Source organism: Bartonella sp. AU18XJBT (assembly GCF_028618595.1).
Taxonomy (GTDB): Bacteria; Pseudomonadota; Alphaproteobacteria; order Rhizobiales; family Rhizobiaceae; genus Bartonella.
On sequence record NZ_JAQITE010000001.1, the window covers coordinates 1 to 57,671 of the forward strand.

Here is a 57,671-nt window from a genome sequence, read left to right on the forward strand (position 1 = left end):
GTCAAAATCTATTTTGACAAAACCCGCATTTAATGCTAAAAAATAACCATAAAAACAACAAATTACCACGTATTCCTACCTAATCCAACCTCTTCCCACTTAGTATAAAACCTACTGTCAAACTACAGTTATTGTAGCTGTATGTATGTAGCTTGCCAGCGGGTTTTGTATATTTTTCCACTCGGTTTTGTGCCAATTTATTTTTTCTCAAAGTTTTTCTAAGATTCGTAATTTCTTGTGAAGCATCTATTGGATTGGGGGGCTTAGATCATAAGATAACAATTTTTAACCTAGATGGATTTTTCTGAAAAGTTACCGTTGTCTATTAGGTCGTTAAAGCCGTGTAAAATAAGCTTGAAAAGCGAGATGGACAATTCCCATTGGTTCATGACGTTGCTTGGCAACAATAACTTTATTTCTTACCATCCCGAGAATAATTTTTCAGTATTGGCGGCGGATCTTTTGCTGCCTTTTTAAAAGAATTTGGTGTTACTTTTGAGCTGACGGATTTTTTTACAGCCCCAGTATTAAAAGATCAATTTAAAATGATGAACAATGACAAGAAAAACAAATGTTAAACAAATCAAAAATTGACTTATCATTAGAGAATAATTTTTGCTCAAAAGTACGTTTTTTACCGAAATTATGCCCTAAAATGAAGGTTGTTGATTTTCCAAATGGAGTATCTTCTGTTAATTCAACATTTGCTTCAGACACATTCAATATTGTCTCTGCTAAAAATTTACAAGAAACTATACCTGTAGACCAAGCAAAATCTATAATCGATTCCTTTAATGCGCAAAAACTGCCTTTAGCTTGGTGGGTTGGACCGCATTCGTCTCATTATAAAGTTGATGAAATTCTCTTATCTATGGGTTTAGAGCATGTTGAAACAGAGGTAGGAATGGCAGCTTTAGCACAAAATATAGACTCACATGTTACTTCTATGCCGGATAACTTCAAAATCAAGGAAGTTGAATCACTTCAAGATTTTAGAGATTACGGAAATGTTATGGCATCAGTATTCGAGCCTTTTGATGAAGAAGCGGTTATATTTTATGAAACAATAGGCCGTTGTTATAAAAAAGACTCTGATGTAGAGATGTTCGTTGGTTATATAAACAATAGTCCTGTAGCAATATGTTTTTGTATGAAAGCAGATGGTGTTGGTGGAGTGTATGATATTGTCACCAATCCAGATTTTCAGAAAAGAGGTGTTGGGACATTAATGACAAAAATTGCTATTGAACATTTAAAAAGAAAGAAATGTCATGTTATTGGTATGCAAGCCTCTCACGAGGGAATTGGCATTTATAAAAAATTGGGTTTTATAAACTTTGGTGAATTCAAAGTTTATTCCAATAAACACATAATCATTGAGCAATGAATTCTTTTCATCGATAAACGAACTTATTATTTTCAGCAAAACTCAAATACAGAAAACCAATCTATACAACCAAAAAAGTTTATCCAATCCCCTTTAATACTGATAGTGAAAAGCTAAAATCAGTTATTACAAATATAATTATTTCAAATGACGCACTCAAATTTTCTTACTTTTATAATTTTCAGGATCATTGTCTTAAAAAAGATATCTATCACAGATCTAAGTTGAACAAGTGAAAATTTTATTTGATATGATTGATAATTTACTGTCTGTTACTGATAATTATAAAAAACTCGAAAAAGCAAATATTTAAAACTACAATTATATCATAGTTTGTTAGATGGTTAGTCTGTTAGTCAATTAATAGAAAAAATCTTCGCTTTATACAATAACCAAAGGAGCTTAAAAACCCTTTTAAAGGTCCTTTAAAAATCCTTTATGTATATTGTTTTTTTATATCACAGTTGATGATAAGGAATCTCTCACGCTAATTGTATTATTTTTACACGAAATAAACTGTTTTCACCTACTATTTAGAATAAATTAAGTTTTTGAGAATTCTGACACATTATTTGAAATGACAAAAGAAATTTTCCCTTGTACTTGTGCAAACAGCGTGAACATCCTTTTATAAACCTCTTTCTTGAACAAATTCTTATCCAGAATAATCTTCAACACAAAAATAAATCAATAATTTGATTTATAAAGATAATTTATCATTATTCATATTGAGCAAGCGTCTCAAATATCATAGGATTATCTCATTTCAAATCTCTATATATTAAATCACTCACAATCATCTGCTTACACATCACGAGCGGAATTGACGTATCAATAAAATTCACTTGAAGAAATGAATTAAAGTTCTTCTTATGAATGCTCTAAAATACCAAAACTTATCGCAACATTGGGAGCTAAAAATAATATAGGGGACACCCCTTTCACCTTAAAAAGGTAAAAATGAAAGCATAATGGCTTTATACACTTCATAGAGGTTTTAGAACATTCACGGACGTTATTATAAAATGGATGTGACACACCTTAAAATAAACATGTGAATTAACAATATAAGTGCATTCTCCTTGAAGCATACTATTTTACATGAGGAACATAACTTCAATCAACGTAAAATAAGGTGTTGAACAGTCATAGCACACAATAAAATCAGATCAGTTTAAATACTTAATAATGAAATCCGTTAAATGACAGAATAAAAATTCAAGTTTGAAAAGATTAAACCACACGCTACAGGTCTATTGAAACTCCGATTGTGCAATCGACTACCTTCTCGCTAGAACTAAGTCACTATAAATATAAAAACCTTAAAACCCGCTCTAAATCCGTAAAAGTTTCTAGATCTTGCTGCATTAAATGTTGAAACTCCTCATGAGTGCTCATCTGAAACGCCAATAATTCCATAAAGCAGTTCCATAAAAAGAAGATAATGACGTTGTAATATCCGAAAAAATTCACCTCATCACCTAAAAGATCATTGATAACTCCATCAGGACGTATCAATTACCATTTAGAAAACCCTACCCATGCCGACAAAAACTCTGTAAATGTTAGATATATTCAATAATTTTGATAACGATTTTGGCTCATCCTGTTTTGCTACCAATGTAAGAAACAGCAAATATAGTGGGATCAGCCAGCTTCAATATCACTTTGTAAAAGGTCTTTCCTTCTATCCTTTTTGCTATCAAATCCTGATTTACAATTCCTTTCTCTCCTTTTTATACTCAAAATTGCCTCTGAAACAGGATAGATTAATCGTAAAAAATATATAAAAGAAATAGATTATAACATTTTTTTCTCATCCTTCTTAATACAAAATAACTGTTAAGCTACAATGCGCTAACATTTATCAGTCATAAGTCCAAAGTAGCATGTAATAACGAAACAAATTCATAGAGTGAAGATTTTTCACAATCAATTATTGTATTAATCTTTCCATAATGCGTAAAAATGATGAAGCGGCCCTCGCCCTTTCCCTACTTTTAAAGCATTTGAGGCAGTTAAAGCGCCATGCAAATAATCTTTTGCTTGTTTAACAGCGCAATCCAAAGGTTGGGTAGGTAACAAAGCTGCAATAGCGGCAGAAATGGTACACCCTGTCCCGTGATCATGAGTGGTTGAAAGACGAGAAGCTTCAAGTATAATAAGGTTTTCACGATCACAATAAAGATCTGGACTAGAATAATCGTAATTTTCTGTACTATTCTTGGTAAGCGTATTCAAATGTCCCCCTTTTAACAGAACTGCATGACACCCTAGCGCCAAGAATCGTGGAGCATATTGATACATAGTCTCTAAAGACCATTGCACTTCACCTCCCAATAACAGTGCAGCTTCAGGCAAATTTGGCGTGATCAAAGTTGACATCGGCACAAGAACATCACGCATAATTTCAATTGCATCAGACTTTAAAAGAACATCAGCACTTTTTGCAACCATAACCGGATCAAAAACAATGGAACGCGCTTTATGATAAGTAAGACGTTCTGCAATAACCTGTGCAATCTGAGCATTTGCAACCATACCAATTTTAACGGCATCAACATGGATATCCTCAAAAACAGAATCAATTTGATCTGCCACAAAAGAAGCATCTAATGCCTGAAAAGAACGCACACCCTGAGTATTTTGTGCAACAACAGCTGTAACCACACTCATACCATAAGTTTTCATAGCTGAAAAAACCTTCAAATCCGCCTGCATTCCAGCGCCACCAGAAGGATCTGTTCCCGCAATAGATAAAATCCGTGGAATAAAAAGTTTATCTTTTTGTAATTCCATCAACCTCGTTCCTTCTGTTTTTAAATATCGGAAAATGAGTTACCGAAAAAATAGATGCTTGAAAAAACATAAAGAAGATGTTTTCTCATGTGAATTATATTATATACGAAGTCTTCTTATAGATATAAAATGGAAAATGTAGTGCTTATCCTTCGTTCTATTCTTTTTACGTTCGCTTTTTATACAACGACTTTCATACAAATGATTCTTTACGCTCCCGTTTATTTTTTAATGCCCCGCAAAAAGGCATGGATTGTCCCTAAAACATGGGCGCGCGTTACACTCTTTTTGCAAAAATACATCGCAGGTACAAGTTATGAAATTGAGGGTTTAGAAAATCTTCCCAAAGGCGCCTATATCATTGCTCCAAAGCATCAATCGGCTTGGGAAACTTTCAGTCTTGTTCCCTATTTAGATGATCCCACTCTCATTTTAAAACGTGAATTGATGTGGATTCCATTGTTTGGCTGGTATATGGCAAAAACACAAATTATCCCCATTAACCGCACAACGCCTATCAAGTCCTTAAAAATGATTATACAAAAAGCAAAAGAGAAAGTAAAACAAGGGCGCCAAATCTTAATTTTTCCCGAAGGAACACGCCGACAACCCGGTCAAGAACCAGATTATAAGTCAGGAATTGTCGCGCTCTATCATGAATTAGGGCTTCAAGTTGTGCCTATTGCACACAATGCGGGTTTATATTGGCCACGCAATAATTTTCGCCGCTATCCCGGAACAATTCGTGTCCGTATTCTTCCCCCGATAGAGGCTGGTTTAAGCAAACATGATTTTCTAGATCAACTTGTCCAAAAAACTGAAAAAGCGTGTGATGAACTGCTTCTCTTAGCAGCTCAAGATCCTACCCCTCCCCCTATGCCACCATACGCTGTTCAGAAACTTCAAAAACTAAATCATCATGAAACAATGCACTAATTGGTCAGAATAACGTATCACTTTGTATATTGAATGCAGCATATGGAAAAAAAATATAAGAAAGATACTTCAAACTTTCTAATTCAAAATTATAAAACACATGTACATTACAAGAAATGATCAATGTGTGAATTTTTTTTTGAGAAATAATTCCTTCTCTCTTTAAAATCATTTAAAAAACATACATCACATTGATTTACAATGATATTTTATAGCCATTCAACTTGAATGGGAATCCTGAATACCGTAAGATTCTCTCATTTCAAATCTATTTGATGTTGAATCAATTAGAATCATTTGCTTGCACATTACAAGCGGGGATACCTCGAGTGAATAAAATGATACAAGAAAAGATTAAAATTTTTTTTACGAACCGTCTCAATCTCAAGTGCCCAGAGCTATCCTCACAGGAGGTCAAGAAAAATGTATGATTATGCCGATTCATTCCTTCCTGAGAAACATAAATCCCCCCAAATATCTGAAATCTTGTACAATCTTCATTATTTAAAAAGTATTTCTTGAGATACTTAAGTCATCAAACCAAATTCAAGGGGAAAATTAAAGATGAGTATTGGTTTTTATCTCCGAGACACAACGGATACAGTAATTAACCATCTTTCCTTCCTAACCTAGACTTAAAAGCTTTGTGTGCTACATTAAAACAATTCTAAATAACGAATAAGAGGGAACTAGATTTAAATTAATGCAACGTCTCTTCTATAATTTATTTTTTTCTTTCATTTTGATTTTATCCAGCGCTGTTGCTCAAGCACAGCCTTTTATTTCTGTTGATGTTACAACGGGGCATATCTTAAAACATAATCAAGCTTTTGAGCGTTGGTATCCTGCTTCCTTGACAAAGTTAATGACCGCTTATGTTATTTTTCGTGCCATGAGCCGAGGAGAAATTTCACCAAACAAACATATCACCATTAGCGAATACGCCGCAAAAGCTCCCTCATATCGTTCAGGCTATAAAGCTGGTTCTGTACTCACACTTGATACAGCTTTAAGTATCACCATGGTTAAATCAACCAATGATTTGGCCATTGCCATGAGTGAAGCCGTTGCAGGCTCACAGAAAGATTTTGTACGTAAAATGAATAGCGAAGCTAAACGTTTAGGCATGTTTGGCACCCATTTTGCGAACGCAAGTGGTTTGCCAGACCCTCAAAACTACTCCACAGCACGCGATATTGCTCTCTTAGCTGTTCAGATACGTCGAGAATTTCCACAATATGCTCATTATTTTTCTATTCCAGCCATTGATTTTGGTAATAATCGAAAAATCCAGCATAACTCAAACAACCTCATTGGCCGTTTTTATGGAATAGACGGAATGAAAACAGGCTTTATTTGTGCCTCTGGTTTTAATCTTGTTGCCTCAGCCACCCGCAATAAACGTACAATTATTGCTGTCATTCTGGGTGCTAACAACATAAGTGAAAGAGAAGAAAAAGCTGCACAACTTCTTGAAACAGGATTTTTGCATCAAGGAAGCCCCCAATTAACACTAGCAACATTAAAACCCTATGGGAGAAACATAACACAAGCCAACAATATGAGGCAACAAACATGCACACCTGAAGCCATAAAAATGCATGCAAATTCATATGATGATCAAGGAAATATTATTCTCACCTCACCTTTTATCACTGCTCCACCTTCTTTTTCTCATCCTTTATCAGTACACCTCATTCATACGCCACAAACACCTAAAATAACAGTAAAACCACTAAGAAAACCCTATATTCCGTATAAAAGGCACGCAAACCATTCTATAAAAAGCCATAAATCATAATCTACAATTAATTATAATGCTTTGATTTATAATGATAAATTAATTATTTTGTACCTTATGTCAGCACCACAAGTATGTAAGATTCTCTCATTTCAAATCTGTATTTGTTGAATCAATAAACACCAGTCTCTTGCGCGCCACAAGGTGGATGAACATGTAGATAAAATAATTAAAACAAAGAATAAAAATTCTTCCTATAAGTCCTTTCAAGAACCAAGAATTATCATAACATTGACGCTAAAAAGTGTATGATATACCCACGTGCACTTAACCTTATAAGCGTAAAGATAGTAATACAATGGATTATAGGAGATTGACCATTATATCCCTCGCGGATACCATTATAAATTGGTGAGACGTACTGAGATATGTTTTTTTAAACAAAACTACGGTTGATGATTAATATGAAAATAAAGCGCATCCCTCTCACGCTTATTACTGGTTTTTTAGGCTCTGGCAAAACAACTTTGCTTAACCGTATGCTACAAGACCCTCTTTTAACAGAATGTGCTGTTATTATCAATGAATTCGGCGAAATCAGTATTGATCACCTTCTAGTTGAAAAAACGACAGAAGGAATTATTGAGCTTGCCAATGGTTGCTTATGCTGCAATTTACGTAGTGATCTCATCGATACATTAATTGATTTAATAAATCGCGTTCAGACAGGACAGATCAAACAACTCCATCATATTATCATTGAAACCACAGGGATGGCTGATCCCGCCCCTATTTTACAAATACTTTTAAGCCACCCGTTATTTATTCAAACATTGTCCATAAATGCTGTCCTTGTAACATTTGATACATTAAGCACACTTTCCATATGTGAGCGCTATCCTGAAATATATAAACAATTAATATTTGCTGATAAAATTATTTTCACCAAAACAGATCTTAGAGATCCACAAACGCTTTCAGATACACTCCTTAACACACTTAAAACAATGAATCCTACAGCACAAATCATTGACGCCCATTCTGAAGGTTTCTATGCAAATATGTTAATAAATAACACATTCTGGGATGAAAAAGTAGAAAATACAAAACTTAAACAAAATCTTACGACCACCCCACATGATCATACTCCTCATAAAACCATTCGTACCTTTTCACTCAACTGTGAGGGTCCTGTTGATTACGCCACAATTGAAGCTTTTTTAGATATCCTACAAGAGCGTTATGGTACAAAACTATTACGTATTAAAGCAATTATCGCATTGCGTGATGACCCTTGTCGCCCACTTGTATTACATGGCGTACAAACATTTTTTCATGCTCCCATAAGATTACCAGCATGGACAAAAGGAATAAAACAAACACGTTTTGTCATCATTGCCGATGGTGTTGAAAAAGAAGCAATACAAAAGCTCCTCAATGCTTTTTTTAATAAACCAGCAATAGATACTGCAGACAAAACAGCTCTCTTAGAAAATCCTCTAGTCATTCCAGGAATGAAATTTTAATTTTTTCTCCCCTTCAATGATACAACATTAAATTCATTGGCACCACCATCTTTATGCTTTTAAAGGAGTAAACCGGCACCATCACACACTTTGCTAATTCCCAATGTTGAAACAAAAAGCTCTTGGCACTTGAGACGGTACGTAAAAAGCATATTAGTCTTTTCTTGCACCGTTTCACCCACACAGCTATCCTCGCTCGTAATGTACAAGCAAATAATTCTAATTGATTCAACATAGAACAGCTTTGAAATGAGAGAATCCTACGATATTCAGAATTCTAATTCAAGTCGAACAACGCTAAAATAGCATTATAAATCAATATGTTATAATTTTATAAAACCTTTCATAAATATTCTTATTCAAGTTTATTCACATAATGGAATAAAAAATAAGAAAATACATATTTTTAACAATGCTTTCCACACCATAATGCCTCCCATAAAATTATTCGTACCTTTTCACTGGACGGCAAAATTCCCATAGACTACCACAATTGAAACTTTTTAGCTTTCTTACAAAACCGCATGACGCAAAATAACCACGTAGTAAAACACTCCAGCGCTAACATATTACCTTTATTTGTAAAATAATCGCCCTCACACAAAATAGAACATCATTGTATCACGAATTCACGCATTCGTTTAAAAACACCGTCTCTCAATACGCATCATCCCTATTTCAAGACGCTACCCATAAATAATATAATACAAAATTCTCCATGAAATATATGAGCCCCATTCCTCATCTTTACTTTATAAATGTGCAAGCTGGTAGCCTCATATTTTTTCAAGTTAAAAATATTTTGGAAAACTTGGTACTTTAGAGTACTCATGAAAACTATCTGTATTCCTTTCTTTAAGAGTTTTATTCACATACCAATCCAATTTTATGGCGTACAAAAAATGGTTTCGATTAATTCATCATAAACAGATTTTAAGATAAAAGAATCTGATGATATTGAGTCCCTCAATTCAAATTGTAAAATGATAAATTATTACAAATCAAATTGTTATGGTAAAATTTTAATATCCATCAACCTGTAATCAAATTGTTTTCTCTCTAAATGTGCTTCATCTGCAAACCACTTCATGTGACTTATTTCACAAACAGATTGGACAAATTCTTGGCTCTAAAATAGTCTGCTCAACTCTATGATTTACTCCAGCTAATTGAAATCAAAATCCCTGTTGAGGCAAAAAACCAAAATCAGACAGAGGCAATATCGCATTTTAAAATATGTGAATGTATCTTATATAACAGCGACAAGATAATATTTTACAGCATGAAAGAATAAAACTCTTTGAAAGAAATAAAAAGAGAGGTACATTTTATGTTAACTTACTCTTCACTAAAAACGAAGATTGGCACCAGTACTGATGTGCAAACAATCCAACTTCTTTGAGAAAATTCCTCTTGGTTTCTCACTTCATCTGATTTACTCACATAAGGCTCTATGAAAAAAATCTGCGCTTTAAAAGATGGACTACTCACTTAAACACCTTATGCGTAAAGTTTTTGCATATCCTGTATCGCCATTTATAAGTGATCGTGTTTACGGCACAGCAGGATACAATAACACTCACTGTATTAAAGAAACTGAAGTTTTATCAATATCGCGATTAAAAACGTAACGTTTTCCATAAACTTCAACAGTTGGAGGTTGACGATTTTTTTCAAAAAAATCATAACCTTTCTTAAGCATAACCCAGAATTGATAGTGAGGATCTTTGCTATGACGTGACATATTATCCTCGGTCATGCGGAAAGGAAAAGCCTGCAACTGAAACTCTCTTTGTCCTCCTTTAAAAGCATCCCGTGCAAACGCATAAATCTGAGCCATGTTCTTATCACTCATAGAATAACAACCTGCGGAAAAGCAAGAACCATGCACCATAAGATTGCTTCCTGTACGACCATTTTCCTGATCATAAAGGTTAGGAAATCCTATATTAAAAGAAAGATAGTATTTTGAATAAGGATTCATTTGGTTTGCGCTAATAGTATAAAAACCCTCTGGTGTCTGAAGATCCCCTTCTTTATATTTAGGTCCAAGCTTACCAGACCATTTGCAAATGCCATAGCGAGCAACCAAGATAAAAGTCCCTGAACGAGATTGCTTCCAAACTTCAGCAAGATTTTCTTCCTTGAAAAATCGCATTACAATTGGTGCATAAGGATCAATATCGTACAAAGCCATTCTATTCTGGATTTCTTGCGGCAACGGCTGCTCAACCTTAGCACGAATAGAAGCTGGTAATCTTCCTTCACATGCCGTCAATATTCCCATTACAACCAACACACACACAGCGAGGAATCTGCTAAATGTCATCGAATAAAACTCCAATCCAACACCCCTCACAAAAAATAACCTATGTTAGAGATCGACCAATTTGAAGATATTTTTCCCTTCGCTCTTGTTTAAGAGCTTCACCATCTTTTCCAGCCATAGCTTTTAAAGCCTCTGAAATAACATCACCCGTTGCATCAATGACAATCTCTTTGCCACGATGCGCTCCCCCTAAAGGTTCCGAAATAATGCCATCAATAATCTTTAAGCGATACAAATCTTGAGCGGTAATACGCATATTCATTGCAGCATCTTTTGCACGAGCTGGATCACGCCATAAGATAGAAGCTGCTCCTTCTGGAGAAATAACAGAGTAAATTGCGTGCTCCAACATATAAACTTTGTTGGCAGCCGCGATTGCTATCGCCCCTCCAGAACCGCCTTCTCCAATAACAACGGAAACCACAGGAACTTTTAGGCGCAAAGTTGCAGCTGTTGATTGAGCAATTGCTTCCGCTTGCCCACGTTCTTCAGCGCTTACCCCAGGATAAGCACCTGCTGTATCAATAAAAGTGAGGAGAGGCAAACCAAAGCGGTCAGCCATTTCCATAATACGTACAGCTTTACGATAGCCTTCTGGACGTGCAGAACCAAAATTATAGCGCAAACGTGTTTGCGTATCGTGACCTTTCTCCTGACCGATATAAGCAACGGCCTCACCTTTAAAGCGTGCAAATCCTGCTTGAATAGCCTCATCTTCAGCAAACTTGCGATCTCCGGCCAAAGGCGTAACATCACTCAATAGGCGTTTAGAATAGTCCATAAAATGGGGACGATCAGGATGACGAGCGACTTGTGTTTTTTGCCACGGCGATAATTTTTTATAAATATCGCGCAACGCTGTTTGAGATCGCGCTTCAAGACGAGCAATCTCATCGCTCATATCAAGACTGCCTTTTTCCTGAGAAATTTTTTTTAATTCAAGAATTTTCCCATCAAGATCAGCAACTGGTTTTTCAAAATCAAGATAATTATACATTTGTGCCAACTCATTCAGTGTCACTTATACACTTATAATTTGCTTTATAAAGTCTTTTTCAAAAATATCACATTTTCTTTAACGATCCTTTTGCTCATCGGCAAGTGGATGATGCTCATTGACTAAACGATAAAGTCCCTCTTCCAACACGTGGGTATAAATCTGAGTAGTAGAAATATCAGAGTGACCTAACAAATGTTGAACTGCACGCAAATCAGCACCATTTTGCAAAAGATGACTAGCAAAAGCATGACGTAACACATGGGGAGAAAAGCTATCACTTTCTATCCCTGCTCTTCTAGCGAGATTTTTCAACTCCCGCGCAACGACTTGACGAGCAATATATCCTGTCTCGGAATGCGCAGGAAAAAGATAAGGACTTGCGGCATCCTTTCCCTGATCACGCAAGTTTAACCACTGTGAAAGAACTTGGCATGCTTTTTTTGATAAAAGCACCATTCGTTCTTTTTTGCCCTTACCACGAACCAAAACGCTATACTCCTTCCTTCGAACAGACTGAACCGGCAAACTCACCAATTCACTGATGCGTAACCCTGTTGCATACAGCATTTCAATCAATAGCTGAAGACGCAGTGAGCGGAAATACTCTTTAGACCCATAATCTGCTTGATTAACCTCCAACTGTGCCAAATCAAGCAATTTTATCACTGCATCTTCACTCATGATTTTGGGCAAAGGACGCCCCTGACGAGGTGCATCAATATCATGAGAAGGATCATCTGCTCTCAACCCTTCAGCATAAAGAAATTGATAAAACTGACGCAAAGTCGATAAACGGCGTGCTTGCGAAGATGCCGCAAAACCAAAAGTATGCATAAGCGACAAAAGAGCGATTAAATCTTCTTTTTGTGCTGAAAAAAGCGAAACAGAGTGTGAAGACAATTCGTCTTGTGCCCACTGCAAATCATGCTGATAAGCCGCAAGCGTATGAGGTGAAGCCCCTCTCTCCGCACTCATCATTTCAAGAAAATGATCTATCACAGCACCACTTTTCATTTCATTGATTCGCTTCCGTAGAAAGATTCCATGAATCCAAGGGAACATCAATGTACATATCCACACTTACTGGTTCAACCCAAACCACAAGAGCACCCATTATAACGAAAAGAACAGAAAGCAAAATGAAAAGAATCATCAAAAATCTGGTCAATGTTGGCATAAGACAATAACCTACCCAAAAATATTCTATCTTGTATTATGCCTCACAAAGATTAACAGGAATTGACTTTAAGATGGATAAATGCCGAAATAAAGTTATGAAAAGCAATCGACCAAAACGCGTTCCCATAACACAGATAAAGAATCAGCTCTTATCGTCCCTTGATAAAAGAGCACTTGTCCTTGTTGGTCTTATGGGGGCAGGCAAATCAGTGATCGGAAAACGCGTCGCCACCATGCTTCGTTTACCCTTTTATGATTCTGACCAAGAAATTGAAAAAGCTGCACAAATGACAATCACTGAACTCTTTGAAATTTATGGTGAATCCGAATTTCGTGCTCTTGAACAGCGTGTTATTCTAAACCTCATGAAAAAAAATCCCCTTGTTTTAGCAACAGGTGGTGGTGCCTACATAAATGAAAATATCCGAAAAGCCATTCACAAAAATGGTATATCCATATGGCTAAAGGTCGATCTTGATATCCTCATGCAACGTGTCTCAAAGCACCCAACACGCCCCCTGCTTCAAACAGCCAATCCTAAAGAAACCATGCAAAAACTCATGGAACAGCGTTATCCTATCTATGAAAAGGCAAACGTAACAATTAACAGTCATAAAGAAAGCCGTCATACCGTAGCACAAAATGTTATACGATCTGTACAGCACTACCTATACACAGAAATTAACAATAGGGATAACCAGCATGCAAATTAAAACAGTCACCGTTAAACTGGACAAACGCTGTTACGATATCATCATTGGTCCGGGTCTAATTGCACAATCTGCTTCACAGATTAAAAATGCTCTTAACAAAAAAGATCCTCATCCAACGCGCTTGGCACTTGTTACAGATACAAATGTTGCGTCCCTTCATTTGGAGATACTACAAGCAGAGTTAACAAAAAATAACATTCATACTGTCCCTATTATTGTAGAAGCAGGAGAACAATCAAAATCATTTTCAACCCTGCAAGTTGTCATCGATCAAATTCTTGCCGCGCGTTTAGAAAGAGGCGACTGTGTTATTGCTTTTGGCGGTGGTGTCATTGGCGATTTAGCAGGATTTGCTGCAAGTATAATCCGCCGTGGTATGAACTTCATTCAAATGCCCACAACGCTTCTTGCACAAATTGATTCCTCTGTCGGTGGAAAAACAGCCATCAACAGCCAATATGGCAAAAATCTTATTGGTGCTTTTTTTCAACCGCAATGCGTTATTGCTGACACCTGTGTCCTTGATACCCTATCACTGCGCGAATTTCGTGCTGGTTACGCGGAAATGGTCAAATATGGACTCATTAACCAGCCTGATTTTTTTGAATGGCTTGAAAAAAATGGACAAGAAGTCTTTTCTAATGGCCCTATGCGAACAGAGGCCATTGTTCGCTCATGCCAATTTAAAGCCGCCATTGTAGCACGTGACGAACACGAAACAGGAGAACGCGCACTCTTAAATCTCGGCCATACATTCGGACACATGCTTGAAACAGCAACCGCTTATGACTCAAAACGTTTAATTCATGGTGAAGCTGTATCAATTGGAATGATTCTAGCACATCAATTTTCTGCTCAACTAAATTTAATAAGCCCCGCACTTACACAACGCATTGAAGCGCACTTCAAATCTATAGGATTGCCTACACAATTAAAGGATATCCCAGGGAACTTACCAGATGCTGAAACTTTAATGACTCTCATTGCCCAAGATAAAAAAGTCTCAAAAAACAATTTGACCTTCATCTTAACACGCGGACTTGGCCAATCATTTATTGCAAAAAATGTCTCTTCAGAAGCAGTTTTGACTTTTCTGGAACAAAAATTAGCAGAAATTCGTTAATTCATATTGAATATAATTGATTCGTTTTTATACTTCTATTAAAGGAATAAGTATGATGATGTCTGCGTAGCTCAGTAGGATAGAGCACAGGATTCCTAAAGAAATTGGGCATTTTGAGGAGAAATCCTCAAAGTGAATCTGCTCAAATTCGGGGAAAGCTTCATGGGAGACTATATGCCAATCCCGAGCCAAGTCTCTCTTCAAATGAGAGAAAGGTGTAGAGACTGAACGGGCAGCACCTAAAGAGCAAAAGCTTCAAGGTGAAGAGACAGTCCAGACCACAAACAGCCGTGAAAAGCTGGCGGTGAAAATCGAAGTGGTATGAATCCTGGGGTCGCAGGTTCGAATCCTGCCGTAGACACCATCGTATCAATCAAATTATTCTTTGTGCGCAATATAGGAATATAGGGAAGCATCATGAAAAAAACTTTACATATTTTAGGATTTTTCACCGCTTTAAGTTTATCACTCTTCAGCTCAAACAATAGCTTAGCTGGTTCTTTAATCATTGAAGTACCAGACAATCCAGAGCCAAAAACAGAGACCATTACCTACCAGTGTGATACTGGAACAGGTAAAGAGCGCGTTGAGGCAGTCTATCTTAATGCTGACAATATTTCGTTGGTTGATTTCAAATGGAACGGTGATCGTGTCATTGCTGCTAATGTCATCGCGGCGACAGGAGCAAAATTTGCAGGAGCTCAGTATATCTGGTGGGAGAAGAACAAAGAAGTCATGCTTTATGACCTTGCTCAGGATCCAGAAGAAAAAAAACCTATCCTCTGTAAAGATGAGTCAACATTATTATTTTAAATAACACGGGAAATATTATGAAAAAAATTTCTTTTACTAAACAATTTTTCATTACTTTAAGTGTGTTCCTCCTAGGTTCAATTAATGCATTAGCAAGTTCTTTAGTCATTGAAGTACCAGATGATCCAGAACCAACAACAGAGACCGTCTCCTATCAATGCGTTATGGGAACAAGCAAAGAGCATGTTGAGGCAACTTATCATAATGCTGGCAATATTGCGCTTGTTGATTTAAAATGGAACGGTAAGCGCATCATTGGTTCTAATGTAATTGCCGCTTCTGGAGGAAAATATGTAGGTGGTCAATACATTTGGTGGATAACTAAAAATGAAGCCATATTTTACGATCTTATTAATGATCCAAAAGAAGAAAAGCCCATCCACTGTGTAGAAGAAAAAAGCACAGAATAAGGAAGGTTCTTACATTTCAAGAACCGCGCTGGCTCTCATCGCTTGATGTTCCTTCTGACGTGGGTAACTTTTCCTCCGTCTGGTGTGATAAAAGAGCCAGCGGTTTTTCTGACTGTTCTTCTGAATGATGTCGATAAGCTGCTGTATGTGAGAGCAACATAGAAGCTACCGGTGCTGTTAAAAACAAAAAAAACATCAGCAACACTTCATGAAAAACAAAATAATGGTCCACAAATATTGAATAAAGAAATGAAGAAATAAGAATGCTACCAACACCCCAACTCGTACATACTGAAAGCATATGCAAACGCTCATAAAAACTGGAAAAACGCACCAAACCTATTGTTGCGATCAGAGTCAGTCCAGACCCTAATATTAAGAAAACTGTGATAGCAATAGCAACTACAAGCGATACATCATCTTTCATTCAATAATCTCCCCTCGCATGAGAAATTTCGCCAAAGCAATACTCGAGACAGGACCCAACAACCCAATAATGAGAGCTGCTACGAAATAAATGGTTGTTCCTGAACGGATATCGAATGTAAGAAATAAAAGAATAGTGGTTATATAAAGAGCATCCAAACCAACAATCCTATCCTGCGCCCGCGGACCACCAATCAACCGAAACAGCGCGAAAATCACCGCTAAACTTAAAAAAAACTGTGAAAAGAAAAGCCCCCAATAAAGAATCACCATACTCATTAAAAAATCTCCAAAAGCAATTGCTCGTACCGTTGTTTGATCAACTGTTTGTAATCATATCCATTTTTTAAATTTAAGACATGAAGCAAAAGTTCACCTTTTTTACTATTATAGGCAACCCAAGCCGTTCCAGGAGTTACCGAAAGGATGCATGCTAAAATAGCCAAAGCAGTGCGATTATGAAGCAGAAGAGGTACTACAATAAAACCAGATTTCTGCTCTCGAGACCTCTTTGTTAAAACAAACCAAGCAACCGAAACATTTGAGAATATAGAATCTATAAATACTCGAAAACCCAGACGAAAAACCGCACTCCAGCTTTTAATAACAGCTTTCTCTGGCTCCAGAAGCCATATCATCCAACCACAAAACAAAGCGGTTAAAATCCCTAAAAGCAATTGCCCTAAACTAAAACCATTTAAAATAAGCCACATAAGGACAATAACACCACTGAAAAAGGGGGAAGGACAAAAACGATTCACTTATTCATCTCCCTATTTTCGAGAGAAAAATCCGTTAAAACGCCCTCAATATAATTTTGAGGTTCATACAAAGACTTAGCTGTTTCAGACATATAATGACTAACAGGACCGGCTACAATTGTTATAAGAAAACACAAAGCAAGGAGAACGGCAATAGGTGCAAATTCTATCACCTGCACACGGGGAACGCGGACTTCAAGAGAAACCCAAAAAGTTCGAATCCCCGTTCGTGTCAATGCAATCAAAGCCGCAAAACCAGAGAGAGTGACAAAAACAACAAAAAGCCAATCTTGGTAAACCGGAAGAGAGGCAGAAAAATCCTCTCTACTGTGGTTTAAAATTGCCATGAACATCATAAGTTTAGCAACAAAACCAGAAAAAGGTGGCAACCCAACAATCAAAATGGCACAGATACCAAAACACGCTCCAAGAATTGCTAGGGTTACTGGAAAATAGGTACCAACTTCATCCTCTTCCTCCTCTTCATCGTCACCATACACCTCCATTGTAACAGCAAGAACATTAGCAGCCACATCTTGACAGCGCTCAACCAACTCTACCAAAAGAAAAAAGGCTCCCAGTGCTAAAGTTGAGGAAACAATATAAAAAAGTGCGCCTGCTGTCAGTGCTGCATTGCCGATCCCGATCGCAGCCAACAACGTACCAGAAGAGACAAGGACGCTATAAGCTGCCAAACGCACCAAAACTTGACTTGCTAATACCCCAATAAAACCAACAATCATAGTGGCAAGCCCACCATAAAACAAAACCGTATGACCAAAATGGCTAAAATACACACTTTCAGGACCAAACCATAGCAGCGTTAAACGTAAAATAACATAAATACCAACCTTGCTCAAAAGTGCAAAAGAAGCTCCAACTGGCGCTGCTGCTGCACTGTAAGTTGGCACCAACCAAAAATTAAGCGGCCACATACCCGCCTTAAGCAAAAAAGCAATACCTAAAAGTGCAACACCTATTTCGAACAAAACAACATCTGTGGAAGATATATATTTTATTTTAACAGCCAAATCGGCCATATTAAGAGTACCAACGACTCCATAAATGAGCGCTATACCAACTAAAAAAAATAATGAAGCAACAAGATTAACCACGACATAATGCAACCCTGCGCGCACACGCGTCTGACCAGAACCATGCAAAGCAAGCCCATAAGAAGCCGTTAACATAACTTCAAAAAACACAAATAAATTAAATAAATCGCCGGTCAAAAAAGCGCCATTTATCCCCACCATAAAAAATTGCATCAGTGACTGAAAATGAGAACCAGCTTTGTACCAATGAGCCCGCGCAAAAACCAACACGCTAATCACCAACAAGCTGGAAAGTAAAAGCATCATAGCGCTTAAGCGATCAAGGACTAAAACAATTCCGAAGGAAGAAGGCCAATTGCCAAGTCGATAAACATCGCAAGCCGGTGCTATCTCAAGAGTACGCATAACCAATAAAATGGCAGTAACAACCAACAGTCCCGCAGAAGAAAGACTGATGAATGATTTAAATTTTGCACGACGTTCATCATAAAAAAGAAGAAGTGCTCCAGTGATTAACGGCAAAAGAATAGGCAAAATAAGGAGATGATGCACCCCTACTTCCATTATTGCACCTCACGTCCATCAACGTGATCAGAACCTGTTAAACCGCGTGAAACCAGAAGAATAACTAAAAATAAAGCTGTTGTTGCAAAACCAATCACAATCGCAGTTAAAACCAAAGCTTGTGGGAGAGGATCGACATAATTAGCTGGATTAATAACAGTGTTAGGATCAACAATTGGGGCAGCATTACTACGCGGTCTACTCATTGAAAACATAAAAAGATTCACACCATAAGAAAGTAGAGACAAACCAAGAATAATCTGAAAAGTTCTTGGACGTAAAATAAGCCAAATTCCTGATCCAACAAGAATACCAATACCTAAAGAAAGAACAATTTCCATTAATTTTCCTTCTCTTTCAAAACAGGTTTCTTACCGATTCGGTAACTCCGAATTGACTGGTGTGCAAGTGCAATTAAAATGAGAACAGTTGCCCCTAACACAAGAGAAAGCACACCAAAATCAAACAAAAAAGCAGATGCCATGGGAACTTTTCCAATTAACGGAAGATGAATATATCGAAAAAAGGAGGTTAAAAAAGGATATCCAAAAAACCAAGAGCCCATCCCCGTTACGACTGACAACAATAAGCCAAAGCCTATCCAACGCAAAGGTAAAACTCTCAAATGCGTTTCTACCCACCGAATATCGCGTGCAAGATATTGTAAAATAAATCCTATCGCCAAAGTAATACCACCGACAAATCCGCCTCCTGGCAGATCATGACCTCGCATGAATAAATAAACCGCAAAAGCGATAATAACCGGAAAGAACCAACCCATAATGACAGCAGGAACAGTGAGATAATTCAACACCGTATCCCCTACATTTCGATTAGGCTGTGCTATATCAAAAGCTTTCTGAATACGTTGTTGAAAAGGCGCATCAATACTTTCAGGCGCAGGACGAAAACGTCGTAAGAGGGCAAAAACTGTAAGGGAAACAACACCCAAAACCACAATTTCTCCCATGGTATCAAAACCACGGAAATCAACCAACAACACATTCACAACATTGCGACCACCAGCATCAGAGTAAGCCTTGGTGAGAAAAAAATCAGAAATCGTTGTACCTTGAGGACGTGTCATCACTGCAAAAGAGAGCCATGCTACACCAGCACCTCCCACAAGAGCTATGATAAAATCACGGATACGACGCAAGCGCACGAAAAAATGAACAGGCGTTGGAGTAGGATTATGCAAGCGTTTAGGCAACCACCGTAAACCAAGCAATAATAAGACGACTGTAACAACCTCAACAACTAATTGTGTTATTGCTAAATCAGGAGCAGAAAGCCATAAAAAGGTTGCACAAGTCATCAAACCAGCTCCCCCCGATAACATGAGTGATGCAAGACGATGAAACTTTGCTTGCCAAGCAACTAAAAGCGCACATAATCCGCCAACTAACCAAAGAGCGAGAAAAGGAATATCAACTGGAAAAAGTGGTAACGCCCCCACTGGAATGAACCCATCGCACCAAAGTAAAAGACCAACAAATGCAAAACACACCCAAAAAATCCAATGCAACTGTATCTGCAAACGGCGTGTTGACAAAACAGATTCCACCGCACGTGCCCATTTCCAAGAAATAATCACGAGAATGCGTTCAAAAATACGCGGTCCATTCAAGTGACGAAAAAAAGGCGCCCCATCATCACAGGATAAAAAATAACGATGCCCGACAGCATAAAGCAATCCGCCTCCTAATAACGCAACAAAACTCATCACTAATGGAGTATTAAACCCATGCCAAACAGCTAAACTATAAGGGATTGTCATTGGTCCTAAAACAGATACGACCGCATTATCTAAAATAGGTCCTATTGTTAAATTAGGAAAAATACCAACTGCTAAACAAATAAACACCAAAAGCTCCATTGGTAAACGCATAAAATGCGGTGGTTCATGGGGAATTTTGGGTAAATTGACAGGTTTTGGTCCTAAAAAAACACCATGAATAAAGCGTATAGAATAAGTTACACTAAACAAACTAGCCAGCGTTGCTACATAAGGTGCAATCCAATCGAGCCATGATTCCATATGCGTTTCAACAGCTTCAGCAAAAAACATTTCTTTCGATAAAAAACCATTCAACAAAGGAACTCCAGCCATCGCTGCACTTGCAACTAAAGCGAGAGTTGCTGTAATAGGCATAGAACGATAAAGCCCAGACAATTTACGCATATCACGTGTTCCTGTCTCGTGATCAATAATGCCAGCAGCCATAAATAAAGAAGCTTTAAAAGTAGCATGATTGGCCATATGAAAGATCGCTGCAACACATGCAAGTGGACTACCAAGGCTTAAAAGCGTTGTAATTAATCCAAGATGACTAATGGTTGAGTAAGCAAGCAACCCTTTCAAATCTTGCTGAAACATGGAAAAATAGGCACCAAGTAGCAATGTTGAGAGTCCTGAAAAACCAACCAGCCAAAACCAAGATTCTGTCCCAGAGAGTACTGGCCATAAACGAACAAGTAAAAACAACCCTGCTTTTACCATTGTTGCTGAATGTAAATAAGACGATACTGGTGTTGGAGCAGCCATCGCGTTGGGTAGCCAAAAATGAAAGGGAAACTGCGCACTTTTTGTTAATCCCCCTAATAAAATACAAATAAGGATAGGACTATAAAGAGAACTTGACCGGATCATATCTCCAGACTGAAGCACCTTATCCAAATCAAAACTGCCAACAATATACCCAATCAATAAAACCCCAATAAAAAGGGCAAAACCACCAAAACCTGTGATCGTTAGAGCCATACGCGCACCCTCACGCGCACTTGCATTATGGTACCAATAGCCGATCAACAAAAAAGAAAAAATACTGGTGAGTTCCCAGAAAACAACCAAAAAGACGAGATTACCTGATAAAACTATTCCTATCATTGATCCCATAAAGGCCAAAAAAAAGGAAAAAAAACGCGGTACAGAATCCGCCGGATCCATGTAATAGCGTGAATAAATGACAACAAGTAACCCAATCCCTGTAATGAGCAAGCAAAAAAGCCATGACAAACCATCTATACGGAGAATCAAATCACTCCCCCATTCTGGCAGCCAAGAAATATCTAAACGCACTACGTGGTTTCCGCGAACTTCCGGATAAAGCATTATTGTAAAAATAAGACAGAAAAGTGCAACAATCCCAGCAAACCACGCTTCATTATTTTTTGCTGTCGAACGAAAAAATCCTATGATAGCACTTCCACCAAAGGGAAGCAAAACGAGCAATACCAACATTGCTTCCCGTGTTGTCATTCTTTAAACTCCATTTTGCCTTAATATTTTGTCATCGACAAAACAAAAACTTATTTTCTCACCCCCCATTCCACACTTAATGATAATAAGATTTAATAAAACTTAAAAGCATTTAATTTTTTTAAAAAAAACAACGCTTGCATGAAAATATTGCGCACCACACAATTTTCTCTTTATTGTAAGAACAATAACGCCCACGACAAGAAGTAATTAAAATTTTATTTATTTTCTATCCTTTAAAAAAGCGTGATAAACACTGCTTACGCCCCCCATGAAAAGGCTGAAAACTATTATCAATTTTATTATAAGAGCGATAACGCGCACGGCAAGATTCAATATGTTGTTTAAGCATCCATGGCTCTTTTTTTTCTAATTTTTCCGAAGAAGACGTTAAAAATACTTTTTTAGCATTTGATACAACTTTTAATGATGGGCCTTTTGTGCTTAAGTGCGGTGATGTAACAAATGCCATTTCAGGATACCACCAATTATCACTGTATTTACGATAACCACGCCGATAATGACGATAACCTTTAAAACCATTAATTTCTCTACGCCCCGTAAAAATCAAAGGCACCGAACCATCTTGGACAGAAGTCTGTGCAACCAGTTTGGCTTTAGCATCACTCCTATTTTGCCCCCAATTAACAAGAGTGGTTGTTATAATGAAAAAACTGCTAACCAATACAAAAGCTAAAGCGTAACATAATTTTTTTTTCATACTCATAGCAAAAAACTCAACATAATAAACAACAGTAATTACAGAAAGCCTTTCTCTTGCTAGACAGAAACAGATTCTTTTCTTAAGATTCTTTTTTCTTGAGACATTCTGTTACTCTTTGTACTAAACGTTGATCTTGGTAATAAGATCCTTCAAAAAAGAATGAATAAATGATGATAAAAACCCCCTATTATCTTATAGACAAATCGAAACTCATCAAAAACATGCAAACAATTTCTCGTTTACGGGAAATGTCCGGAGCTAAAATTTTACTTGCTTTAAAATGTTTTGCCACATGGAGTGTTTTTGATTTAATGTCTGAATTCATGGATGGAACCACATCATCATCCCTTTATGAACTGCGTTTAGGAAGAGAAAAATTTGGTAAAGAAACCCATGCTTATTCAGTGGCTTGGGCCGATCATGAAATTGATGAAGCCTGTGGCTATACAGACAAAATTATCTTTAACTCAATCCAACAGCTTCAACGCTTTTCTGATGCAACAAAAACCATTCAAAGAGGCTTGAGGTTAAATCCAGGAATCAGCGCATCCAATTTTGATCTTGCCAACCCCTCTCGCCCTTTTAGCCGCTTAGGAGAAACCAATCAAAGCGCTATTAAAGAAGTTCTACCCCTCATAAATGGACTAATGATCCATAATAATTGTGAAAATGCTGATTTTAATCTTTTTAACCAAATGCTTGGGTATATGGAAGAAAAATTTGCAGAACTTTTCGCTGCGGTTGACTGGATAAGCCTTGGCGGTGGTATCCATTTTACGGCTGAAAATTATCCTCTAGAAGCTTTCGCAAAACGCTTAAAACAATTTTCTAAAACTCATGGTGTTACTCTTTTTCTAGAACCAGGAGAAGCTGCTATTACCAAAAGCACCACATTAGAAGTCAGCGTTCTTGACACATTGTATAATGAAAAGAATCTAGCCATCGTCGATAGCTCCATTGAAGCTCATATGCTTGATCTTCTCATTTATCGTGAAAATGCCAAATTAGAACCCAATCAAGGACCACACGAAATTATGATTTGTGGAAAATCTTGTCTTGCCGGCGATGTTTTTGGAACATTTCAATTTCAAAAACCTCTCAAAATAGGCGATAGACTGTCTTTTCAGGATGCAGCAGGTTATACAATGGTCAAGAAAAACTGGTTTAATGGCGTTACAATGCCTGCTATTGTTCTCAAAGAGTGCGATGGTACATTAACACTTCAACGCCAATTTAGCTATAACGACTATCAGGAAAGCCTTTCATAAAGATCAACCATAAAAACGTCATACAACAGTATTAAAAAGGAGATAAACCTACAATGAAAAAAAATATTCTCATTATTGGTGCTGGAGGTGTTGCACAAGTTGTTGCACACAAATGTGCTCAAAACAACGATATTTTTGGTGAAATTCATATTGCTTCACGAACACTCAAAAAATGTGAAGCCATCATTGCTTCTATTAAAGAAAAAAACACAATGAAAGAACAGGGGATTCTCAAAAGCCATTCGCTCAATGCCATGAATGTAGAAGAAACTATAAAGCTCATCCAAAAGACTAAATGTGAAATTGTCATTAATGTTGGTTCTGCCTTTCTTAATATGTCTGTTCTTTCAGCTTGTATTGAAACTAAATGCGCTTATATCGACACAGCGATTCATGAAGACCCATTGAAAATTTGTGAAACACCTCCTTGGTATGGCAATTATGAATGGCCTCGGCGTCAAGAATGTGAAAAAGCTGGTATAACCGCTATTTTAGGAGCAGGTTTTGACCCAGGTGTAGTGAATGCTTATGCAGCATTAGCGCGCGATGATTATTTTGATAAAATCACAGATATTGATATTATTGATATTAATGCCGGAAATCATGGGCGTTGGTTTGCTACAAACTTTGATCCAGAAATTAACTTCCGTGAATTTACAGGACAAGTCTGGTCATGGCAAAATAAAAAATGGACTTCCAATAAAATGTTTGAAGTCAGCCATGAATGGGATCTTCCTGTTGTTGGAAAACAAAAAGCTTATATGACAGGACATGATGAAATTCATTCACTTTCCAAAAATCTTGATGTAGAGAATGTCCGTTTCTGGATGGGATTTAGTGATCGTTATATCACTGTTTTTACAGTTCTAAAAAACCTCGGACTCTTATCCGAACAACCAATTAAAACGGCAGAAGGTCAAGAAGTCGTGCCCTTGAAAGTCGTGAAAGCCGTCTTACCCGACCCTTCTTCTCTCGCCCCAGACTACACAGGAAAAACCTGTATCGGAGATCTTATTAAAGGCGAAAAAGATGGACACTCGGGAGAAATTTTTATCTATAATATAGCCGATCACAAACAAGCTTTTAATGAAACCGGAGCACAGGGTATTTCTTATACAGCCGGTGTACCAGCCGCCGCAGCAGCCCTTCTCATTGCCACAGGTGAATGGGATGTTAAAACTATGGTCAATGTAGAGGAATTACCACCCCGCCCTTTCCTTAAATATCTTGATCATATGGGGCTTCCCACTTTTATAAGAGAACAACAAGAGGATAAAAAATTAGAATTTTAATACCTATAGAAAGCATATGCTTGATTTTTTAAGTTATCAGAAAACTGCCTACTGAAAACAAATTTAATATTCTCATGTAATTATGGTTTTCAAAAAAAATTTAGCTATTCGTTATATTTTGGCAACATTGCGATTTCTTAACAACCTCAAAGAAGAAACATATCATCTTTGATCAAGAAAAACAGAAAAGAAAAAACTAATTTAATCACACTGCATCACTTGTCATTATCATCAAAAAGATAGTGTCATAAACAAAGATAATAAAAATACCGCTCTTTTAAAGAAGAGCGGTATTTTGTAGAATATACAATCCCTGCCCTCTTCATCTTAAATGACAAAGATCCTTAACCCACACCAATCATTAAACAATTCAAGTTCTTTGAGCAAACTCCTCTTGGCTTCCCTCTTTATATGATTCATCATCATATATAACATGTTGATTTATAACAATAAAACATCATTTTCAACTTGATTCATAATGCTGAATACTGTAAGATTCTCTTAATCACAAACTCTCTAACATTGAAGCAATTAAAATCTTTTGTCTGCACATCACAAAAAAAGCGAGCGTGTAAGGTAAAATGTTAAAAGAAAAGAATAAAAATTTCTATTATGAAAACTCTCAAATAACAAAGAGCTTTAGCAATATTGAGAACTGAAAAGTGTATTATAATGTCAGCGTGTACTTTTACTAAACAGAAAGATGATAGTGCACAATAGATCTTATAACAGTTTGAATGAATTTATATATTTCAAGAGGAACTTTACAGCGATACCATTCACGAACACCATCGTGAAGTGGATTTGTGCATTTTGAGAGATGTTTTCTTAAAACAAAGCACGCAAATAAACTCAGAATCCTATCTTAAATACTTTATAACAGTATAAAAACTACCCCATATATAAAACTTTACATAAACCAAACACCACCGCTCTAAACAATCGTGCACAATAGGATAATCAATCAAAACTGTACAACAGAGCTCTAAAACAATAATTATCGAAAAGCATACAACAAATGGAACACTTCAATACAATTGGTTATATTCCTTTTTAAAGTTTTAAAATATTGTTGCATGCTTCACAAATATTTTCTGCTCCCAGAACCTTTTAAAATGTACTTTCTAAAAGCTTTTTAAATATGAAGTGGTTTAGCAAATGTTGCCAAAGCTGCCTCACGCACGGCTTCTGATAAGGTAGGATGCGCATGGCAACAACGTCCCAGATCTTCTGATGAACCACCAAATTCCATCAAAATTGCAATTTCATGGATCATTTCACCAGCACCAAACCCAAGAATATGCCCCCCTAATACCCGATCTGTTTTTTTATCAGAAAGGATTTTAACGAACCCATCACTCTTTTGCATTGCACGTGCACGACCATTGGCCATAAAAGGAAACTTGCCAACATTATATTCAATACCAGCAGTTTTTAGCTCTTCTTCTGTTCTTCCTACACTCGCAATTTCCGGTTGTGTATAAACAACACTAGGAATAACATCAAAATTAACATGCCCTTTTTGACCTGCCAAAATTTCTGCCACCGCAACGCCTTCTTCCTCTGCTTTATGCGCTAACATTGGCCCTTTAACGACATCACCAATCGCATAAATTCCTGGAACATTCGTCTGCCAATGGGCATCAATTGCAATAAATCCGCGTTCATCTAACTGAACACCAGCCTCTTGTAAGCCAAGCCCCTCCGTATACGGAGAACGTCCAGTAGCAATAAGCACAACATCAGCCTCTAAAGTTTCAGCTGCACCACCTTTGACGGCTTCAAAAGTCACCTGAGCAGTTGAGCCAGATTGTGTAATAGCTGTTACTTTTGTTCCCGTCTTATATTCTATTCCCTGTTTTTCCATTAATTTCTGAAATTGCCGTGAAACTTCACCATCCATTGAGCCCAAAACTTTATTAAGATACTCAATAATGGTCACCTTAGCACCTAAACGGCTCCAAACTGATCCAAGTTCTGAACCAATGACACCAGCACCTACTACAATCATATGCGCTGGTACTTTTTCAAGTGAAAGAGCTCCCGTAGAAGAAACAATAGTCTTTTCATCAATTTCAACATTCACCCCTGGAATGCCTGAACTTTCTGAACCGGTAGCAATAATAATATTTTTTGTTTCAATTGTTTGTTTATTACCATCTCTGGCAACAACTTCCACATGACCCGCACTCAAAATTTTGGCTGTCCCAAAAAAAGTATCAACTTTATTTTTTTTCATCAAAAAAGAAACACCACTTGTATTGGCTGTCACCACAGCTTTCTTATGAACCATCATTTGTTCAAGATTAAGCTTAGATTTACCAATAGAAATACCAAGCGTTTCAAAACCATGCTGGGTTTCAGAAAACACTTCTGAAGCATGCAACAACGCTTTAGAAGGAATACAACCAACGTTGAGACATGTTCCTCCTAATGTTGTACGCTTTTCAATAATCGCTACTTTAAGTCCTAGTTGTGCCGCCTTTATTGCTGCTACATAACCACCTGGACCTGCTCCGATCACAGCCACATCATAAGACATCCGTTTCTCCTTTCATCCTGAAAACTGTATTTTACAAATCAAGAACAAGGCGTTCCGGATCCTCTAAGCTTTCCTTAACACGTACAAGGAAAGTTACAGCTTCTTGCCCATCCACAATACGGTGATCATAAGAAAGCGCTAAATACATCATGGGGCGGATCACAACTTGGCCCTCAACAACCATTGCTCGCTCTTTAATCGCATGCATTCCCAAAATACCAGATTGTGGTGCATTCAAAATCGGTGTTGACATCAACGATCCATACACACCACCATTGGTAATGGTAAAAGTCCCGCCCTGCATATCAGAAACGGCTAATTTTCCATCACGCGCAAGGCGCCCCAAACGCCCAATTTCTTTTTCAATCTCTGCCAATGACATTTGATCTGCATCTCGCACGACTGGAACAACAAGCCCTTTATCCGTTCCAACAGCAATTCCAACATTGACATAGTTTTTGTAAACAATATCTGTCCCATCAATCTCGGCATTAACAGCAGGAAGTTCTTTTAATGCATGACAAACAGCCTTGGTAAAAAAACCCATAAAACCAAGTTTAACACCATGTTTCTTTTCAAAAAGATCCTTATAACGCTTACGCAAATCCATCACAGCTGACATATCAACCTCATTAAATGTGGTTAACATTGCTGCTACATTTTGTGCATCTTTAAGACGGCGAGCAATTGTTTGACGCAATTTAGTCATGCGAACCCGCTCTTCACGTGTTTCTTGGACAGGAGTTGCCGAAGAACTTGTCGCAGAAGAAGAGGGTGTAGGGGCATTTGTACTTTGTTTTAATCCACCAAGAACATCTTCTTTAAGAATTTGTCCACGTTTTCCAGAACCTGAAATATCGCTTTTTGTAACATTATTTTCAGCCATCAATTTTGCTGCTGAAGGAGAAGGAGGCATTGCACTGCTCGAAGCAGACTTCTCCGATTCAGATGAAGCCACTGGAACAAGTGTAGCAGAAGGTGAAGATGATTGGGAGACACCAGCTTCTCCAGCTTCCACCACTCCTAAAAGAGCCTTTACTTCAACCGTATCGCCTTCTTTTACAATGATTTCAGATAATATCCCTGCAATAGGAGAAGGAACTTCAACGGTTACCTTATCAGTTTCTAATTCAACCAAAGGCTCATCCATAGCGACAGCTTCGCCAAGTTTTTTAAACCATTTGCCAACCGTTGCTTCGGTAACCGATTCGCCCAAAGTAGGAACACGAATTTCAGTAGTCATAATATTTTTCCATACATCAGAGTAGTAATAAATTAAGAACCTAACGCGTCTTTAAGAAACGCAGCCAGTTGTTCAAGGTGTTTCACCATTAACCCAGAGGCCGGTGACGCACTCGCAGGACGTCCTGCATAACGAGCACGTGAATATTGCGCATTAATATGCGTCAAAACCCATTCCAAATAAGGCTCAATAAATGACCAAGCCCCCATATTTTTTGGTTCCTCTTGGCACCAAAAAACTTCCGCCTGCAAAAAGCGCGACAACACATTCACCAAAACTTTTGCAGGAAAAGGATAAAGCTGTTCAACACGAAGGAGATAAACATCATCAATACCCTTTTTTTCACGTTCTTCATAAAGGTCGTAATAAACCTTACCAGTACAAAGAACGACACGGCGAATTTTATTATCTTTCTGCAACTTAATGACAGAATCTTTGAGACATTCTGCATCATCAAGCAATACACGACAGAAACTTGTTTCTGGCCCCATTTCATTGAGAAGTGAAACAGCTCGCTTATGACGCAAAAGTGATTTCGGTGTCATCAAGATCAATGGCTTACGAAAATCACGCTTAATTTGTCGCCGCAAAATATGAAAATAATTTGCAGGGGTTGTACAATTAGCAACCTGCATATTATCTTCCGCACAAAGTTGAAGAAACCGTTCTAAACGTGCAGAAGAATGCTCTGGCCCTTGCCCTTCAAAACCATGAGGCAATAAACACACAAGACCAGACATACGAAGCCACTTACGCTCTGCAGATGAAATAAATTGATCAAAAATGACCTGTGCACCATTAGAGAAATCACCAAATTGTGCTTCCCAAAGCGTTAATCCTCGTGGTTCAGCAAGAGAATATCCATATTCAAAACCAAGAACAGCTTCTTCAGAAAGCATAGAATTAACAACTTCATAAAGCGCTTGCCCCTTTTGTAAATGATTCAAAGGAATATAACGCACCTCATTTTCTTGGTCATAAAGAACGGAATGACGTTGTGAAAAAGTTCCCCGTTCAACATCTTCACCGGAAAGACGAACCGGTGCTCCTTCCAAACAAAGTGAACCAAAAGCCAAAGCTTCAGCGGTTGCCCAGTCAACACCTTCACCGGTTTCAAAAATTTTAGCACGATTATTTAAAAAACGTTGAATGGTTTTGTGAACGTGAAAATCTGCCGGAATTTCGACAATTTTCTGACCAATTTCCTTTAAAATTTTTAATTCAACACCGGTTGTTCTAGAATGCTGCTCATCAGAACTACTAAAAGCTTTGAGTCCCGTCCAGCTTCCATCAAGCCAATCAGCCTTATTAGGCTTATAAGAAGCACTTGCTTCAAATTCACCTTCAAGCTTATCGCGCCATAATTTTTTTTGTTGCTCAATATCTTCTAAAGAAATCACCCCTTCTGCTACCAATTGGTCACTGTAAAGCTGAAGTGTTGTTTTATGATTACGAATTGCCTTATACATAAGCGGCTGCGTAAAGGAAGGTTCATCACCTTCATTATGCCCATAACGGCGATAACAAAACATATCAATAACCACTGGTTTATGGAAAATTTGGCGAAATTCTGTTGCTATTTTGGCAACAAAAACAACTGCCTCAGGATCATCACCATTCACATGGAAAATTGGTGCATCAATCATTTTTGCAACATCTGATGGATAAGGCGAAGAACGTGAAAACCGTGGAGATGTTGTAAAACCAATCTGGTTATTGATAATAACATGAAGTGAGCCTGCAACACGATAACCTTTAAGACCGGAAAGACCAAAAGTCTCTTGGATAACACCTTGTCCTGCAAAAGCAGCATCACCATGAATAAGCAATGGCATCACTTTTGAACGCTCACTTAATGAGAGTAAATCAGTATGCGCAGGCCCCATAAGTTGATCTTGTTTAGCACGTGCTTTTCCCATAACAACCGGATCAACAATCTCAAGATGAGATGGATTGGCCAACAGCGATAAATGAACTTTTTTACCATCAAAGTCCAGATCAGCGGTAGTTCCCAAATGATATTTGACATCACCGGATCCCTCCACATCATCAGGCTTATAAGATCCTCCTTTGAATTCATGAAAGATAGCCCTATGCGGCTTAGCAAGAACTTGTGAAAGAACATTTAAACGACCACGATGTGCCATTCCTAAAATAACTTCCCTAACCCCTAAAGCACTACCACATTTGATAATCTGTTCAAGAGCGGGAATCAGCGCCTCACCACCATCGAGTCCAAAACGCTTTGTACCTTTATATTTAGTGTCTAAAAACTGCTCGAATCCTTCTGCTTGAATAAGTTTTTTCAGGATAGCTTTCTTGTCTTGTTGTGTGAAAGAAATTCTTTTATCTCTTCCTTCAATGCGTTCTTGAAGCCATGCTTTCTGAACCGGATCAGAAACATGCATATATTCCACACCGATTGTTGAACAATAAGTAAGGTTGAGAATTTCAAGCATTTGTGGAATAGTTGCATATTCCAACCCTAAAACATTATCAATAAAAATGGGACGCTCGTAATCAGCTGGAGTAAAACCATAAGCTTCTGGAGAAAGTTCCTTATAATCTTCTTGTTTTTCGGCCAATTGAAGAGGGTCAAGCTTTGCCCGAAGATGCCCCCGTGCTCGAAACGCACGAATCATCATAATTGCATGAACGGAATCACGTGTTGCACGAATAATATCTTGCTCACTGGAAGTTTTTCCCTTTTGTGCAGCACCTGTTATTGCTTTTTCCTTTAATTTATCACCAAGATATTTTTCAAGAGAAGACCAATCACCATCAAGAGCAGAAACCAATTCTCCATTTGCCTTTACTGGCCAATGATCACTTTGCCATGTTGCCCCTTCAGCATTTCTGAGAACATCTTCTTTATTATCATGAAGTCCTTCAAAAAAAGCACGCCACTGTGAATCAACACTGGTAGGATCTTTTTCATATTGAGCATAAAGTTGATCTATATAATCCGCATTGCCACCATAAAGAAATGATGTCTGTGCAAAAAGGCTATTTATTTCGTCCTGCCTTGCCATATACCTCTCCGGAACATCTATTCCGTCTCCTTATATCTCTTTTCGACCTTTAAATGCTTACAAAACAAGCAATGATCAAACATTCAAAAAAGTTTTACCTTCTTATACTCAAGTTTTTTCACCTGAATCTAAGAACTTTTTCTTATTCAGGTGAAATTTTCTTTTAGCCTTTCAAAACTGACATCAAAGTCTTACCTATCTGTGATGGTGAAGGAGACACTTGAATCCCTGCTGATTCCATTGCCGCAATTTTATCTTCTGCTCCACCTTTACCACCAGAAATAACAGCACCAGCATGTCCCATTGTACGTCCTGGAGGAGCTGTACGGCCAGCAATAAAGCCAACAACTGGTTTTTTACGACCTTTTCTTGCTTCATCTTTCAGAAACTGTGCTGCTTCTTCTTCAGCAGAACCACCAATCTCCCCAATCATAACAATAGACTGAGTTTCATCATCCGCTAAAAACATTTCCAACACATCAATAAATTCAGTGCCCTTAACAGGATCTCCACCAATCCCTATCGCGGTTGTTTGCCCGAGACCTTCCTGACTCGTTTGAAAAACGGCTTCATAAGTTAAAGTTCCCGACCTCGAAACAACCCCAACAGAACCTTTTCTAAAAATAGAACCAGGCATAATACCAATTTTACATTCATTTGGTGTAAGAATACCGGGACAATTAGGTCCAATAAGACGAGACTTTGAATTTTCTAATCGCGCCTTCACTTTAACCATATCCATAACGGGAATACCTTCCGTAATACAGATAATTAAACGAACTTCAGCTTCAATAGCCTCTATAATAGCTGCCGCAGCTCCTGCAGGAGGAACATAAATAACGGAAGCATCTGCACCTGTTTTTTCTTTTGCTTCTGCAACATTAGCAAAGATAGGAAGAGCTTCGCCTTTTGAACCTTCCCATGTTTCTCCACCCTTTTTAGGATTAACACCCCCAACCATTTGCGTACCATGATAAGCAAGCGCCTGTTCTGTATGAAATGTTCCTGTTTTTCCTGTAAGCCCTTGAACTAGAACTTTTGTCTCTTTATTCACAAGAATCGACATAGCTTAAGCTCCCTTCACGGCTGCAACAATTTTTTGGGCAGCATCATCTAAATCATCAGCAGGAATGACATTCAAACCACTGTCATTGATAATTGCTTTACCTTGCTCAACATTAGTGCCTTCAAGACGAACAACCAAGGGAACCTTTAAACCAACATCACGAACAGCAGCAACTACACCTTCAGCAATGACATCGCAACGCATAATACCACCAAAAATGTTAACCAAAATGCCCTTAACATTTGGATCGGCCGTAATAATTTTAAAAGCAGCTGTCACTTTTTCTTTTGAAGCTCCACCACCAACATCAAGAAAATTTGCAGGCTCAGCTCCATAAAGCTTAATGATATCCATCGTTGCCATAGCAAGACCTGCACCATTAACCATGCAACCAATCGTACCCTCAAGAGCAACATAAGCAAGATCATGCTTTGACGCTTCTATTTCCTTTGGATCTTCTTCTGAAAGATCACGCAACTCTAAAATATCTGGATGACGAAATAGAGCATTATTATCAAAAGAAACTTTTGCATCAAGAACACGTAAACGACCATCTTTCATCACAATAAGCGGATTGATTTCTAAAAGGCTCATATCTTTTTCGCAAAATACCTTATAGAGAATCGGAAAAAGCTTTTCACCATCTTCTCGCGTACTACTTTGTAGTTTCAACGCATCACAAAGTCTTGCACAATCAGCAGAAGTAACACCCTCTACAACATCAATGGGAAGCGTGAATATTTTTTCTGGTGTCTCTTCAGCAACCGTTTCAATATCCATTCCACCTTCTGTTGAAACAACAAAAGCAATTCGACCAACACTACGATCAACCAAAAGCGAAAGATAAAGCTCCCGTTCAATATCGGCACCGTCTTCAATATAAAGGCGATTGACCTGCTTACCTTCTTGACCTGTTTGTTTGGTTACCAAAGTTTTTCCAAGCATTTCTTGAACATTTGCAACAACTTCTTCAACAGATTGTGCAAGCCGAACACCACCCTTTGCATCAGGACCAAGTTCTTTAAACTTACCCTTACCACGGCCACCAGCGTGTATCTGACTTTTAACCACATAAAGAGGTCCGGGCAATTTTTCCGCCCATTTTTCAGCTTGCTCTACAGAATAAACAGCAACACCATTTGCAATTGGTGCTCCATATTCATGAAGCAGACGTTTGGCCTGATACTCATGGATATTCATGCATTTGTCCTTTTCTTTTATGGATCATTATTAATCATAAAGTTTTAATATTCTAAATACTTATTTTAATGAATTAAATCTTGTTCAATTTACTTGAGACTAGGCACAAGAGCAATACAAGCTTCACAAAGCTTTTTAACCGCATTTACTGAATGATCAAAAGCACTTCTTTCTTCTTTATCAAGATCAATTTCAATGACTCGTTCAACACCACCTGCACCAAGTACAACAGGAACACCAACGTAGGTATCATTAACTCCATATTCTCCTGAAAGATAAGCTGCAACAGGCACAACACGCTTAGTGTCCTTTAGATAGGCCTCAGCCATAGAAACAGCAGAAGCTGCTGGTGCGTAATAGGCAGAACCTGTTTTTAACAAACCAACAATTTCTGCACCACCATCACGGGTACGCTGGATAATTTGATCAATTTTTTCCTGTGTTGTCCAGCCCATCTTTACAAGATCAGGCAAAGAAATACCACCAACCGTTGAATAACGCATGAGAGGAACCATTGAATCACCATGGCCCCCTAAAACAAACGCTGTCACATCTTTAACAGAAACCTTAAATTCCTCAGATAAGAAATAACGAAAACGTGCTGAATCAAGAACACCGGCCATACCAACCACTTTATGAGTAGGAAGACCTGAAAATTTCTGTAATGCCCACACCATTGCATCAAGGGGATTAGTAATACAAATAACAAACGCTGAAGAAGCGTATTTTTTAATTCCAGCGCCAACTTGTTCCATAACCTTTAAATTAATGCCCAAAAGTTCATCACGGCTCATACCAGGTTTTCGCGCAACACCTGCTGTTACAATAACAACATCAGCGCCTTCAATTGCTTCATAAGCATTAGCACCTTTTAGACTAATATCAAAACCGTCAACAGGTGAAGATTCGGCGATATCTAGAGCCTTACCTTGTGGCACACCTTCCGCAATATCAAATAAAACAACATCACCAAGTTCTTTAAGCCCAATAATATGTGCTAAAGTACCACCAATCATACCTGAACCAATGAGAGCTATTTTTTTTCGTGCCATTTTATTTTTTCCTAACTTTTAGATAATTCAGCGCACACCCATCAGCGTCCCTATACTGAATATTTTTGACTTCAACCATATTCAAACAATGTCATAAAAAGGAGTAAAGAAATGAAATTTACAAATTTTTCTCCTTACAGAAACAACAACCCTCCGCTGAAACAACTATTAGAAAATTATCACGATGTATCGATAAAGTGAATTAAAAAAAAATACAACAGAATTATTACATTTCTTTAATTTCAAAGAGTTATTGTTTTTACAGTTTACGTAAAGGTAAAAGTATAATCAATGCTTCTTCTTCAAAAGAAAATGTTCTTCCCAAAGTTGTAAATAATCGTGACTTTGCATTTCAAAAAGACGTGACTGTGTTCTTTGAAATTCAAATGTTTCCGTAATCTGCGCATGCCCTTTATACAAGTCCCCCACCTCTGCCGCTGCCGACATAAATAACCGTATGTGGCGCTCATAAAGAATATCTATAAGCAAAATAAACCGTTTTGTTTCATTGCGACATGTATCATCCATAACCGGTACATTATCAATAAAAATCGTATGATAACGCTCCCCTAATACCAAATACTCAGCCGCTGCCAAAGGCTTTGCACATAAATCTCTATAATCAAAGCGTGCACATCCTGCACCAACGCGCGGAATAGGAATAAGGCGCCCTTTTATAGAAAGCTCATCAGATATCTCCTTATGTCCTTGCAATACAAGTGCCCATGCTTGATCCATGCATTCATCTGCTTTTTTCCCTAAAGGTGCTACATACACAGGCTGTAGATTTGATTTTTCAAGGCGATAATCTGTTTTTGCATCAAGATTAACAACACGAACATATGCTTTCAAAACTTGAATAAAAGGCAAAAAGAGTTCACGATTTAAACCATTACAATAAAGGTTATCCGGCGCCACATTTGAAGTCGCAATAAAGAAAACTCCTTTATCAAACAAAGCAGAAATAAGCCGCCCCAATACCATAGCATCAGCAATATCTGTTACACTAAACTCATCAAAACAAAGTACCTTTGCTTCTCGTGCAAGATCTTCAGCAACGGCTAAAATAGGATTATCTTGTTTAAATTTTTTACTCCCAGATGCTTGACGATAAAAATTAATACGCTCATGCACATCAGCCATAAAATCATTAAAATGGGCACGCTTTTTATGACCTTTAGGCAAACAAGAAAAGAATAAATCCATCAGCATGGTTTTGCCCCGCCCTACTTCACCATAAATATACAATCCCTGAAAAGAACCTTGTTCATCCCCTTGTTTTACAACACAAGAAATACTTTGTTTTTTCCTTTTAAATATTCTATTAAAGAAAGAGCAAAATATCCAACTCCAAGGACGAGAGATGTTTTGTTCTGCTATTTTTTTTAATAAATGATCAAAATATTCTGTTATAGCTAATTGAGCGGGATCAAAACAAACCTCTCCTTTAGAGACAAGCTCCTTATAACGTGTTGAAACGAGAATCATCCAAAAAACCTTTTTCAAACCGTTCTCAATGAAAAATACAAAGTCTTTTCACTAATCTGTCTGTCTAGCTTAGTTTTCATAAACGATCAAAAATAATTTAACGGCTTAAAACAACGGGATGATCATCAAGTGTACGTCCCTCAAAACGATCAACATTTGAAGAATAAAGGACAAAGATAACACGTCCAGAGTTATTATAAAAATATAATCTTTTTCCTTTAACAGCCCACGATCTCACTTGGGAAGCAATTCCTGGACAGTGTAAAGGACCAGCACGGTACCCTTGTCCAAACTTTGTTTGTGGAGTTGCAATCCGGCAAACTTTTCCTCCCATAGAAAGATTCCATACGCCAGCAATACTTGCAGGAAATAAATCAGTAGCATTACTTGGCAATTCGAGACTAGCCATTCGCCCATCGCTCTGAGAATCTCCTTTTTCATACATCGAAGCGTTTGCATCTTCAGATATTGACGAAGAATTAGACGACAGATCAGACGCTTCCAATATTGTTATTTGTTGAGATGGATAAAAAACTTCTAATGCGTTACTACCGTCATTACCGTCAAACCGTGTTGTTGAACATCCCCCTAAAAGCATTACAGTTGATAGTGTAACGAAAAACGAAATTTTTGAAAACGACATATCTGTACTCTCTCCCACGACAATAAATAAGTTCACAAAAAAATTAAGTGAATATTTGTTATAGTTACAAAGATAAATTAACAAATTAAAAAAAACAGGTTAAAATCGCTTATTTTAAAAGAAATAATTTATGTACCTGATTTTATATTTATTAAACACTAGAAATTTATAAGATTTTCAGCCATATATCCCTTTATAAGTAATCATTAGAAATAGAGAAGTTTCATGAAAACGCCATTTAGCAAAATGGACGGTCTTGGAAATCAAATTATTGTTGTTGATATGCGTGAAAGCACTCATGCTCTTACACCACAAGCAATCCTTGCTTTGTCAGCAGATCCTGAAATGCATTTTGATCAAATCATGGCTATCCACACACCGACCCAGAAAAAAGCCGACTTCCGGGTCGAAATATGGAATACCGACGGATCAATGGCTAAAGCTTGTGGCAATGGTACCCGCTGTGTCATTGCATGGCTTAAAGATCACGATTTTGGTGAAAAATTTCGTTTAGAAACTCCCACTGGAATTATTGAAGGGAAATACCAAACCGATAATCTCATTTCTGTTGATATGGGATGCCCAAATTTCAATGCAAAAGAGATGCCTGTTTCACGTGAAATAGTTGATACCAATCACGTAGAAATTACGGCTGGTCCCCTAAAAGATGCTTGTCTCATATCCGTTGGAAATCTCCATGCTATCTTTTTTATTGAAAATGATATTCAACATATTCCATTAGAAAAATATGGGACAAAACTTGAACATGATCCCCTGTTTCCAGAACGGTGCAATATTTCCATTGCTTGCATAACGTCAAAGAAAAGTCTAAATTTACGTACATGGGAGCGAGGAGCAGGATTAACACAAGCATGTGGGAGTGCTGCTTGTGCAAGTGTAGTGGCTGCTTATCGTCGTGGTCTTACACAACGCCATGTTGATGTAAACTTACCAAAGGGAACGCTTAATATTTTTTACCGAGAAGACGATCACGTTATTATGACAGGACCAATAAAATATCAATTTAGTGGTTTTTTAAGCCCTTTAACAGGGTGCTACAAAAAGGATCACCCCTGATGGCTATAGAAATTGTAACTTTTGGTTGTCGACTTAATAGTTACGAATCGGAAATCATTCGCAAAGAAAGTACTTCTTCAGGGTTAGATCAGCTTGAAAATGGTGCTATTATCTTTAATACCTGTGCTGTCACTGCCGAAGCCGTACGACAAGCAAAACAAGCTATCCGCAAAGCACGACGTGAAAATCCTCATGCGCGTATCATTGTAACAGGGTGTGCAGCCCAAACAGAAACACAAAATTTTGCCTCAATGACAGAAGTGGATCTCGTTTTAGGAAACGAAGATAAACTTCACGCCCATTCTTATCGTCAACTTCCTGATTTTGGTATTAACCATTCTGAAAAGGTGCGTATCAATGACATTATGGAAGTACAAAAAATTGCTCCACATATGGTCAGTGCAATGCAAGAGCGCACCCGCGCTTTTGTACAGGTACAAAACGGATGTGATCATCGCTGTACATTTTGCATTATTCCTTATGGACGAGGACCATCTCGTTCAGTTCCCATGGGCGCTGTCATAGAACAAATTAAAAAGCTGATAGATGACGGTATCCAAGAAGTGGTCCTTACAGGTGTTGACCTTACAAGTTATGGCCACGATCTTCCTGGAAAAGCTACTCTAGGAAAATTAACTTCAGCAATTTTGCATCATATCCCTGACTTAGCGCGATTACGCCTCTCATCTATTGACTCTATTGAAGCAGACGAAGAACTCATCAATCTTTTAGCTTATGAAACAAGGATTATGCCCCATTTGCATTTATCTTTGCAAGCAGGTGATAATATGATTTTAAAACGGATGAAACGGCGACACTTACGCGAACATGCCATTCAATTTTGCCAAGAATTGCGTGCCAAACGTCCTACTATGGTTTATGGTGCTGACTTAATTGCTGGTTTTCCTACAGAAACAGAAGAGATGTTTCAAAACAGTCTTGTTTTAATCAAAGATTGTAATTTAACCCATCTCCATGTCTTCCCCTTTAGTCCCAGAGAAGGAACACCTGCCGCACGTATGCCACAAATCAACCGCAAAATAGTTAAGATGCGTGCTGAAAAATTACGTAAAGCAGGTGAGGAAGCTTACCAAAAGCATCTTACTCATTTACAAAACAGCCTACAAACAATTCTCGTTGAAAAAGATGAAATCGGACGAACAGAAGATTATACTCTTGTACAAGTTAAAGGTGCAAAAGCAGGAACAATTGTTCAAGCCCTTATCGTTGATCATGACGGCGATAAACTGATTGCTATCCTTCCAAAATTAAACGCTGCTTGAGCAGGAAAATTCTTATGGCTAAATCTTTTATAAAAAAAATATTCTCTTTTAACAAATCTCAAGAGCAGGAAATGGAACAACAGATTTCTATTCCTGATAAAAGCGATATAATAGAAGAGAATAAAGACAAAAATGAAAGGACAAAAAATAACCAAATCTCTATAGACACAGAAAAAGAAGAACAAACAAAAAATCAAGAGTCAACACTTACAAAATATGATGAAAAATCTCCATTTCTAGAATCCCATTCTGATAAAATTCCCTTTTCTGGTAAAATTATTGTCACAGACAACATCCGTGAAAAAAAGAATGAAGGAATTTTATCTGAGCCTTCTGTTGAACAAAAAAAGATAGCGTGGTTTGGGCGCCTTAAAAAAGGTCTGTCCCTTTCTTCACAGCGCCTAAGCGGATCAATTAGCGATCTCTTTGTTAAAAGAAAACTTGATGAAGATACATTGCAAGAGCTCGAAGATATTCTTATCCAAGCTGATCTTGGGGTAGAGACAGCAACACGCATCACAAATGCTTTAGCTTCCAGTCGTTACGGAAAAGACCTCTCGCCAGATGATATTCATACTATTGTAGCTGACGAGGTCAAAAAAGTTCTGGAACCTGTTGCGATACCATTAGAACTTGATCTCAGCCATAAACCTCATGTTATTTTGCTGGTAGGTGTAAATGGCACTGGAAAAACAACAACAATCGGAAAACTTGCAGCAAAATTAACAGCAGGGGGATTAAAGGTTATGCTGGCAGCTGGTGATACTTTCAGAGCCGCAGCTATTGAGCAACTACATATTTGGGGTAAACGTACTGATTCTCCTGTTATTTCGACAAAATTGGGGGCAGACGCCGCCAGCTTAGCCTTTGATGCTTATGAAAAAGCAAAAAAAGCAAACAGTGATGTCTTAATTATTGATACAGCAGGGCGTTTACAAAATAGATCTGAATTGATGGATGAGTTGGCAAAAATTATTCGTGTTTTAAAAAAACACACACCCCAAGCACCCCATACAATCCTTCAAACGCTCGACGCAACTACCGGACAAAATGCACTTAACCAAGTGGAGATTTTCCGTGAGATTGCTGGTGTTAATGGTTTAGTCATGACAAAGCTGGATGGAACCGCACGAGGAGGAATTCTTGTCGCTATCGCAGCAAAATATAAATTACCCGTTTATTTTATCGGTATAGGAGAAGATATTGAAGACCTTCAACCTTTTTCTGCTTCTGACTTTGCCGAAACTATCGCAGGAAAACATACATGAAACAGCCTTTATCTAACTCTAATTCACGCAATAATTCTGAAAAAAATATGAATAACAATATGAAAGCCCCTCTCTCACCAACATTTAAGTTTTTTTTAGAAATGGGTCCATTGGTTGCCTTCTTTTTTGCCAATTATAAAGGCGAATGGTTGATAAAAAACATTGGATTTTTTCAAAATTTTAGTAAACCTATTTTCCCTGCAACAGCTATTTTTATGATAGCGATTATTATTTCTCTAAGCTTATCATGGATCCTTGCAAGACAAATTCCTATTATGCCTCTTATTTCAGGAATATTTGTTTTAGTTTTTGGCTTTCTAACTCTCTGGCTTCATAATGATACTTTCATCAAAATGAAACCAACAATCATTAATAGCTTATTTGCTTTTATACTTTTTGGTGGGATGTTTTTTAAAAAACCACTTTTACGTTATGCTCTTGATTCTACCTTAAAACTTGATGATTTAGGTTGGCAAAAACTTACCTATCGTTGGGCATTCTTTTTCGTTTTTCTTGCCCTTTTGAATGAAATAATTTGGCGTAATTTTAGCGATAATTTCTGGACAAATTTCAAAGTATTTGGCGTCATGCCTATAACAGTCCTTTTCATGTTTACCCAAATGCCTATCATTATGAAACATTCAAAAGGACTTTTTACAGAAGAGGACAAATCTGATTCTTAAAAAAAATCACCACTACCGATTATTTTATAGATTCATCGCCAAACACTGTTCGGGAGAAAAAATATGTTGATTGAACAGTTTATTTGTCGAGAAGATAATTTCGGTGTACTCATTCATGATGAAAAAAGCGGTATGACAGCTGCAATAGATGCTCCTGAAAGTGAAGCAATTCATAACGCCTTAAAACGTCGTAACTGGACACTTCAGACTATTTTTGTAACTCATCATCATCACGATCATGTAGAAGCACTAGAAGAATTAAAACAGGTTTATAAGGCTGTCGTTATTGGACCAGAAGCAGAGAAAGAGAAGATTAATCATCTTGATCAAACACTTCAACCTGATGAAAATCTTTTCTTTGGCACGCACCCGCTTTTAGCTCTTTCAACACCTGGTCATACTTTAGGCGCATTATCTTATTATCTTCCCGAGAGAGGTGTACTTTTTGCTGGAGATACACTTTTTTCACTTGGCTGTGGACGTCTTTTCGAAGGAACAGCTGCACAAATGTTAAATTCTTTAAAAAAACTTCGTGAACTTCCTGATGAAACACTTCTCTATTGTGGACATGAGTATACAAAAAACAATGCTTTTTTTGCGCTAACAATTGATCCACATAATAAAAAGCTCCACCAAAGAATAGAGGAAGTTTTTTTATTGCGTGCAGGAAATGCTATGGCTTTACCTGTCACTTTAGGACAAGAAAAAACAACAAATCCCTTTCTTCGTTGGGATAATCCTGCAATCAGAGAGAACCTCTCAATGACCAATGCTACAGATGAAGAAGTTTTTGCTGAAATTCGAAAAAGAAAGGATAAATTTTAACCATGCTTAAGTTCGTATTACGTTTGTTTCTCTTTTTTCTTTTCGTGATACATATTCAACTAACAATGGCAGAAGAAAAGGAAACAGATAATTCTTCTCTTATATCACCTCTCATTGCAAATTATCCCTTAACAGAAGATTTTCTTTTAAAGCTGGAAAAAATCGAAAAAGAATGTAAAAATTTACTTCCAGAAACAAAAAATGATCTTATCACTTATGATTCTATTATCCACTCTAGTATTGAAAACTATGCTACTTATATTTCTAGTAAACCAAAATTTGTAAATATTTTACAAGAAAATAATCTCAAACCAAAAGATTTTGCTGCTGGAACCTTAGCTCTTAAAGAAATATCAACGCTTCTTACATTTGTACCTGAACAGGAATATTCTACTGAGAAAAATACTATCTTTTTAAACAATATTGAATTTGTTAAAAAGCATTTTTACAAAGCAACAATTCTTTTAGATAGCTGTGAAAAACTCATTTTGAGCAACTAATCAGTTATCAAACATTAGAAAATATCATCCCACTAATCTAATAAAGAAGTCAGTGCATCAAAAAATCACAGCGTTTTTCTACAAATAACGAATAACCGACGAAAAAATCTTTATTGAAATTCAAAAAAGAAAGGATAATTTTTAGTCATGTTTAAATTTTTAGTGTGTTTTTTTCTTCATTTTTCCTTTTGCATCATACGCTCAAGAAAATAAACAAGAAATAGATGATCCTTCTTTTATACCACCTTTCATTGCAAATTATCCCTTAACAGAAGATCTTCTTTTAAAGCTGGAAAAAATCGAAAAAGAATGTAAAAATTTACTTCCAGAAACAAAAAATGATCTTATCACTTATGATTCTATTATCCACTCTAGTATTGAAAATTATGCTACTTATATTTCTAGTAAACCAAAACTTGTGAATATTTTACAAGAAAATAATCTCACACCGAAAGATTTTGTTGTTGCTCACCTAGCTCTTCAAGCTACATTGTATGTACTTACTGATGAGGAAAAATCTACTTATGAAAAAGACGTTTTGCCTTCAAGCAATATAGAATTTGCTAAAGAGCATATGTATAGAATAATCAAAATTTTAAAAGATAACTGTTAAAAAAATCATTTTAGAACAATTGATTAACTTTGTAAACGCCGACAAATTTCATCTAATTGTTCTAATGAAGAGTAATGTATTTTTAAATCGCCACCTTTCTTACCATGTCGAATAATAACTTTCATTCCTATCACATCTGCAAGTAATTTTTCTAAAGATTTTGTTTCAGTATCTTTTTCCGTATTGGTACGCTTTTTAGCTTTAGGATTAGCTTTCTCATATGCAAGTATTTCTGTTTGACGTACTGAAAGCCCTTCACTAATAATTTTCTCAGCTAAATTTTGTGGATCATCAACGGTTATAAGACAACGTGCATGACCTGCAGAGAGTTGTCCATCAATTAAGAATTGTTGTACTTTTTCTGGAAGTTTTAACAGACGAAGCGTATTTGCAACATGACTACGACTTTTTCCAATAACTTGTGCTAAATCTACTTGTGTATAATCATGTTCATTTAGGAGCATATCATATCCCTTTGCTTCTTCTATAGGATTAAGATCTGCACGCTGAACATTTTCAATAATAGCCAATTCCAAAGCAGTTTTATCATCTACATCTCGAACAATAACCGGTAATTTATTTAAATTGGCTCGCTGGGCAGCACGCCAACGACGTTCACCAGCTATCAATTCAAACTGATGAGGATAATCTTTTAAAGGTCTTACAATAACAGGTTGGACAACACCGTGCTGACGAATTGATTGTGCTAAATTATCAAGTTCTGAATCAGTAAAATGGCGTCGCGGATTATGTGGATTGCATGAAATAGATTCAAGTGGAACAAATCGTTCAGAAACAGGAGAAACTATATTGGACTCTATAAATTTGTCAGTATTTGATGAACGTGTAAGATCATTGTTTAAACTGATATCCCCAATTAATGCCGCTAATCCACGACCCAGTCTTTTTTTTGATTGATCATCATTCATAATTTTGCTCTTTGAGTTTTCTTATAATTTTTTTACATTTTTAAGCAGCAGCACGTGCTTGTTTTTCACGTTGAATCATTTCTGATGCTAGACGCAAATAAGCTTGGCTCCCAGCACATTTGAGATCATAAAGCAATACAGGTTTTCCAAAAGAAGGCGCTTCTGATACTCTTACATTTCGTGGAATAACAGTACGATAAACTTTATCTCCCATAAAAGAACGTACATCTTCAACAACTTGATTTGAAAGATTATTACGTCCATCATACATTGTTAGAACAATACCTTGAATTTCTAAAGATGGATTAAGTACGGATCGCACTTGTTTTACTGTTTCAAGTAATTGACTTAAACCTTCAAGTGCTAAAAATTCACACTGCATAGGCACTAAAACAGAATCTGCTGCTCCCATAGCATTAAGTGTTAAAAGATTAAGGGAGGGAGGACAATCAATTAAAATATAATTGAATTTTTTTTCCATTTCCGGATCATCATAGAGAGCCTTACGTAAGCGTTGTATGCGATCTTGTGATGAAGAAATTTCCATTTCCACACCCAAAAGATCAAGTGTAGAGGGAACTATATAAAGATTGGGTACTGCTGTTTTTAAAGCTGCCTGTGTAATTGAAACGCCTGAAACCAAAACATCATAAGAAGACAAAGGACGGTTATTACGATCAATCCCTAAACCTGTACTAGCATTACCTTGTGGATCAACATCCATAATCAGGACATTTTCACCAATAGCCGCTAAAGCTGTTGCAAGATTAATTGCTGTGGTTGTTTTTCCGACTCCACCCTTTTGGTTTGCAATAGCGATAATTCGTGTTTCGCTCATTTTGCTCTACCCTCTATATGATCTAATATGAGAAATTTCTAAAATAACAGAATTTTCATCAACTTTACTTTTATGTTTTAACAGATCAAAGCGCCAATTGGCAGAGGCATTTTTTATTTCTGTATCGTAATCCCGACCTTTTTGCAAAAGAGCGATTGTTTTTTCTGTTAATAACGGAAAAATAAGTTGTAAAAGAGTATTGAGCGGCGCTAATCCCCGTGCCGTTATAATATCAGATATGGGAATTTTTTGATATACATCTTCAATTCTAGCGTGATAAACTGTTGCTGGAAGATTAAGTTGAGCAATGACTGTTCTCAAAAAAGCAACTTTTTTTCCATTGCTTTCAACAAGATTAATATGTCCTGCTCTTTTTTCTTTTAAAAAGATAGCAATCACAATTGCAGGAAAACCTCCTCCTGATCCTAAATCACACCAATGTAAAGAATGAGAATACAAAGGAAAAATTTGTGCTGAATCTAGAATATGCCGTGTCCATAGATCTGGTATTGTTGTAGCAGATATCAAATTAATATGCGCATTCCATTGAAGTATTAAAGACTCAAACTGAATTAAATTTTCCATCGTTTCACGTGAAACAAAAGGAACAATATTTAATAATTGTTGATATTTTTTTTCTGTAGAAAAATCCATTAAGCTATTTTAGCCTTTTCACGTCGTTGACGTTGAATATATGTAATAATAAGCGATAACGCGGCGGGTGTCATACCATCAATTTTTTGTGCATCAGCAATTGAACGCGGCGACACTTCTTTAATTTTTGATTTAAGTTCATTTGAAAGACCTGAAATTGCCTGAATATCAAGAGAAGAAGGAATTTCTAAACGCTCATCTCTCTGAAGAGAGGCAATATCTTGTGCTTGTTTATCTAAATAAACCGCATATTGTGCTTCAATTTCTAAAGATTCTGCTGTTTTAGAATTAATTGTTCGTAATTGTGACCAAAAATCTGAAAGACGCTCTAAAGTCATATGAGGATAAGCAAGAAAATCATAGGCCGAACGTCGAATTCCATCATGATTAACGTGTAATCCATGAGCAGAAGCTTCATTAGGTGTTAAAAAAAGATTTTGACATATTGATCGTGCTTGATCAAGCTGTTGTTGTTTTTTCTGATAACATTCCCAACGTATTTTACTAACAATACCCCATTTTTTTGCCAAAGGTGTTAAACGCGCATCAGCATTATCAGATCGTAAAGATAAACGAAATTCAGCACGTGATGTAAACATCCTATAAGGTTCACAAACACCACGTGAAACCAAATCATCAACCATAACACCAATATAAGCAGTAGAACGACTTATAAATATTTCATCTAATTTACCTACTTTACGTGCCGCATTTAATCCAGCTAAAAGTCCTTGTGCTGCTGCTTCCTCATATCCTGTTGTACCATTAATTTGGCCTGCTAAGAACAAACCAGGTAAAGAGCATAATTCTAAGCTTCTCGTTAATTGTTGTGGATTAACAAAATCATATTCAATAGCATAACCAGGTTGTAAAACTATAGCATTTTCCAATCCTTCAATGGTTTTCAATAGAGAAATTTGCACATCTTCAGGAAGAGAAGTAGAAAGACCATTTGGATAAACAGTATCATCATTTAATCCTTCTGGTTCAAGAAAGATCTGATGTCCATCACGTTCTCCAAATTTAACAATTTTATCTTCAATAGAAGGACAATAACGTGGTCCTAACCCTTCAATATTTCCAGAATATAAAGCAGAACGATAAATATTCTCGCGAATAATTTGATGTGTTTTCTCATTTGTACGTGTTATTGCACATTCAATTTGTTGTTGTTCAATTTTCTCTGTTAAAAGAGAAAAGGGAATGGGATTTTCATCTGCTTGTTGTTTTGGAAGATGATCCCAAGCAATTGTTTTTTTACTCAAGCGAGCAGGAGTTCCTGTTTTTAATCGACCAAGTTTTATATTATAATTTTTTAAACGTTTAGCAAGTTGCACACTTGACTGATCTCCCATCCGTCCAGCAGCCCATGTTTTATCACCAATATGAATAAAACCATTTAAAAATGTCCCTGTTGTTAAAACAACAGCTCCAGATAAAATTGTTCCTTGTTTTTTTAAAATAACACCTGATACACAATTATTTTTAACGACCAGATCAATAACTTCATCCTCAATAAGAGTAAGATTTTCTTGTTCTTTTAATAATTCTTGAATTGCTTTTTTATAAAGTCGTCGATCCGCCTGTGTCCGTGGTCCTCTTACTGCCGGTCCTTTACGTCTATTAAGTAATCTAAACTGAATTCCAGCAGCATCTGCTGCTCTTCCCATGAGACCATCCAACGCATCTATTTCACGAACTAGATGCCCTTTTCCAAGACCACCAATAGCAGGATTACACGACATTGTTCCCAGTGCTGATATTTTATGTGTAATAAGCGCCGTTTTAGCTCCTACACGCGCTGAAGATGAAGCAGCTTCACAGCCAGCATGACCACCGCCAACAATAACAACATCATATGATTGCATTTTATTCATTCCGTAGAAAATATTCTAAGGTTTCACGTGAAACAGTATATAAATTACATAATCTTTATAATCTGTCTATGAAATAATCAATGTTTCACGTGAATCATTATTTACCAACACAAAACTCTGAAAAAATAATATCGAGTAAATCTTCAACATCAATATCTCCTGTAATTCTTCCAAGAAAATCACTTGCACAACGGAGATGTTCTGCACGTAAACTGAGATCAAGAGAATGATAATTAAGAGAAAATTCAATCTCTTTAACAGCCTCCTTTAATAATTGAAGTTGTCTTTTACGCGCCGGAACAATATTTCCAATTTCAGAAGCACGATGATGACAAAATGATTCAAGTTCTTTGATAAAATAATCAAAATTTAAACCAGTTAATGCGGAAAATTGTATAGACCAATGCTGATCATTTTTTTCATAAAGATCAAGCTTATTGCCAACACACCATATTTCAGCCGATGTTTCTGGTAAATCAACCTGCTTAGGATTTCCTATATCATAAACCAGAATAACCAAATCAGCTTCCCTAATATGCTGTTTAGCAATTTCTATTCCCATTTGTTCTATTTTATTTTCTGTTTTTCTAAAACCAGCAGTATCCGTTAAAAAAATAGGTAAACCACCAAGAATAATTCTCATTTCTAAAGCATCACGAGTTGTTCCTTCTTCTTCCGTCACAATAGCAACAGATTTTCCTGAAAGACGATTCATAATGCTTGATTTTCCAGAATTTGGAGCACCAGCAATAACAATTTTTAATCCATCACGTAAAATACTCGCACGCTCTCCTTCAATAATATATTCTCGAAGAGAAGCACAAAGATCCTCAACATCTTTCCAAATTTTATCAGATATTGCGTTTGGAATATCTGCTTCATCAACAAAATCAAGTTCTGCCTCAATAAAAGCACGCGCCTTCATAAGCTTATGACGCCAATCACGATAAAGCGTCGTTAAATGTCCACTTGTACCCATAACAGCTAAACGCCGTTGGCTTTCTGTTTCTGCCTCTATTAAATCAGCAAGACCTTCTGCTTGAACAAGATCTAATTTTCCTTCTATAAAAGCACGACGTGAAAATTCACCTGCCTCTGCAATACGACATCCAGAAAACGTCGACAATTCATCTAAAAAACGATTAACAACTGCTTTTCCTCCATGTAAATGGAATTCTGCACAATCTTCCCCCGTAAAACTGTGAGGAGCAGGAAAAAAAACAGTTAAAGCAGAATCTAAAAAACTGCCATCACGAGCAGTAAGATTTCCATAATGCATAAAACGTGCTTTAGGTAAACGACCACAAAGCGTTTTAACTATATCCACAACATGAGGACCAGAAAGCCGAATGACTGCAACCCCTGAAGGTAACAATCCACTCGAAACAGCAAAGATTGTATCCACAGGTTTTATCCTAATAAAAACTTTAAGACTCTACGTATTCATTGAATCAAAAAATTCACTATTGTTTTTTGTTTGCTTTAATTTATCAATCAAAAACTCAATTGCATCTGTTACATTCATAGATGCTAAAATACGACGAAGAACAAAAATTTTATGCAAATCTTGTCGTTCTACCAGAAGTTCTTCCTTACGCGTTCCTGACTTTAAAATATCCATAGCGGGGAAAATACGCTTATCAGCAACTTTTCTATCAAGAACAATTTCTGAATTACCAGTTCCTTTAAATTCTTCAAAAATAACCTCATCCATACGGCTGCCTGTATCAATCAAAGCCGTTGCAATAATGGTTAAAGATCCGCCTTCTTCAATATTACGTGCTGCACCAAAAAAACGTTTTGGACGCTGGAGAGCATTTGCATCCACACCACCTGTTAAAACTTTACCCGAAGAAGGAACAACTGTATTATATGCACGTCCAAGACGTGTAATAGAATCAAGAAGAATAACAACATCACGCCCATATTCAACGAGACGTTTAGCTTTTTCAATGACCATTTCTGCCACTTGTACGTGACGTATTGCAGGCTCATCAAAAGTAGAAGAAACCACTTCTCCTTTTACTGAACGCTGCATATCAGTAACTTCTTCTGGTCGTTCATCTATTAAAAGAACAATGAGATAACATTCCGGATGATTAGTGGTAATAGAATGAGCAATATTTTGAAGTAAAACTGTTTTTCCCGTCCGAGGAGGAGCTACAATTAACCCTCTTTGTCCTTTTCCCAACGGAGATATTAAATCAATCACGCGTGATGACATATCTTTCTCTGTAGGATCTTGTATTTCCATTTGAAAACGCTCATTTGAATAAAGAGGTGTAAGATTATCAAAATGAATTTTATAACGAATCTTTTCAGGTTTTTCAAAATTAATTGTATTAATTTTAAGGAGAGCAAAATAACGTTCTCCCTCTTTTGGACTGCGTATAAGACCTTCAATTGTATCACCTGTTTTTAAAGAAAACGACTGTATTTGTGCAGGTGAAAGATAAATATCATCCGGACCTGGAAGATAATTAGCATCAGCAGATCTCAAAAATCCAAATCCGTCTTGTAAAACTTCAACAACACCCTCTCCTATGATTTCTACATCTTGTAGAGCAAGTTTTTTCAAAATAGCAAACATTAATTCTTGTTTGCGCATAAGGGAGGCATTTTCAACTTCTAATGTTTCAGCAAAAGAAACAAGTTCAACCGGATTTTTGCTTTTAAGCTCTTGTAGTTTCATTTTTTGCATGAAATATGCTCTTTGTAATTAGGAGAAGATTATCTTAAATATTATGGAAATTTATGAATGAAATATTCTTAAGAAAAAAACATTCTACACTCAATTTTTTCAATCTGCAAGTACCATTTATATGAAATTTATTCCTGTAATATGTGAGTAATTATATGAAAAACTTTTTAAAATATAAAAATACAAATAGCGTTTAATTATTTTATAACAAAAATATGAATTAAAGTTATAGCATTAATCAAAGACTATTCAAAAGTATTTTTTACAGAAATTTATATTAATAAATTTATATTAAAAGAGAGATTCTTCTTATTTATAACTGTGTTTAGTGTGGATTATTATTTATCCTCAATTTTATCCACAAAAGGAACTAAAAAAAGAATAAAAATAACACTATCTTAAAGATATTATCCCCTCTTTTTTATAAAAGGAATTAATTTATCACAAGCATTTTATTTGTGCATAAAAACGGAGAATTTTTCCTAAATTTTAGTTTTATAAAAAACGACAAGGATATATACACATATCTTAACAAGGAGTTAAAATTTTTGTGACAAAAGAAAAAAAGTTCTTTCATTTACACATGCTTTCTGATGCAACGGGAGAAACATTAATCTCTGTTGGAAGAGCTGTAGCATCACAGTATGCAATGAGTCAGGCAATAGAGCATATTTATCCTATGATTCGTAATAAAACACAGTTACAAAAAGCTCTTGATGAAATACAACAAGAGCCAGGTATTGTTCTTTACACAATAATTGATGAAGAACTTAAACTTCTCCTTCAAAAAAGGTGTAAAAAAATAAAAGTTTTCTGTGTTGATATATTGCACCCTGTTTTAAATGCTTTTCAGTCTTACCTTGGAATGCCAACACATTTACGTGCGAGCGCACAACATGATCTTAATGCAGATTATTTTCGCCGTATTGAGGCATTGGATTTTACAATAGAACATGATGATGGACAGTCTTCCAGTAGCTTATTCGAAGCAGATGTGATCCTTGTTGGAATTTCAAGAACCTCTAAAACGCCAACAAGTATCTATTTAGCAAATCGCGGAATAAAAACGGCTAATGTTCCTCTTATTCCTAATATTGATTTGCCAGAATCCCTTTTAGAGGCAAAAAATTCTTTAATTATTGGTTTAATTGCTTCAGCTGAAAGAATTTCACATATTCGCCAAAATAGAGATTTGGGAGAAGGTTTTGCTCTTGATAGTTATACAAATCGTATCAACATAGCTGAAGAGTTAATCTATGCAAAACGCATTTGCGAACGTTTTGGTTGGCCTATTATTGATGTCACAAGACGCTCTATTGAAGAAACTGCTGCTGCAATATTTGAACTTTTATCACGATTTCGTGAAGGAAAATGAGAGAAAATTATTATGAATGCAGATACATTAATATTAGCATCTCTTAGTTTTTATCGTGCAAAATTATTAAAAAAAGCAGGTTTAAATTTTTTCATTGAAGGGGCTTCTTTTGATGAAAGAGAAGTAGAAAAAAAAGCAAAAGAAAAAACACCTAAAGAACTCAGCTGTTTTCTTGCGAGCGCAAAAGCAAAAAATGTTTCAGATCGTTTTCCTGATGCTTTCGTTATTGGTTGTGATCAAGTGCTTGATTTGGAAGGTAAAGTTTTTCATAAAGCAACAAATATTAAGGAAGTACATCAACGTTTATGTAAGTTATCAGGAAAAACCCATTCTCTTCATAGTGCAGTAGCTTTATTTAAAAATGGTCAAAAAATTTGGGTTGAAGCTTTTAGTGCACATATGTCCGTCCGTTTTCTTTCGTCAGAATTTATTGAACGTTATTTAGCACGCGTAGGAAAAGATGTTCTAAACAGCGTGGGAGTATATCAAATTGAAGGGGAAGGAATTCATCTCTTTGAAAAAATTGAAGGAGATTTTTTTACCATTGTTGGTTTACCTTTGCTGCCTCTACTCGTAAAACTGCGTCATTTAGGAATTATTGATGACTGACTTAACAATAAAAAAAACAAATTATCCACGTGCTTTTGTTGTTGGTTATCCAATTCATCATTCAAAATCGCCAAAAATTCACAATTTTTGGCTTAAGCAATATGGTTTACAAGGAGAATATATTGCACAAGAAGTAACATCTGAAGAATTCAGTCATTTTATTGCGTCTTTACAAAAAATAGGCTTTTGTGGAGGAAATGTTACTTTGCCTTATAAACAGGAAGCTTTTCGTTTAGCAGATTATAAAGATGAGAAAGCAACAATGATTGGTGCTGTTAATACACTTTGGTATGAAGGAGATAAGCTTTGTGCCACGAATAGCGATGCCTATGGTTTTAGTGCTAATCTTGATGATTTTGCATCTGATTGGGGGGGGGAAACAGCTCTTGTTTTTGGAGCAGGTGGTGCCGCACGCGCTATCATATATGCCTTAAAAAAACGCGGATTCGAACAGATTTATTTAATTAACCGTACAAAACAACGCGCTGATAATTTAGCTCAGCATTTTGGAAAATCAATTAAAGTTTACGATTGGCATAAAATCCATGAAATACTTCATCAAGCTGACTTGATTGTTAATACAACATCTATTGGCATAAAAAATCCAGAAGAAAAAAGTGCTTCTTTTTTTTGTGATTTTCATAAAGCAAAAAAAACGGCGTTAGTAACAGATATTATTTATACACCATTGATAACTCCTTTTTTACAACAGGCAAAGGCTTGTGATCTCAAGACAGTTGATGGGCTTGGAATGCTTCTACATCAGGCTGTTATAGGGTTTGAACAGTGGTTTGGAATAAGGCCACAGGTAACAAAAGCTTTACGGACAGCCATTTTAGAGGATATGAGTGAAAAGAAAGAATGAAGATCATAGGATTAACGGGATCAATTGCTATGGGAAAATCAACAGTTGCTGATTTTTTTAAGCAAGCGGGTATTTCTGTTTTTAGTGCTGATGAAGCAGTACAACAACTTTACAAAAGTGAGCCAGCTTTGTCATTTATAGAGCGTATTTTTCCTGGTGTTGTTGAAAACGGTGAAGTTAACCGTTTGAAACTTTCTGAAATTTTGATTGATGATAAGGAAAAATTACAAACATTAGAAAAAATAATTCATCCTTTGGTGCAAGAAAAAGAAAGGGAATTTATTAATATAGCACGTAAACAAGGGGAAAAATTAGTTATTCTTGATATTCCACTTCTGTTTGAAAAAAATGGTGAAAGTCGTGTGGATAGCGTTATTGTTGTTTCTGCTCCATCAGAAATACAAAAAGAACGTGTAATGATTCGCAAAGGTATGAATGAGAAAAAATTTGCCTTTATCAATTCTCAACAAATGCCAGATGAAAAAAAACGAGAACGTGCTGATTTTGTTATTTATACAGGTAAAAATTTAGAGAATACACGTCAACAGGTTTTTGATGTGATAAAAAAACTAAAGAATTGAAGTTATGCGGGAAATTATTTTTGATACAGAAACAACAGGTTTAGATAAAGAAAAAGATCGCATAATCGAAATTGGTTGTGTAGAAATGGTTGATCGTTATCTTACGGGGCGCCAATTTCATGTTTATTTAAACCCTGAAGGCGTTATTATTCCTGATGAAGTTGTAGCAATTCACGGATTAACCAATGAACGCCTAAAAAACGAGAAAAGTTTTAGTGATATTGTTGATGAATTTTTGGAATTTATCAAAGGCGCGACAATGATTGCACATAATGCGAGCTTTGATATTGGTTTTATTAACGCAGAATTAAAACGCGTCAACAAACCGCTTATCAGTGTTGATAATATTCTTGATACACTGGCTATGGCACGACGTAAATTTCCTATGGGTCCTAATTCTCTTGATATTTTATGCAAACGTTTTGGAATTGATAACAGCCATCGTGTTCTTCATGGTGCTTTGCTTGATGCAGAGATTTTAGCCGATGTTTATATTGAACTGATCGGTGGAAAGCAAGGTGTATTGGGTTTTGACAACAGAAAGGGTCTTGATGAACATATCCAGAATGATAAAGATACATCTTATGCAGTTAAAATTCGCCCACAGGTTTTACCTTCAAGATTGAGTCCGCAAGAAAAAAGGTTGCACGCTGATTTTATCGACAATATGGGTGAAAAAGCTCTGTGGAATAACTTCAAAATTCATGAATAACATCATTTTTTCTCTAACAAAATCACTCTTTAAATTAAAGAATATGGATGTCAAAAAAAACGGTCGTTGTGGGGAGGGGAACACCACAACGACCTCGTCGCTACATTGTACCTCAGCCATCATAGGAGGAGCAAAATGAAAGCTATTAATCCTGTAACAGCAAAGAAAAGCTCTAGGTACTTAATATAAAGTGCAACGACTTTATGTCTTATGAAAAGAAAAAATGGCTTTTTAGAGGCAAAATGAAAAAATAAAAATAAAAGTGAAAAAAATATATACAGGTAATTTGTTTTTTAGCTGAAATGGAGAAATAGAATTGTCATGAAAGCAACAGATCATCTTTTTTTGGTTGACGGATCAGGCTATGTTTTTCGTGCTTATTATGCTTTGCCGCCTTTAAAACGTAAAAAGGATGGACTTCCTGTAGGAGCAGTAGCTGGTTTTTGTAATATGCTATGGAAATTACTTTGTGATGCTCGTAATACAGCGACTGGTGTTGTTCCAACACATTTTGCTGTTATTTTTGATTATTCATCTGATACTTTTCGGAAACAAATTTATCCTGAATATAAAGCGAATCGCGCTGAACCTCCTGAAGATCTAATTCCTCAATTCGCGCTAATACGCCAAGCAACGAAGGCTTTTAATTTGCCTTGTATTGAAAAGGAAGGCTTTGAAGCGGATGATTTAATTGCTACCTATGCAAAATTGGCAACAAAGGTTGGGGCAAAAACAACCATTATTTCTTCTGATAAGGATCTTATGCAACTCGTAAATACGCATGTATCTTTGTATGATGGAATGAAAGACAAGCATATAGGTATCTCAGAAGTTGTAGAAAAGTGGGGTGTTGCGCCTGAAAAAATGATTGATTTACAAGCATTAATTGGAGATTCAACAGATAATGTACCGGGTATTCCAGGCATTGGTCCAAAAACTGCAGCTCAGTTGTTAGATCAGTTTGATTCTCTTGATCTTTTATTGCAAAACGTAAAAGAAATTAAACAAACAAAACGACGTGAAAACATTCAGGCTTATAGAGAACAAGTTAAAATTTCTCGTGAACTTGTTAGGCTTAAAACAGATGTTCCTATAGATAATGATTTAGATGATTTTGTTTTGGAGCCACAGGATGGTCCACGTTTAATTGCTTTTTTGAAAGCGATGGAATTTTCAACATTAACGCGTCGCGTGGCAGAGGCAACATCATGCGATGCAGCTGTTATTGATGCACTTGATATAGTTGTTGAATGGGAAAAACTGAGCCATGGGCATGATTCTGATATCAAGAATATTGAGCGCACATCTCTTCACAATTTTTCTGAAAATTCTCCACAAGTTTTTGCACAAAAACGTAAAGATCAAGCACTGACTCAAAAAATTACAAGAGATGCTTATACAACAATTCTTGAGGAGGAAGTTTTAAAAGAGTGGTTATCACAAGCACAAGAGCAGGGTTTTTTTGCATTTGATATCAAAACAACATCTATTGATCCGATGCAAGCAAAGCTTGTTGGTTTTTCACTCGCATTACAGCCAGAAAAAGCAGCTTATATACCTTTTGAACATTTTGATGAAGAAGAAGAGGACCTTTTGAGGGGCGGGCGCATTGTCTCGCAGATTGAGACCCAAAAAGCTTTAGCACTTTTAAAACCGATATTAGAAGATTCAGCGGTATTAAAAATTGGTCATAATATAAAATATGATTGGTTGGTGATGAAGAAATACGACATTATGATAAGCTCTTTTGATGACACCATGCTTTTATCATATGCTTTTGATGCTGGAACGTTAACCCATAATATGGATGATTTGTCTGAACGTTGGCTTGAGCATAAACCAATTGTCTATAAGGATTTAACGCATAACGGAAAAAAAATTACTTCTTTTGCACAAGTAGATCTAAAACAAGCAACCCTTTATGCGGCGGAAGATGCTGATATAACGCTACGTCTTTGGCAAGTATTGAAACCGCAACTTGTTGCTCGTGGAATGACAAAAATTTATGAGCGTCTTGATCGCCCCCTTGTAGAAGTTCTTGCAAGAATGGAAGAACGTGGAATTCTTATTGATCGGCAAATTTTATTGCGTCTTTCAGGAGAATTGGCACAAGCTGCTTTGATTCTAGAAGAGGAAATTTATAAACAAGCTGATGAAAAGTTTAATCTTGCTTCGCCAAAGCAATTAGGGGATATCCTTTTTGGTAAAATGGGATTGCCTGGAGGCGCTAAAACCAAGGGTGGACAATGGTCAACTTCTGCACAGACCTTAGAAGAGTTAGCTGCTGAAGGTCATATTTTACCGCGTAAAATTATTGAGTGGCGTCAACTTACAAAGTTAAAATCTACCTATACAGACGCCTTGCCTTCTTATATTTTTCCAAAAACAGGGCGAGTTCACACGAATTATTCTTTGGCAATAACATCAACAGGGCGGTTATCATCATCAGAGCCAAATTTGCAAAATATTCCAGTGCGAACTGCTGAAGGACGTAAAATTCGAACAGCTTTTATTGCTCCCAAAGGACATGTATTACTTTCTGCTGATTATAGTCAGATTGAATTGCGCATTCTTGCACACATTGCGGATATAAAAGCATTAAAAGAAGCTTTTTCTAAAGGGCATGATATTCACGCTATAACGGCATCACAAATGTTTGGTGTTGCGATAGAGGGAATGCATTCAGATATACGACGGCGTGCAAAAG

The 57,671-nt window shown here is 36.7% G+C and carries 50 protein-coding genes (1 of these 50 running past the window's edge); 23 read left to right on the forward strand and 27 right to left on the reverse strand.

Annotated elements, in window-relative coordinates; translation table 11 throughout:
• Nucleotides 1–571 precede the first annotated feature (571 nt).
• Nucleotides 572–1,387 carry a GNAT family N-acetyltransferase gene (locus PVV60_RS00005; protein ID WP_273722324.1) on the forward strand — a complete coding sequence of 272 codons (816 nt, stop codon included), beginning with the start codon at nucleotides 572–574 and terminating at the stop codon, nucleotides 1,385–1,387.
• 1,944 nt (nucleotides 1,388–3,331) lie between these two features.
• On the opposite strand, the gene thiD is transcribed toward PVV60_RS00005, so the two are convergent.
• On the reverse strand, nucleotides 3,332–4,186 hold the full coding sequence (thiD, locus tag PVV60_RS00010; RefSeq protein WP_273722325.1) for a bifunctional hydroxymethylpyrimidine kinase/phosphomethylpyrimidine kinase: 855 nt from the start codon (nucleotides 4,184–4,186) through the stop codon (nucleotides 3,332–3,334).
• Nucleotides 4,187–4,315: 129 nt separating this feature from the next.
• Between thiD and PVV60_RS00015 the strand changes: the two genes are divergently transcribed.
• The 3 genes from PVV60_RS00015 to PVV60_RS00025 all read left to right on the forward strand — a co-directional run bounded on the left by PVV60_RS00015 (nucleotide 4,316) and on the right by PVV60_RS00025 (nucleotide 8,389).
• The gene (locus tag PVV60_RS00015; protein ID WP_273722326.1) at nucleotides 4,316–5,122 is read left to right on the forward strand and encodes a 1-acyl-sn-glycerol-3-phosphate acyltransferase; all 807 of its coding nucleotides are present in this window, start codon (nucleotides 4,316–4,318) and stop codon (nucleotides 5,120–5,122) included.
• Nucleotides 5,123–5,825: 703 nt separating this feature from the next.
• On the forward strand, nucleotides 5,826–6,923 hold the full coding sequence (locus PVV60_RS00020; protein WP_273722327.1) for a D-alanyl-D-alanine carboxypeptidase family protein: 1,098 nt from the start codon (nucleotides 5,826–5,828) through the stop codon (nucleotides 6,921–6,923).
• 404 nt (nucleotides 6,924–7,327) lie between these two features.
• Nucleotides 7,328–8,389 carry a GTP-binding protein gene (locus PVV60_RS00025; RefSeq protein ID WP_273722328.1) on the forward strand — a complete coding sequence of 354 codons (1,062 nt, stop codon included), beginning with the start codon at nucleotides 7,328–7,330 and terminating at the stop codon, nucleotides 8,387–8,389.
• 1,579 nt (nucleotides 8,390–9,968) lie between these two features.
• On the opposite strand, the gene PVV60_RS00030 is transcribed toward PVV60_RS00025, so the two are convergent.
• The 4 genes from PVV60_RS00030 to PVV60_RS00045 all read right to left on the reverse strand — a co-directional run bounded on the left by PVV60_RS00030 (nucleotide 9,969) and on the right by PVV60_RS00045 (nucleotide 12,895).
• Complete coding sequence (locus PVV60_RS00030) at nucleotides 9,969–10,718, reverse strand: murein L,D-transpeptidase family protein (protein ID WP_273722329.1); 750 nt, start codon at nucleotides 10,716–10,718, stop codon at nucleotides 9,969–9,971.
• Nucleotides 10,719–10,758: 40 nt separating this feature from the next.
• Nucleotides 10,759–11,715 (reverse strand): acetyl-CoA carboxylase carboxyltransferase subunit alpha, encoded by a 957-nt coding sequence (locus PVV60_RS00035; protein ID WP_273722483.1) that lies wholly within the window; start codon nucleotides 11,713–11,715, stop codon nucleotides 10,759–10,761.
• 78 nt (nucleotides 11,716–11,793) lie between these two features.
• Nucleotides 11,794–12,732 (reverse strand): site-specific tyrosine recombinase XerD, encoded by a 939-nt coding sequence (locus PVV60_RS00040; protein ID WP_273722330.1) that lies wholly within the window; start codon nucleotides 12,730–12,732, stop codon nucleotides 11,794–11,796.
• Between the two features lies 1 nt (nucleotide 12,733).
• The gene (locus tag PVV60_RS00045) at nucleotides 12,734–12,895 is read right to left on the reverse strand and encodes a hypothetical protein (RefSeq protein WP_273722331.1); all 162 of its coding nucleotides are present in this window, start codon (nucleotides 12,893–12,895) and stop codon (nucleotides 12,734–12,736) included.
• 97 nt (nucleotides 12,896–12,992) lie between these two features.
• Between PVV60_RS00045 and PVV60_RS00050 the strand changes: the two genes are divergently transcribed.
• Both PVV60_RS00050 and aroB read left to right on the forward strand, forming a co-directional pair.
• On the forward strand, nucleotides 12,993–13,610 hold the full coding sequence (locus PVV60_RS00050) for a shikimate kinase (RefSeq protein WP_273722484.1): 618 nt from the start codon (nucleotides 12,993–12,995) through the stop codon (nucleotides 13,608–13,610).
• A complete protein-coding gene (aroB, locus tag PVV60_RS00055) occupies nucleotides 13,600–14,733 on the forward strand; it encodes a 3-dehydroquinate synthase (RefSeq protein ID WP_273722332.1) in 1,134 nt (377 codons plus the stop codon). The genes PVV60_RS00050 and aroB overlap by 11 nt, the downstream gene beginning before the upstream one ends.
• Before the next feature lie 239 nt (nucleotides 14,734–14,972).
• Here the strand turns inward: aroB and PVV60_RS00060 are convergent, their stop codons facing one another.
• The gene (locus tag PVV60_RS00060; protein WP_273722333.1) at nucleotides 14,973–15,152 is read right to left on the reverse strand and encodes a hypothetical protein; all 180 of its coding nucleotides are present in this window, start codon (nucleotides 15,150–15,152) and stop codon (nucleotides 14,973–14,975) included.
• Between PVV60_RS00060 and PVV60_RS00065 the strand changes: the two genes are divergently transcribed.
• Both PVV60_RS00065 and PVV60_RS00070 read left to right on the forward strand, forming a co-directional pair.
• Nucleotides 15,151–15,546: an MliC family protein gene (locus PVV60_RS00065; protein WP_273722334.1), complete on the forward strand. Its 396-nt coding sequence runs from the start codon at nucleotides 15,151–15,153 to the stop codon at nucleotides 15,544–15,546. The two genes, PVV60_RS00060 and PVV60_RS00065, sit on opposite strands and share 2 nt — an antisense overlap.
• A 17-nt stretch (nucleotides 15,547–15,563) precedes the next feature.
• The gene (locus tag PVV60_RS00070; protein ID WP_273722335.1) at nucleotides 15,564–15,956 is read left to right on the forward strand and encodes an MliC family protein; all 393 of its coding nucleotides are present in this window, start codon (nucleotides 15,564–15,566) and stop codon (nucleotides 15,954–15,956) included.
• Nucleotides 15,957–15,972: 16 nt separating this feature from the next.
• Here PVV60_RS00070 and mnhG read toward each other — a convergent pair whose 3' ends face one another.
• The 7 genes from mnhG to PVV60_RS00105 form a co-directional block, all read right to left on the reverse strand.
• A complete protein-coding gene (gene mnhG, locus PVV60_RS00075) occupies nucleotides 15,973–16,383 on the reverse strand; it encodes a monovalent cation/H(+) antiporter subunit G (protein WP_273722336.1) in 411 nt (136 codons plus the stop codon).
• Nucleotides 16,380–16,661, reverse strand: a complete 282-nt coding sequence (locus tag PVV60_RS00080; RefSeq protein ID WP_273722337.1) for a K+/H+ antiporter subunit F — start codon at nucleotides 16,659–16,661, stop codon at nucleotides 16,380–16,382. The genes mnhG and PVV60_RS00080 overlap by 4 nt, the downstream gene beginning before the upstream one ends.
• Nucleotides 16,661–17,143 (reverse strand): Na+/H+ antiporter subunit E, encoded by a 483-nt coding sequence (locus PVV60_RS00085; protein ID WP_273722338.1) that lies wholly within the window; start codon nucleotides 17,141–17,143, stop codon nucleotides 16,661–16,663. Before PVV60_RS00085 ends, PVV60_RS00080 begins: the two co-directional genes overlap by 1 nt.
• On the reverse strand, nucleotides 17,140–18,762 hold the full coding sequence (locus PVV60_RS00090; protein WP_273722339.1) for a monovalent cation/H+ antiporter subunit D: 1,623 nt from the start codon (nucleotides 18,760–18,762) through the stop codon (nucleotides 17,140–17,142). Before PVV60_RS00090 ends, PVV60_RS00085 begins: the two co-directional genes overlap by 4 nt.
• Nucleotides 18,762–19,103: a Na+/H+ antiporter subunit C gene (locus tag PVV60_RS00095; protein ID WP_273722340.1), complete on the reverse strand. Its 342-nt coding sequence runs from the start codon at nucleotides 19,101–19,103 to the stop codon at nucleotides 18,762–18,764. The genes PVV60_RS00090 and PVV60_RS00095 overlap by 1 nt, the downstream gene beginning before the upstream one ends.
• Nucleotides 19,103–22,024 carry a monovalent cation/H+ antiporter subunit A gene (locus PVV60_RS00100; protein WP_273722341.1) on the reverse strand — a complete coding sequence of 974 codons (2,922 nt, stop codon included), beginning with the start codon at nucleotides 22,022–22,024 and terminating at the stop codon, nucleotides 19,103–19,105. Before PVV60_RS00100 ends, PVV60_RS00095 begins: the two co-directional genes overlap by 1 nt.
• A gap of 229 nt (nucleotides 22,025–22,253) precedes the next feature.
• Nucleotides 22,254–22,751, reverse strand: a complete 498-nt coding sequence (locus tag PVV60_RS00105; protein WP_273722342.1) for a BA14K family protein — start codon at nucleotides 22,749–22,751, stop codon at nucleotides 22,254–22,256.
• Nucleotides 22,752–22,918: 167 nt separating this feature from the next.
• On the opposite strand from PVV60_RS00105, the gene PVV60_RS00110 reads away from it, so the two are divergent.
• Together PVV60_RS00110 and PVV60_RS00115 are read left to right on the forward strand one after the other, a co-directional pair.
• On the forward strand, nucleotides 22,919–24,016 hold the full coding sequence (locus tag PVV60_RS00110; protein ID WP_273722485.1) for a carboxynorspermidine decarboxylase: 1,098 nt from the start codon (nucleotides 22,919–22,921) through the stop codon (nucleotides 24,014–24,016).
• 53 nt (nucleotides 24,017–24,069) lie between these two features.
• Nucleotides 24,070–25,308, forward strand: a complete 1,239-nt coding sequence (locus PVV60_RS00115) for a saccharopine dehydrogenase family protein (RefSeq protein ID WP_273722343.1) — start codon at nucleotides 24,070–24,072, stop codon at nucleotides 25,306–25,308.
• A gap of 1,135 nt (nucleotides 25,309–26,443) precedes the next feature.
• Here PVV60_RS00115 and lpdA read toward each other — a convergent pair.
• The 8 genes from lpdA to PVV60_RS00155 all read right to left on the reverse strand — a co-directional run bounded on the left by lpdA (nucleotide 26,444) and on the right by PVV60_RS00155 (nucleotide 37,574).
• A complete protein-coding gene (lpdA, locus tag PVV60_RS00120) occupies nucleotides 26,444–27,850 on the reverse strand; it encodes a dihydrolipoyl dehydrogenase (protein WP_273722344.1) in 1,407 nt (468 codons plus the stop codon).
• A gap of 31 nt (nucleotides 27,851–27,881) precedes the next feature.
• Nucleotides 27,882–29,093 (reverse strand): 2-oxoglutarate dehydrogenase complex dihydrolipoyllysine-residue succinyltransferase, encoded by a 1,212-nt coding sequence (gene odhB / locus PVV60_RS00125; protein ID WP_273722345.1) that lies wholly within the window; start codon nucleotides 29,091–29,093, stop codon nucleotides 27,882–27,884.
• 32 nt (nucleotides 29,094–29,125) lie between these two features.
• Nucleotides 29,126–32,125 carry a 2-oxoglutarate dehydrogenase E1 component gene (locus PVV60_RS00130; RefSeq protein WP_273722346.1) on the reverse strand — a complete coding sequence of 1,000 codons (3,000 nt, stop codon included), beginning with the start codon at nucleotides 32,123–32,125 and terminating at the stop codon, nucleotides 29,126–29,128.
• A gap of 163 nt (nucleotides 32,126–32,288) precedes the next feature.
• Nucleotides 32,289–33,191: a succinate--CoA ligase subunit alpha gene (gene sucD / locus PVV60_RS00135; RefSeq protein ID WP_273722347.1), complete on the reverse strand. Its 903-nt coding sequence runs from the start codon at nucleotides 33,189–33,191 to the stop codon at nucleotides 32,289–32,291.
• 3 nt (nucleotides 33,192–33,194) lie between these two features.
• Nucleotides 33,195–34,391: an ADP-forming succinate--CoA ligase subunit beta gene (gene sucC / locus PVV60_RS00140; RefSeq protein ID WP_273722348.1), complete on the reverse strand. Its 1,197-nt coding sequence runs from the start codon at nucleotides 34,389–34,391 to the stop codon at nucleotides 33,195–33,197.
• A gap of 89 nt (nucleotides 34,392–34,480) precedes the next feature.
• Nucleotides 34,481–35,443 (reverse strand): malate dehydrogenase, encoded by a 963-nt coding sequence (gene mdh, locus PVV60_RS00145; RefSeq protein WP_273722349.1) that lies wholly within the window; start codon nucleotides 35,441–35,443, stop codon nucleotides 34,481–34,483.
• Between the two features lie 288 nt (nucleotides 35,444–35,731).
• Nucleotides 35,732–36,931 carry a cell division protein ZapE gene (gene zapE / locus PVV60_RS00150; RefSeq protein ID WP_273722350.1) on the reverse strand — a complete coding sequence of 400 codons (1,200 nt, stop codon included), beginning with the start codon at nucleotides 36,929–36,931 and terminating at the stop codon, nucleotides 35,732–35,734.
• A gap of 97 nt (nucleotides 36,932–37,028) precedes the next feature.
• Complete coding sequence (locus PVV60_RS00155) at nucleotides 37,029–37,574, reverse strand: AprI/Inh family metalloprotease inhibitor (RefSeq protein ID WP_273722351.1); 546 nt, start codon at nucleotides 37,572–37,574, stop codon at nucleotides 37,029–37,031.
• Nucleotides 37,575–37,799: 225 nt separating this feature from the next.
• Here PVV60_RS00155 and dapF point away from each other — a divergent pair, with 225 nt between their 5' ends.
• The 7 genes from dapF (at nucleotide 37,800) to PVV60_RS00190 (ending at nucleotide 43,823) form a co-directional block, all read left to right on the forward strand.
• Complete coding sequence (gene dapF, locus PVV60_RS00160; protein ID WP_273722352.1) at nucleotides 37,800–38,651, forward strand: diaminopimelate epimerase; 852 nt, start codon at nucleotides 37,800–37,802, stop codon at nucleotides 38,649–38,651.
• Nucleotides 38,651–39,934, forward strand: coding sequence for a tRNA (N(6)-L-threonylcarbamoyladenosine(37)-C(2))-methylthiotransferase MtaB (mtaB, locus tag PVV60_RS00165; protein ID WP_273722353.1), 1,284 nt, complete (start codon nucleotides 38,651–38,653; stop codon nucleotides 39,932–39,934). The genes dapF and mtaB overlap by 1 nt, the downstream gene beginning before the upstream one ends.
• A 14-nt stretch (nucleotides 39,935–39,948) precedes the next feature.
• Nucleotides 39,949–41,202, forward strand: coding sequence for a signal recognition particle-docking protein FtsY (ftsY, locus tag PVV60_RS00170; RefSeq protein WP_273722354.1), 1,254 nt, complete (start codon nucleotides 39,949–39,951; stop codon nucleotides 41,200–41,202).
• The gene (locus PVV60_RS00175; protein WP_273722355.1) at nucleotides 41,199–41,885 is read left to right on the forward strand and encodes a septation protein A; all 687 of its coding nucleotides are present in this window, start codon (nucleotides 41,199–41,201) and stop codon (nucleotides 41,883–41,885) included. Before ftsY ends, PVV60_RS00175 begins: the two co-directional genes overlap by 4 nt.
• A 63-nt stretch (nucleotides 41,886–41,948) precedes the next feature.
• Nucleotides 41,949–42,710, forward strand: coding sequence for a hydroxyacylglutathione hydrolase (gloB, locus tag PVV60_RS00180; protein ID WP_273722356.1), 762 nt, complete (start codon nucleotides 41,949–41,951; stop codon nucleotides 42,708–42,710).
• Between the two features lie 2 nt (nucleotides 42,711–42,712).
• On the forward strand, nucleotides 42,713–43,210 hold the full coding sequence (locus PVV60_RS00185) for a hypothetical protein (RefSeq protein ID WP_273722357.1): 498 nt from the start codon (nucleotides 42,713–42,715) through the stop codon (nucleotides 43,208–43,210).
• Nucleotides 43,211–43,628: 418 nt separating this feature from the next.
• Nucleotides 43,629–43,823 carry a hypothetical protein gene (locus tag PVV60_RS00190; protein WP_273722358.1) on the forward strand — a complete coding sequence of 65 codons (195 nt, stop codon included), beginning with the start codon at nucleotides 43,629–43,631 and terminating at the stop codon, nucleotides 43,821–43,823.
• 23 nt (nucleotides 43,824–43,846) lie between these two features.
• On the opposite strand, the gene PVV60_RS00195 is transcribed toward PVV60_RS00190, so the two are convergent.
• From PVV60_RS00195 to rho, 6 genes are all read right to left on the reverse strand, one after another.
• A complete protein-coding gene (locus PVV60_RS00195) occupies nucleotides 43,847–44,752 on the reverse strand; it encodes a ParB/RepB/Spo0J family partition protein (protein ID WP_273722359.1) in 906 nt (301 codons plus the stop codon).
• Between the two features lie 40 nt (nucleotides 44,753–44,792).
• On the reverse strand, nucleotides 44,793–45,590 hold the full coding sequence (locus tag PVV60_RS00200; RefSeq protein WP_273722360.1) for a ParA family protein: 798 nt from the start codon (nucleotides 45,588–45,590) through the stop codon (nucleotides 44,793–44,795).
• Nucleotides 45,591–45,596: 6 nt separating this feature from the next.
• Nucleotides 45,597–46,244 (reverse strand): 16S rRNA (guanine(527)-N(7))-methyltransferase RsmG, encoded by a 648-nt coding sequence (gene rsmG, locus PVV60_RS00205; protein ID WP_273722361.1) that lies wholly within the window; start codon nucleotides 46,242–46,244, stop codon nucleotides 45,597–45,599.
• Nucleotides 46,244–48,112: a tRNA uridine-5-carboxymethylaminomethyl(34) synthesis enzyme MnmG gene (gene mnmG, locus PVV60_RS00210; protein ID WP_273722362.1), complete on the reverse strand. Its 1,869-nt coding sequence runs from the start codon at nucleotides 48,110–48,112 to the stop codon at nucleotides 46,244–46,246. Before mnmG ends, rsmG begins: the two co-directional genes overlap by 1 nt.
• A 106-nt stretch (nucleotides 48,113–48,218) precedes the next feature.
• The gene (gene mnmE / locus PVV60_RS00215; protein WP_273722363.1) at nucleotides 48,219–49,526 is read right to left on the reverse strand and encodes a tRNA uridine-5-carboxymethylaminomethyl(34) synthesis GTPase MnmE; all 1,308 of its coding nucleotides are present in this window, start codon (nucleotides 49,524–49,526) and stop codon (nucleotides 48,219–48,221) included.
• Between the two features lie 30 nt (nucleotides 49,527–49,556).
• On the reverse strand, nucleotides 49,557–50,822 hold the full coding sequence (gene rho, locus PVV60_RS00220) for a transcription termination factor Rho (protein ID WP_273722364.1): 1,266 nt from the start codon (nucleotides 50,820–50,822) through the stop codon (nucleotides 49,557–49,559).
• A 550-nt stretch (nucleotides 50,823–51,372) separates the two neighbouring features.
• Between rho and PVV60_RS00225 the strand changes: the two genes are divergently transcribed.
• From PVV60_RS00225 to polA, 6 genes are all read left to right on the forward strand, one after another.
• Complete coding sequence (locus PVV60_RS00225; protein WP_273722365.1) at nucleotides 51,373–52,197, forward strand: pyruvate, water dikinase regulatory protein; 825 nt, start codon at nucleotides 51,373–51,375, stop codon at nucleotides 52,195–52,197.
• 12 nt (nucleotides 52,198–52,209) lie between these two features.
• Nucleotides 52,210–52,806 (forward strand): Maf family nucleotide pyrophosphatase, encoded by a 597-nt coding sequence (locus PVV60_RS00230; RefSeq protein ID WP_273722366.1) that lies wholly within the window; start codon nucleotides 52,210–52,212, stop codon nucleotides 52,804–52,806.
• Nucleotides 52,799–53,671, forward strand: coding sequence for a shikimate dehydrogenase (locus PVV60_RS00235; protein WP_273722367.1), 873 nt, complete (start codon nucleotides 52,799–52,801; stop codon nucleotides 53,669–53,671). The genes PVV60_RS00230 and PVV60_RS00235 overlap by 8 nt, the downstream gene beginning before the upstream one ends.
• Nucleotides 53,668–54,252, forward strand: coding sequence for a dephospho-CoA kinase (gene coaE / locus PVV60_RS00240; RefSeq protein WP_273722368.1), 585 nt, complete (start codon nucleotides 53,668–53,670; stop codon nucleotides 54,250–54,252). The genes PVV60_RS00235 and coaE overlap by 4 nt, the downstream gene beginning before the upstream one ends.
• A gap of 4 nt (nucleotides 54,253–54,256) precedes the next feature.
• Complete coding sequence (gene dnaQ, locus PVV60_RS00245) at nucleotides 54,257–54,964, forward strand: DNA polymerase III subunit epsilon (RefSeq protein WP_273722369.1); 708 nt, start codon at nucleotides 54,257–54,259, stop codon at nucleotides 54,962–54,964.
• A 321-nt stretch (nucleotides 54,965–55,285) separates the two neighbouring features.
• A protein-coding gene (gene polA, locus PVV60_RS00250; protein WP_273722370.1) for a DNA polymerase I crosses the window boundary here: on the forward strand, nucleotides 55,286–57,671 show its 5' portion. Its footprint extends 524 nt past the window's final position; 2,386 of the gene's 2,910 nt are visible here — the first part of the coding sequence; its start codon is at nucleotides 55,286–55,288; the stop codon falls past the right edge of the window.

What these genes read in the sequence shown, in the direction of transcription:
- PVV60_RS00005 (WP_273722324.1), top strand. Translation starts at nt 572, where the DNA reads ATGTTAAACAAATCAAAAATTGACTTATCATTAGAGAATAATTTTTGC.
- thiD (WP_273722325.1), bottom strand. Translation starts at nt 4,186, where the DNA reads ATGGAATTACAAAAAGATAAACTTTTTATTCCACGGATTTTATCTATT.
- PVV60_RS00015 (WP_273722326.1), top strand. Translation starts at nt 4,316, where the DNA reads ATGGAAAATGTAGTGCTTATCCTTCGTTCTATTCTTTTTACGTTCGCT.
- PVV60_RS00020 (WP_273722327.1), top strand. Translation starts at nt 5,826, where the DNA reads ATGCAACGTCTCTTCTATAATTTATTTTTTTCTTTCATTTTGATTTTA.
- PVV60_RS00025 (WP_273722328.1), top strand. Translation starts at nt 7,328, where the DNA reads ATGAAAATAAAGCGCATCCCTCTCACGCTTATTACTGGTTTTTTAGGC.
- PVV60_RS00030 (WP_273722329.1), bottom strand. Translation starts at nt 10,718, where the DNA reads ATGACATTTAGCAGATTCCTCGCTGTGTGTGTGTTGGTTGTAATGGGA.
- PVV60_RS00035 (WP_273722483.1), bottom strand. Translation starts at nt 11,715, where the DNA reads ATGTATAATTATCTTGATTTTGAAAAACCAGTTGCTGATCTTGATGGG.
- PVV60_RS00040 (WP_273722330.1), bottom strand. Translation starts at nt 12,732, where the DNA reads ATGAAAAGTGGTGCTGTGATAGATCATTTTCTTGAAATGATGAGTGCG.
- PVV60_RS00045 (WP_273722331.1), bottom strand. Translation starts at nt 12,895, where the DNA reads ATGCCAACATTGACCAGATTTTTGATGATTCTTTTCATTTTGCTTTCT.
- PVV60_RS00050 (WP_273722484.1), top strand. Translation starts at nt 12,993, where the DNA reads ATGAAAAGCAATCGACCAAAACGCGTTCCCATAACACAGATAAAGAAT.
- aroB (WP_273722332.1), top strand. Translation starts at nt 13,600, where the DNA reads ATGCAAATTAAAACAGTCACCGTTAAACTGGACAAACGCTGTTACGAT.
- PVV60_RS00065 (WP_273722334.1), top strand. Translation starts at nt 15,151, where the DNA reads ATGAAAAAAACTTTACATATTTTAGGATTTTTCACCGCTTTAAGTTTA.
- PVV60_RS00060 (WP_273722333.1), bottom strand. Translation starts at nt 15,152, where the DNA reads ATGATGCTTCCCTATATTCCTATATTGCGCACAAAGAATAATTTGATT.
- PVV60_RS00070 (WP_273722335.1), top strand. Translation starts at nt 15,564, where the DNA reads ATGAAAAAAATTTCTTTTACTAAACAATTTTTCATTACTTTAAGTGTG.
- mnhG (WP_273722336.1), bottom strand. Translation starts at nt 16,383, where the DNA reads ATGAAAGATGATGTATCGCTTGTAGTTGCTATTGCTATCACAGTTTTC.
- PVV60_RS00080 (WP_273722337.1), bottom strand. Translation starts at nt 16,661, where the DNA reads ATGAGTATGGTGATTCTTTATTGGGGGCTTTTCTTTTCACAGTTTTTT.
- PVV60_RS00090 (WP_273722339.1), bottom strand. Translation starts at nt 18,762, where the DNA reads ATGGAAGTAGGGGTGCATCATCTCCTTATTTTGCCTATTCTTTTGCCG.
- PVV60_RS00095 (WP_273722340.1), bottom strand. Translation starts at nt 19,103, where the DNA reads ATGGAAATTGTTCTTTCTTTAGGTATTGGTATTCTTGTTGGATCAGGA.
- PVV60_RS00100 (WP_273722341.1), bottom strand. Translation starts at nt 22,024, where the DNA reads ATGACAACACGGGAAGCAATGTTGGTATTGCTCGTTTTGCTTCCCTTT.
- PVV60_RS00105 (WP_273722342.1), bottom strand. Translation starts at nt 22,751, where the DNA reads ATGAGTATGAAAAAAAAATTATGTTACGCTTTAGCTTTTGTATTGGTT.
- PVV60_RS00110 (WP_273722485.1), top strand. Translation starts at nt 22,919, where the DNA reads ATGATAAAAACCCCCTATTATCTTATAGACAAATCGAAACTCATCAAA.
- PVV60_RS00115 (WP_273722343.1), top strand. Translation starts at nt 24,070, where the DNA reads ATGAAAAAAAATATTCTCATTATTGGTGCTGGAGGTGTTGCACAAGTT.
- lpdA (WP_273722344.1), bottom strand. Translation starts at nt 27,850, where the DNA reads ATGTCTTATGATGTGGCTGTGATCGGAGCAGGTCCAGGTGGTTATGTA.
- odhB (WP_273722345.1), bottom strand. Translation starts at nt 29,093, where the DNA reads ATGACTACTGAAATTCGTGTTCCTACTTTGGGCGAATCGGTTACCGAA.
- PVV60_RS00130 (WP_273722346.1), bottom strand. Translation starts at nt 32,125, where the DNA reads ATGGCAAGGCAGGACGAAATAAATAGCCTTTTTGCACAGACATCATTT.
- sucD (WP_273722347.1), bottom strand. Translation starts at nt 33,191, where the DNA reads ATGTCGATTCTTGTGAATAAAGAGACAAAAGTTCTAGTTCAAGGGCTT.
- sucC (WP_273722348.1), bottom strand. Translation starts at nt 34,391, where the DNA reads ATGAATATCCATGAGTATCAGGCCAAACGTCTGCTTCATGAATATGGA.
- mdh (WP_273722349.1), bottom strand. Translation starts at nt 35,443, where the DNA reads ATGGCACGAAAAAAAATAGCTCTCATTGGTTCAGGTATGATTGGTGGT.
- zapE (WP_273722350.1), bottom strand. Translation starts at nt 36,931, where the DNA reads ATGATTCTCGTTTCAACACGTTATAAGGAGCTTGTCTCTAAAGGAGAG.
- PVV60_RS00155 (WP_273722351.1), bottom strand. Translation starts at nt 37,574, where the DNA reads ATGTCGTTTTCAAAAATTTCGTTTTTCGTTACACTATCAACTGTAATG.
- dapF (WP_273722352.1), top strand. Translation starts at nt 37,800, where the DNA reads ATGAAAACGCCATTTAGCAAAATGGACGGTCTTGGAAATCAAATTATT.
- mtaB (WP_273722353.1), top strand. Translation starts at nt 38,651, where the DNA reads ATGGCTATAGAAATTGTAACTTTTGGTTGTCGACTTAATAGTTACGAA.
- ftsY (WP_273722354.1), top strand. Translation starts at nt 39,949, where the DNA reads ATGGCTAAATCTTTTATAAAAAAAATATTCTCTTTTAACAAATCTCAA.
- PVV60_RS00175 (WP_273722355.1), top strand. Translation starts at nt 41,199, where the DNA reads ATGAAACAGCCTTTATCTAACTCTAATTCACGCAATAATTCTGAAAAA.
- gloB (WP_273722356.1), top strand. Translation starts at nt 41,949, where the DNA reads ATGTTGATTGAACAGTTTATTTGTCGAGAAGATAATTTCGGTGTACTC.
- PVV60_RS00185 (WP_273722357.1), top strand. Translation starts at nt 42,713, where the DNA reads ATGCTTAAGTTCGTATTACGTTTGTTTCTCTTTTTTCTTTTCGTGATA.
- PVV60_RS00195 (WP_273722359.1), bottom strand. Translation starts at nt 44,752, where the DNA reads ATGAATGATGATCAATCAAAAAAAAGACTGGGTCGTGGATTAGCGGCA.
- PVV60_RS00200 (WP_273722360.1), bottom strand. Translation starts at nt 45,590, where the DNA reads ATGAGCGAAACACGAATTATCGCTATTGCAAACCAAAAGGGTGGAGTC.
- rsmG (WP_273722361.1), bottom strand. Translation starts at nt 46,244, where the DNA reads ATGGATTTTTCTACAGAAAAAAAATATCAACAATTATTAAATATTGTT.
- mnmG (WP_273722362.1), bottom strand. Translation starts at nt 48,112, where the DNA reads ATGCAATCATATGATGTTGTTATTGTTGGCGGTGGTCATGCTGGCTGT.
- rho (WP_273722364.1), bottom strand. Translation starts at nt 50,822, where the DNA reads ATGCAAAAAATGAAACTACAAGAGCTTAAAAGCAAAAATCCGGTTGAA.
- PVV60_RS00230 (WP_273722366.1), top strand. Translation starts at nt 52,210, where the DNA reads ATGAATGCAGATACATTAATATTAGCATCTCTTAGTTTTTATCGTGCA.
- PVV60_RS00235 (WP_273722367.1), top strand. Translation starts at nt 52,799, where the DNA reads ATGACTGACTTAACAATAAAAAAAACAAATTATCCACGTGCTTTTGTT.
- coaE (WP_273722368.1), top strand. Translation starts at nt 53,668, where the DNA reads ATGAAGATCATAGGATTAACGGGATCAATTGCTATGGGAAAATCAACA.
- dnaQ (WP_273722369.1), top strand. Translation starts at nt 54,257, where the DNA reads ATGCGGGAAATTATTTTTGATACAGAAACAACAGGTTTAGATAAAGAA.